The 55,580-nt window shown below is 71.5% G+C and carries 55 protein-coding genes and 1 tRNA gene (2 of these 56 cut by a window edge); 13 read left to right on the forward strand and 43 right to left on the reverse strand.

Annotation, left to right across the window (positions count from 1 at the left end; translation table 11 throughout):
• Together GB932_RS09565 and GB932_RS09570 are read left to right on the forward strand one after the other, a co-directional pair.
• Positions 1–1,165, forward strand: the 3' portion of a protein-coding gene (locus tag GB932_RS09565) for a glycoside hydrolase family 32 protein (protein ID WP_156760465.1). It extends 833 nt beyond the left edge of the window; 1,165 of the gene's 1,998 nt are visible here — the last part of the coding sequence; the start codon falls outside the window, past its left edge; the stop codon is at positions 1,163–1,165.
• Positions 1,162–2,076, forward strand: coding sequence for a carbohydrate kinase family protein (locus GB932_RS09570; RefSeq protein ID WP_156760466.1), 915 nt, complete (start codon positions 1,162–1,164; stop codon positions 2,074–2,076). The genes GB932_RS09565 and GB932_RS09570 overlap by 4 nt, the downstream gene beginning before the upstream one ends.
• An 88-nt stretch (positions 2,077–2,164) precedes the next feature.
• On the opposite strand, the gene GB932_RS09575 is transcribed toward GB932_RS09570, so the two are convergent.
• Entirely contained in the window at positions 2,165–4,315 is a 2,151-nt protein-coding gene (locus tag GB932_RS09575) for a DEAD/DEAH box helicase (protein ID WP_156760467.1), read from the reverse strand.
• A gap of 193 nt (positions 4,316–4,508) precedes the next feature.
• On the opposite strand from GB932_RS09575, the gene deoC reads away from it, so the two are divergent.
• Entirely contained in the window at positions 4,509–5,228 is a 720-nt protein-coding gene (deoC, locus tag GB932_RS09580; protein WP_156760468.1) for a deoxyribose-phosphate aldolase, read from the forward strand.
• A 10-nt stretch (positions 5,229–5,238) separates the two neighbouring features.
• Here deoC and GB932_RS09585 read toward each other — a convergent pair whose 3' ends face one another.
• The 5 genes from GB932_RS09585 to GB932_RS09605 form a co-directional block, all read right to left on the reverse strand.
• A complete protein-coding gene (locus tag GB932_RS09585) occupies positions 5,239–6,213 on the reverse strand; it encodes a bifunctional riboflavin kinase/FAD synthetase (protein WP_156760469.1) in 975 nt (324 codons plus the stop codon).
• Positions 6,210–6,638: a hypothetical protein gene (locus tag GB932_RS09590; RefSeq protein WP_156760470.1), complete on the reverse strand. Its 429-nt coding sequence runs from the start codon at positions 6,636–6,638 to the stop codon at positions 6,210–6,212. Before GB932_RS09590 ends, GB932_RS09585 begins: the two co-directional genes overlap by 4 nt.
• A gap of 41 nt (positions 6,639–6,679) precedes the next feature.
• Positions 6,680–7,051, reverse strand: a complete 372-nt coding sequence (locus tag GB932_RS09595; RefSeq protein WP_156760471.1) for a hypothetical protein — start codon at positions 7,049–7,051, stop codon at positions 6,680–6,682.
• Positions 7,048–7,947 carry a tRNA pseudouridine(55) synthase TruB gene (gene truB / locus GB932_RS09600; RefSeq protein WP_156760472.1) on the reverse strand — a complete coding sequence of 300 codons (900 nt, stop codon included), beginning with the start codon at positions 7,945–7,947 and terminating at the stop codon, positions 7,048–7,050. The genes GB932_RS09595 and truB overlap by 4 nt, the downstream gene beginning before the upstream one ends.
• Before the next feature lie 70 nt (positions 7,948–8,017).
• A complete protein-coding gene (locus GB932_RS09605) occupies positions 8,018–8,683 on the reverse strand; it encodes a hypothetical protein (protein ID WP_156760473.1) in 666 nt (221 codons plus the stop codon).
• A gap of 134 nt (positions 8,684–8,817) precedes the next feature.
• On the opposite strand from GB932_RS09605, the gene GB932_RS09610 reads away from it, so the two are divergent.
• Positions 8,818–9,690 (forward strand): iron-sulfur binding domain-containing protein, encoded by an 873-nt coding sequence (locus tag GB932_RS09610; protein ID WP_156760474.1) that lies wholly within the window; start codon positions 8,818–8,820, stop codon positions 9,688–9,690.
• 4 nt (positions 9,691–9,694) lie between these two features.
• Here GB932_RS09610 and rbfA read toward each other — a convergent pair whose 3' ends face one another.
• The 6 genes from rbfA to GB932_RS09640 form a co-directional block, all read right to left on the reverse strand.
• Positions 9,695–10,129, reverse strand: coding sequence for a 30S ribosome-binding factor RbfA (gene rbfA, locus GB932_RS09615; protein ID WP_156760475.1), 435 nt, complete (start codon positions 10,127–10,129; stop codon positions 9,695–9,697).
• A gap of 80 nt (positions 10,130–10,209) precedes the next feature.
• Positions 10,210–13,056 (reverse strand): translation initiation factor IF-2, encoded by a 2,847-nt coding sequence (infB, locus tag GB932_RS09620; protein WP_156760476.1) that lies wholly within the window; start codon positions 13,054–13,056, stop codon positions 10,210–10,212.
• 59 nt (positions 13,057–13,115) lie between these two features.
• The gene (locus GB932_RS09625) at positions 13,116–13,388 is read right to left on the reverse strand and encodes a YlxR family protein (protein ID WP_156760477.1); all 273 of its coding nucleotides are present in this window, start codon (positions 13,386–13,388) and stop codon (positions 13,116–13,118) included.
• Between the two features lie 40 nt (positions 13,389–13,428).
• Positions 13,429–14,418: a transcription termination factor NusA gene (gene nusA / locus GB932_RS09630; protein ID WP_156760478.1), complete on the reverse strand. Its 990-nt coding sequence runs from the start codon at positions 14,416–14,418 to the stop codon at positions 13,429–13,431.
• A 148-nt stretch (positions 14,419–14,566) separates the two neighbouring features.
• Positions 14,567–17,143: an ExeM/NucH family extracellular endonuclease gene (locus GB932_RS09635; protein ID WP_156760479.1), complete on the reverse strand. Its 2,577-nt coding sequence runs from the start codon at positions 17,141–17,143 to the stop codon at positions 14,567–14,569.
• Between the two features lie 164 nt (positions 17,144–17,307).
• The gene (locus tag GB932_RS09640) at positions 17,308–19,074 is read right to left on the reverse strand and encodes a proline--tRNA ligase (RefSeq protein WP_156760480.1); all 1,767 of its coding nucleotides are present in this window, start codon (positions 19,072–19,074) and stop codon (positions 17,308–17,310) included.
• 66 nt (positions 19,075–19,140) lie between these two features.
• On the opposite strand from GB932_RS09640, the gene GB932_RS09645 reads away from it, so the two are divergent.
• Positions 19,141–20,040 carry an LLM class flavin-dependent oxidoreductase gene (locus tag GB932_RS09645; RefSeq protein ID WP_156760481.1) on the forward strand — a complete coding sequence of 300 codons (900 nt, stop codon included), beginning with the start codon at positions 19,141–19,143 and terminating at the stop codon, positions 20,038–20,040.
• A 94-nt stretch (positions 20,041–20,134) separates the two neighbouring features.
• Here GB932_RS09645 and GB932_RS09650 read toward each other — a convergent pair whose 3' ends face one another.
• A complete protein-coding gene (locus GB932_RS09650) occupies positions 20,135–20,356 on the reverse strand; it encodes an SCO4848 family membrane protein (protein ID WP_156760482.1) in 222 nt (73 codons plus the stop codon).
• A 69-nt stretch (positions 20,357–20,425) separates the two neighbouring features.
• Between GB932_RS09650 and GB932_RS09655 the strand changes: the two genes are divergently transcribed.
• Both GB932_RS09655 and GB932_RS09660 read left to right on the forward strand, forming a co-directional pair.
• Positions 20,426–20,785 (forward strand): ArsR/SmtB family transcription factor, encoded by a 360-nt coding sequence (locus GB932_RS09655; RefSeq protein WP_156760483.1) that lies wholly within the window; start codon positions 20,426–20,428, stop codon positions 20,783–20,785.
• On the forward strand, positions 20,778–21,788 hold the full coding sequence (locus GB932_RS09660; protein WP_156760484.1) for a cation diffusion facilitator family transporter: 1,011 nt from the start codon (positions 20,778–20,780) through the stop codon (positions 21,786–21,788). The genes GB932_RS09655 and GB932_RS09660 overlap by 8 nt, the downstream gene beginning before the upstream one ends.
• A gap of 11 nt (positions 21,789–21,799) precedes the next feature.
• Here the strand turns inward: GB932_RS09660 and tmk are convergent, their stop codons facing one another.
• The 7 genes from tmk to GB932_RS09695 all read right to left on the reverse strand — a co-directional run bounded on the left by tmk (position 21,800) and on the right by GB932_RS09695 (position 28,182).
• Positions 21,800–22,420, reverse strand: a complete 621-nt coding sequence (gene tmk, locus GB932_RS09665; protein ID WP_156760485.1) for a dTMP kinase — start codon at positions 22,418–22,420, stop codon at positions 21,800–21,802.
• A complete protein-coding gene (topA, locus tag GB932_RS09670; protein WP_156760486.1) occupies positions 22,420–25,257 on the reverse strand; it encodes a type I DNA topoisomerase in 2,838 nt (945 codons plus the stop codon). The genes tmk and topA overlap by 1 nt, the downstream gene beginning before the upstream one ends.
• 82 nt (positions 25,258–25,339) lie before the next feature.
• Positions 25,340–25,693 (reverse strand): Rv3654c family TadE-like protein, encoded by a 354-nt coding sequence (locus GB932_RS09675; RefSeq protein WP_156760487.1) that lies wholly within the window; start codon positions 25,691–25,693, stop codon positions 25,340–25,342.
• The gene (locus GB932_RS09680; RefSeq protein WP_156760488.1) at positions 25,694–26,041 is read right to left on the reverse strand and encodes a TadE family type IV pilus minor pilin; all 348 of its coding nucleotides are present in this window, start codon (positions 26,039–26,041) and stop codon (positions 25,694–25,696) included. It lies immediately after the preceding gene.
• Positions 26,038–26,214, reverse strand: a complete 177-nt coding sequence (locus GB932_RS09685; protein WP_231916106.1) for a DUF4244 domain-containing protein — start codon at positions 26,212–26,214, stop codon at positions 26,038–26,040. The genes GB932_RS09680 and GB932_RS09685 overlap by 4 nt, the downstream gene beginning before the upstream one ends.
• A 31-nt stretch (positions 26,215–26,245) precedes the next feature.
• Positions 26,246–27,166 (reverse strand): type II secretion system F family protein, encoded by a 921-nt coding sequence (locus GB932_RS09690; protein WP_156760490.1) that lies wholly within the window; start codon positions 27,164–27,166, stop codon positions 26,246–26,248.
• Positions 27,157–28,182, reverse strand: a complete 1,026-nt coding sequence (locus GB932_RS09695) for a TadA family conjugal transfer-associated ATPase (protein ID WP_156760491.1) — start codon at positions 28,180–28,182, stop codon at positions 27,157–27,159. Before GB932_RS09695 ends, GB932_RS09690 begins: the two co-directional genes overlap by 10 nt.
• A gap of 210 nt (positions 28,183–28,392) precedes the next feature.
• Here GB932_RS09695 and acs point away from each other — a divergent pair, with 210 nt between their 5' ends.
• A complete protein-coding gene (acs, locus tag GB932_RS09700) occupies positions 28,393–30,360 on the forward strand; it encodes an acetate--CoA ligase (RefSeq protein ID WP_156760492.1) in 1,968 nt (655 codons plus the stop codon).
• 77 nt (positions 30,361–30,437) lie between these two features.
• Here acs and GB932_RS09705 read toward each other — a convergent pair whose 3' ends face one another.
• Together GB932_RS09705 and sp36 are read right to left on the reverse strand one after the other, a co-directional pair.
• Positions 30,438–30,896 carry a RidA family protein gene (locus tag GB932_RS09705; RefSeq protein ID WP_156760493.1) on the reverse strand — a complete coding sequence of 153 codons (459 nt, stop codon included), beginning with the start codon at positions 30,894–30,896 and terminating at the stop codon, positions 30,438–30,440.
• Entirely contained in the window at positions 30,893–31,111 is a 219-nt protein-coding gene (gene sp36 / locus GB932_RS09710; protein WP_156760494.1) for a Sp36 family protein, read from the reverse strand. The genes GB932_RS09705 and sp36 overlap by 4 nt, the downstream gene beginning before the upstream one ends.
• A gap of 110 nt (positions 31,112–31,221) precedes the next feature.
• On the opposite strand from sp36, the gene GB932_RS09715 reads away from it, so the two are divergent.
• Positions 31,222–33,990 carry a transglycosylase domain-containing protein gene (locus GB932_RS09715; RefSeq protein ID WP_156760495.1) on the forward strand — a complete coding sequence of 923 codons (2,769 nt, stop codon included), beginning with the start codon at positions 31,222–31,224 and terminating at the stop codon, positions 33,988–33,990.
• Positions 33,990–34,904: a metallophosphoesterase gene (locus GB932_RS09720; protein ID WP_156760496.1), complete on the forward strand. Its 915-nt coding sequence runs from the start codon at positions 33,990–33,992 to the stop codon at positions 34,902–34,904. The genes GB932_RS09715 and GB932_RS09720 overlap by 1 nt, the downstream gene beginning before the upstream one ends.
• A gap of 3 nt (positions 34,905–34,907) precedes the next feature.
• Here GB932_RS09720 and GB932_RS09725 read toward each other — a convergent pair whose 3' ends face one another.
• The gene (locus GB932_RS09725; protein ID WP_197517415.1) at positions 34,908–35,600 is read right to left on the reverse strand and encodes a GTP pyrophosphokinase; all 693 of its coding nucleotides are present in this window, start codon (positions 35,598–35,600) and stop codon (positions 34,908–34,910) included.
• Here GB932_RS09725 and GB932_RS09730 point away from each other — a divergent pair.
• The gene (locus tag GB932_RS09730; protein WP_156760498.1) at positions 35,599–36,288 is read left to right on the forward strand and encodes a hypothetical protein; all 690 of its coding nucleotides are present in this window, start codon (positions 35,599–35,601) and stop codon (positions 36,286–36,288) included. The two genes, GB932_RS09725 and GB932_RS09730, sit on opposite strands and share 2 nt — an antisense overlap.
• A gap of 233 nt (positions 36,289–36,521) precedes the next feature.
• On the opposite strand, the gene GB932_RS09735 is transcribed toward GB932_RS09730, so the two are convergent.
• The 16 genes from GB932_RS09735 to GB932_RS09810 form a co-directional block, all read right to left on the reverse strand.
• Positions 36,522–37,307 (reverse strand): prepilin peptidase, encoded by a 786-nt coding sequence (locus GB932_RS09735; RefSeq protein WP_156760499.1) that lies wholly within the window; start codon positions 37,305–37,307, stop codon positions 36,522–36,524.
• Positions 37,304–37,822 carry a hypothetical protein gene (locus GB932_RS09740; protein ID WP_156760500.1) on the reverse strand — a complete coding sequence of 173 codons (519 nt, stop codon included), beginning with the start codon at positions 37,820–37,822 and terminating at the stop codon, positions 37,304–37,306. The genes GB932_RS09735 and GB932_RS09740 overlap by 4 nt, the downstream gene beginning before the upstream one ends.
• Positions 37,815–38,438, reverse strand: a complete 624-nt coding sequence (locus GB932_RS09745) for a hypothetical protein (protein WP_156760501.1) — start codon at positions 38,436–38,438, stop codon at positions 37,815–37,817. Before GB932_RS09745 ends, GB932_RS09740 begins: the two co-directional genes overlap by 8 nt.
• Positions 38,435–39,148, reverse strand: coding sequence for a hypothetical protein (locus GB932_RS09750; RefSeq protein ID WP_156760502.1), 714 nt, complete (start codon positions 39,146–39,148; stop codon positions 38,435–38,437). Before GB932_RS09750 ends, GB932_RS09745 begins: the two co-directional genes overlap by 4 nt.
• A complete protein-coding gene (pilM, locus tag GB932_RS09755; RefSeq protein WP_156760503.1) occupies positions 39,135–40,157 on the reverse strand; it encodes a type IV pilus assembly protein PilM in 1,023 nt (340 codons plus the stop codon). Before pilM ends, GB932_RS09750 begins: the two co-directional genes overlap by 14 nt.
• Positions 40,154–42,781 (reverse strand): hypothetical protein, encoded by a 2,628-nt coding sequence (locus GB932_RS09760; protein WP_156760504.1) that lies wholly within the window; start codon positions 42,779–42,781, stop codon positions 40,154–40,156. The genes pilM and GB932_RS09760 overlap by 4 nt, the downstream gene beginning before the upstream one ends.
• Positions 42,778–43,407 (reverse strand): PulJ/GspJ family protein, encoded by a 630-nt coding sequence (locus GB932_RS09765; protein WP_231916107.1) that lies wholly within the window; start codon positions 43,405–43,407, stop codon positions 42,778–42,780. Before GB932_RS09765 ends, GB932_RS09760 begins: the two co-directional genes overlap by 4 nt.
• Positions 43,383–43,784 carry a type IV pilus modification PilV family protein gene (locus tag GB932_RS09770; protein ID WP_156760506.1) on the reverse strand — a complete coding sequence of 134 codons (402 nt, stop codon included), beginning with the start codon at positions 43,782–43,784 and terminating at the stop codon, positions 43,383–43,385. Before GB932_RS09770 ends, GB932_RS09765 begins: the two co-directional genes overlap by 25 nt.
• 66 nt (positions 43,785–43,850) lie before the next feature.
• Positions 43,851–44,279 carry a type IV pilin protein gene (locus GB932_RS09775; protein ID WP_156760507.1) on the reverse strand — a complete coding sequence of 143 codons (429 nt, stop codon included), beginning with the start codon at positions 44,277–44,279 and terminating at the stop codon, positions 43,851–43,853.
• A gap of 92 nt (positions 44,280–44,371) precedes the next feature.
• Positions 44,372–45,604 (reverse strand): hypothetical protein, encoded by a 1,233-nt coding sequence (locus tag GB932_RS09780; protein ID WP_156760508.1) that lies wholly within the window; start codon positions 45,602–45,604, stop codon positions 44,372–44,374.
• 9 nt (positions 45,605–45,613) lie between these two features.
• Positions 45,614–46,837 carry a type II secretion system F family protein gene (locus GB932_RS09785; protein ID WP_156760509.1) on the reverse strand — a complete coding sequence of 408 codons (1,224 nt, stop codon included), beginning with the start codon at positions 46,835–46,837 and terminating at the stop codon, positions 45,614–45,616.
• Positions 46,834–48,030 (reverse strand): type IV pilus twitching motility protein PilT, encoded by a 1,197-nt coding sequence (locus GB932_RS09790; protein ID WP_156760510.1) that lies wholly within the window; start codon positions 48,028–48,030, stop codon positions 46,834–46,836. The genes GB932_RS09785 and GB932_RS09790 overlap by 4 nt, the downstream gene beginning before the upstream one ends.
• A gap of 101 nt (positions 48,031–48,131) precedes the next feature.
• Entirely contained in the window at positions 48,132–49,802 is a 1,671-nt protein-coding gene (locus tag GB932_RS09795) for a GspE/PulE family protein (RefSeq protein WP_156760511.1), read from the reverse strand.
• A 66-nt stretch (positions 49,803–49,868) separates the two neighbouring features.
• Positions 49,869–49,945, reverse strand: a tRNA-Pro gene (locus tag GB932_RS09800).
• 144 nt (positions 49,946–50,089) lie between these two features.
• Positions 50,090–51,322 carry an alpha-hydroxy acid oxidase gene (locus GB932_RS09805; RefSeq protein WP_156760512.1) on the reverse strand — a complete coding sequence of 411 codons (1,233 nt, stop codon included), beginning with the start codon at positions 51,320–51,322 and terminating at the stop codon, positions 50,090–50,092.
• Positions 51,323–51,345: 23 nt separating this feature from the next.
• A complete protein-coding gene (locus GB932_RS09810) occupies positions 51,346–52,041 on the reverse strand; it encodes a FadR/GntR family transcriptional regulator (RefSeq protein WP_156760513.1) in 696 nt (231 codons plus the stop codon).
• A gap of 159 nt (positions 52,042–52,200) precedes the next feature.
• On the opposite strand from GB932_RS09810, the gene GB932_RS09815 reads away from it, so the two are divergent.
• Entirely contained in the window at positions 52,201–52,590 is a 390-nt protein-coding gene (locus tag GB932_RS09815) for a VOC family protein (RefSeq protein ID WP_156760514.1), read from the forward strand.
• 107 nt (positions 52,591–52,697) lie between these two features.
• Here GB932_RS09815 and GB932_RS09820 read toward each other — a convergent pair whose 3' ends face one another.
• Positions 52,698–53,387 carry a hypothetical protein gene (locus tag GB932_RS09820; protein WP_156760515.1) on the reverse strand — a complete coding sequence of 230 codons (690 nt, stop codon included), beginning with the start codon at positions 53,385–53,387 and terminating at the stop codon, positions 52,698–52,700.
• Positions 53,384–53,533, reverse strand: coding sequence for a ribbon-helix-helix protein, CopG family (locus GB932_RS09825; RefSeq protein ID WP_156760516.1), 150 nt, complete (start codon positions 53,531–53,533; stop codon positions 53,384–53,386). The genes GB932_RS09820 and GB932_RS09825 overlap by 4 nt, the downstream gene beginning before the upstream one ends.
• Before the next feature lie 267 nt (positions 53,534–53,800).
• Between GB932_RS09825 and GB932_RS09830 the strand changes: the two genes are divergently transcribed.
• Positions 53,801–54,226, forward strand: coding sequence for a hypothetical protein (locus GB932_RS09830; RefSeq protein ID WP_156760517.1), 426 nt, complete (start codon positions 53,801–53,803; stop codon positions 54,224–54,226).
• Positions 54,227–54,230: 4 nt separating this feature from the next.
• On the opposite strand, the gene GB932_RS09835 is transcribed toward GB932_RS09830, so the two are convergent.
• Both GB932_RS09835 and GB932_RS09840 read right to left on the reverse strand, forming a co-directional pair.
• Positions 54,231–55,103 (reverse strand): EamA family transporter, encoded by an 873-nt coding sequence (locus GB932_RS09835; protein WP_231916108.1) that lies wholly within the window; start codon positions 55,101–55,103, stop codon positions 54,231–54,233.
• On the reverse strand, positions 55,100–55,580 hold the 3' portion of the coding sequence (locus tag GB932_RS09840) for a helix-turn-helix domain-containing protein (protein WP_156760518.1). The gene runs 92 nt beyond the window's last position; 481 of the gene's 573 nt are visible here — the last part of the coding sequence; the start codon falls outside the window, past its right edge; its stop codon occupies positions 55,100–55,102. The genes GB932_RS09835 and GB932_RS09840 overlap by 4 nt, the downstream gene beginning before the upstream one ends.

The raw sequence follows: 55,580 nt of genomic DNA on the forward strand, positions 1-55,580 counted from the left end.
GTTCCACTTCGACGACGCCGATCCCCGGTGGCTCGACGACGGATACGACTGGTACGGCGCCGTGACCTGGCCGGATGCCGAAGCTCCCCTCGACCGGCGCCTCGCCGTCGGCTGGATGAACAGCTGGGCCTACCCGCACGACACCGTCACGTGGCCCGCCGACGGCTTCAACGGAACCGACTCGATCACCCGCGAACTCCGACTCGTCGGCGACGGCGACGGTCACCGGCTCCTCTCCCGACCGGCTGCCGCTCTGGACGACCACGCGGCGCGCACGGTCGCCCTCGGCGACGTGGCGGTCGACGGCCACGAGGTGCTCGACTACCGCGGTGCCGCTTACCGGGTCGAGACGACTGTGGCGTGGGAGACCGCCGAGAACATCGGGCTCCAGGTCCGCCGCTCCGATGACGGCGCCCGGCACGCGGACGTCGGCGCGACGCGCGAGTACACGTACGTCAATCGCGGCGCCACGGGGCACCCCGGCGGGGACGAGACGCTCGAGAGCCGGGCGCCGTACGCACCGGGAGACGAGGTGCGCCTCACGGTGCTCGTCGATCGCACATCGGTCGAGCTGTTCGTCGACGACGGCAGCCGGGTGCACTCGAACCAGGTGTTCGCGCCGCCGGAGGACCTCGGCCTCGCCCTGTACACGGTCGGCGGGGGCGCTGTCTTCCGCGACGTCGTCGTGACCGAATTCGCGCCCATCGCGCTGCGCCCGGCTCGGGTGCTGAACGACTTCGAGTCCGCCGACTGGGGCGATGGATGGACGGCGACGGGTTCCTTCGCGGACGCCGGCACGACGGTTTCGGATCTCTCCGGTCAGGTCGGCGACCGCGTCGCCGACACCTTCGCCGGCGGCGGCGACTCCGCGACGGGATCGATCACCTCGCCCGCGTTCACGATCGACCGAACCCGGATCCGCTTCCTCCTCGCAGGCGGCGAGAATCCCCTCGGACAGGAGCCGGCGACGTCGGTGCAGCTTCTGATCGACGGGGAGCCCGTGCGCACGGCGACGGGACGGGACGATCCCGTGCTGCGTGCGGTTGAATGGGATGTCAGCGAGTTTGCGGGCCGCAGCGCGCAGATCCAGATCCTCGACGACGCCACCGGCGACTGGGGCCACCTCATCGTCGACCACATCGTGCACATGGACGGAGCAGCATGACGGACGCCCACTCCCCCGGATCCTCCCCACCCCGCTCCCTCGTCATCGGCGAGGCGCTCATCGACGAGGTGCGCGGCGCCGACGGGAGCACCGCCCGCACACCGGGCGGCAGCCCGTTCAACGTCGCGATCGGCCTCGCGCGGCTCGGCGTGCGCGCCGGCCTGCTCGCCCACATCGGCGATGACGACGACGGGCGGATCCTCGCCGCGCGCCTCGCGGACGACGGCGTCGACGACGTCGGCGAGGCGCACGGCGCGTCGTCCGTCGCGGCCGCGACGCTCGCGGCCGACGGATCCGCGTCGTACGACTTCCGGATCAGCTGGGAGCCGCGCCCGCTGCCCGCGATATGGGAGACGCCGTGGACGCACGTCCACATCGGATCCTTCACGGCGTTCTTCGACGAGACGCGCGCGCTGCTGGAGCGCGCGCTCGCGGGCTCCACGGATCCGCTCGTGACGTTCGACCCGAACATCCGCGCCGACCTCATCGGCGACCGCGAGGCCGCCGTCCGTCGCGTGCACGAGCTCGCCTCCTCGGCGCACGTCGTGAAGCTGAGCGACGAGGACGCCGAGTGGATCTTCCCGGGCCTCCCCCTCGACGACGTCGCGAACCGCCTCCTGGGCGACGGGCCGGCGCTCGTCGCGATCACACGCGGCGGCGACGGATCCCTGCTCGCGACCGCGCGCGAGCGCGTGAGTCTCCAGGCGCCGCGGGTCTCCGTCGTCGATACGATCGGCGCGGGCGACTCCTACATGGCGGCGCTCTCCGCGCACGTCATCGCGCGCGGCGGATCCCTGGCTGACTACGACCGCGACGGCCTCGCCGCGGCGGGCGACGCGGCCCAGCGCGCCGCCGCGATCACGGTCACGCGCCGCGGCGCGAACCCGCCCACGAGCGCCGAGCTGGGTTGAGCGCACCCCTGCCCCGTTGATATGACGCGCGCCGACCCGGCCTGACGAGCGGAGCGGGCACTCCCCGAGAACGGGGCGCCTGCGAGGCTCAGCCTCCGAGCGCGTCGCGCAGGAGCGACTTGAGCGCCCCGAGCTGCACCGACTCGATCTCCTCGTCAGTCGTCTGATCGCCGTCGAGGGCGCGCGCGGCGAGCCCCTCCTTGCGGTCGATGAGGTCGGCGATCCGCTGATCGATCGTCTGCGCCGCGATGATGCGCCACGCCGTGACCGGCTCGTCCTGGCCGATGCGGTGCACACGGTCGATCGCCTGCGTCTGCTCCGCCGCCGTCCAGCTCAGCTCGGCCAGCACGACGTTCGACGCCTCCTGGAGGTTGACGCCGACGCCGGCCGCCGTCAGAGAGCAGACCGCGATGCCGACGTGCGGGTCCTCGTTGAACGCGTCGATCGCCTTCTGGCGCGCCGCCGCGCTCTGCTCGCCGCGGATCGACACGGCCGTGATGCCGGCCTCGCGGAACTGCCGCTCGGCCTGATCCATCACGTCGATGTGCTTCGCGAAGAACACGACCTTGCCGACTGACCGCTGCAGCTGGGCCGCGTAGTCCGCCGCCAGCTGCGCCTTGCCCTGACCGATGCGGCGCACCATCGAGAACACGTTGTCGCCCTCGGCGCCCACCGCGCGGGACTCCTCGAGCTCGCCCGATGCGACGAGGTGCACGATGTCCTCGTCGATCTCGTGCGCCCCGAGGCCGCGGTCGCCGCGCGCCTCGATGATGCGGCGATACCGCGTGACGAGGCGCTTCGCGAGCTCGCGCTCAGCCTGCGCGATGGAACGGCCGAACTCGTCGTCGAGCTGCACGGGCATGTCGGCGATGAGCTTGTCGGGAAGGTCGCGCGCGACGTCCTTCTTCCGGCGGCGCACGATGCCCATGTCGATGACCGACTGTCGCGCTGCCGGATAGAACGCCTTGTCGGCGGGCGTGTAGCCCGTGGCGTCGAGGCGCTCCATGAGCTCCGGGCCCGGCTTCGTGCCGTCGGCCCAGCCGAGGAAGCGCCAGATCGCATCGAAGTCCTCGACATCGTTGATGAGCGGCGTTCCCGTGAGGGCGAGGAGCAGCGGGTCCCCGTTCGGCGTCGTCTCGCGCACGCGCTGGGCGAGGGCGAGCACGTTCTGCGAGCGCTGCGACGAGAGGTTCTTGATGAAGTGCGCCTCGTCGACAACCATGCCGCGCAGGCCGACCTCGGCGAGCCAGCCCAGGTGGCGATCGAGGATCTCGTAGTTCACGATGAACACATCGGCGAACGCGTCGACGTCCTTGCCGTCGCCCATGATGACGCTCGCGCGGCGCTGCGGCGTCCAGCGCTCGACCTCGCGCGCCCAGTTCATCTTGACGACGTTCGGCACGACCACGAGCAGCGGATACGCGTCGGCGACGGAGGCCGCGAGGACCGACTGCGCGGTCTTTCCGAGGCCCGGTTCGTCGGCGAGGAGGAAGCGGCGGTGCCCGTCGCGGACCGCCTCGATGAAGCGCGACTGGTGTCGCATGATCTCGAGACCGCGCGGCGACAGCCGGTCGAACTCGGGCACCTCGGGCAGCGGCATCGTGGCGGCTCCCCCGCCGGCGCCCTGCGCGAACGCCTTGTACAGCGGCCCCATGAGCTCCCAGCTGTCGAGCCGGCGGCGCGGGTGGGCCACGGGGACGCAGCGCGTCGGGTCGGGTGCGAGGAACGGGTTCGACTCGATGCGTGCGTCGACCTGCGGGGGCCGCACGGCGCGCTCGGCCGCGACGGCCGGAACGATCGGCTCGGCGACAGCGGGCTTCGCGTCGTCGATGACGAGCTCCTCGGGCGCGAGCTCGACGCCGGCGTCGAGCAGCCAGTCGCGCCGCATGCGCCGCGCGACGGGGCTCGTCGCCTGGTCGACCTCGAGCAGCTGGATGAGCGACGTGTCGCGGGCCGCGGTCTTCGCGAGGATCGTCGCGACGCCGTCGAGGCGCTTGAGCAGCTCCGCCCGCGGCGTCGCGCCGAGGGCCTCGTCGGCCTTCACCCTGGCGCGCTCCTCGCGCACCAGGAACGCGATCACCTGGAACTTGATGCGATTGGTCGGCCCGAGCTTGTTCTTCTGGGCCTTCGCCTCGACCTCGCGCACCTTGCGCGCGAGGATCGGGATGATGGGCGCCTCGTCGTCGCGACGTGCGGACGAGGACTTCTTGCGCTGCCGCGCGGGTGCCGTAGTCGGCATGCTCCTCCTGAGCCTTCATCGCCGTGGGCCTGTTCAGCCGACGGGCCGTGAGGTCTTTCGTCGCGGATCGCGGCGCCGAACCGGGTGGGGTCGACGCGGCCGGAGAGCCCGACCACAATGCTCCGCGGGTGACGGAGGCCAGTCTACGCCATTCCCGCGGGATCTCCACGATTGCGGCGGGTAGCCTGGCCGCATGGCAATCGAGCTCACAGAGAAGCACGTCGCGCAGGCGATCGACCACGCGATCCTCAAACCGAACCTCATCCGCGCGGACGTCGACCGCGAGCTCGACATCGCAGCGGAATGGGGCGTCTTCAGCGTCTGCGTGCGGCCGTCGGACGTCGCCTACGCCGTCGCGCGTCTCGACGGCACCGGCGTCGCGGTCGGCACCGTGATCGGCTTCCCGCACGGCACGACATCGACCGCCGCGAAGGTCGCCGAGCTCCGCCAGGCGAAGGCCGACGGCGCGAGCGAGTTCGACATGGTGATCCACATCGGCGGCCTGCTCAGCGGAGAGGACGAGCGCGTCGTCGACGACATCCGCGCGGTCGTCGACGCGGCGGAGGGATCCGTGTCGAAGGTGATCCTCGAGACGAGCTTCCTGGACGACGAGCAGATCGCCCGCGGCTCGCGCCTGACGGAGCAGGGCGGCGCGACGTTCGTCAAGACCTCGACGGGCTTCGCCGGCGGCGGCGCTACCGTGGAGCACGTCTCGCTCATGCGTGCGACGGTGTCGGACGCGGTGCAGGTGAAGGCGTCGGGCGGCGTGCGCGGCCTCGATTCGGCCGCGGCCATGCTCGCGGCCGGGGCGACGCGCCTCGGCACGAGCGCGAGCGCGACGATCCTCGGCGAGCTGCGCGCACGGATCGCGGGCGGCGAGGCGACGACCGCCGAGGACGCCTCCAGCTACTGACGCGGTCGCGTCACCGGCTGAGCAGGATGCGCGCGGATTCCACGTCCGCGCGCATCTGCGCGATGAGCGGATCGAGGCCGTCGAAGGCGACCATGCCGCGGATCCGGTGCGCGAACTCGACGTCGACCGTGCGGTCGTACAGGTCGAGGTCGTCGCGATCCAGCACGTGCGCCTCGACGACCCGGTTCTCGACGTCGTCGAACGTCGGATTCGTGCCGACGGAGATCGCCGCGGGGTACCGCGCCCCCATGCCGAGCTCGCCCTCGGGGCGCCGCACGACGACCCAGCCTGCGTAGACGCCGTCCGCCGGGACGAATCCCGTGAGATCGGGGGCGAGGTTCGCGGTCGGGAACCCGAGCTCGCGCCCCCGGCGCAGCCCGCGCACCACGGCGCCCCGGACGGCGTGCGTGCGCCCGAGGAGCTTCGCCGCCCGCTCGACGTCGCCGGACGCGAGGAGCTCGCGGATCCAGGTCGATGACACCCGCCGCCCCTCGTCGCCCCCGATGGCGCCGCTCGCGATGTCGTCGATCACGTCGACCGCGAATCCGTGCTCGGCGCCCATCCGCAGCAGGAGTTCGACGTCGCCCGCTCCGCCGTGCCCGAACCGGAAGTCCCTCCCGACGAGCAGGTGCGTCGCGCGCAGCGCGCGGACGAGGTACCTCGTCACGAACTCCTCCGCCGGAACCGCTGCGAGTTCGGCGTCGAAGCGCAGCACGAGAGCCGCGTCGAGTCCCGTCGCGGCCAGCAGGTCGATCTTCTGCTCGACGCCGACGAGCGACTCCGGGCAGTGCTCCGGGGCGATCGTGGCGAGCGGGTTGCGGTCGAACGTCACGGCGACGGTCTTCGCATCGAACGAGGCGGCATCGACGAGGAGCTTGTCGATGATCGCCCTGTGCCCGGCGTGGACCCCGTCGAACTTGCCGATCGCGACGACCGTGCGCCCGAGGTCGGCGGGGATCTCCGACGCATCGCGCATCACGATCATGCGGCGGCCTCCGCACGACCAGGTCGGCGCGATGCGAGATACCAGAGCCCGATGAAGGGCAGCGCGAGCGGCACCCAGACGTATCCCTGCCCGTAGAGCGACCACACAGTCGCGTCGGCGTGGAACACGTCGGGGACCACCCAGCTGAGGGTGCCGATCACGAGCACGCCGACGAGCTCGAACAGCACGGCGACCCAGGCGACGCGATACCAGGCGGCGCCCTTCGACAGCAGCAGCGCGACCGTCGCGAGGATGTACACGACGGCGGCCGCGGCGCTCAGCAGGTACGGTACCGGTGCCTGGTCGAACCGCCCCGCGATCTGGACGAACGAGCGGCCCGTCGCGGCGAGGGCCATGACGGCGTACACGAACGTGAGCACCGTTCCGATGCCGGTGATGCGGCGGGATGTGCGGGTGGGAGACATAGCGGATCCAGCTTAGTGATCCGCGCCTGACACTCGGCCGTTCACGCCGCCGACGGAAGCGTCCAGATCACGTGCATGCGGTAGACCATGACGGCGACCGCGAGGGCGAGCACCCCCATGACGACGACGCTCCACCGGCCACGGTCCACGAATGCCCAGACGATGCCGCCGATCGGGAGGATCGCGGCCGACACGAGGTAGGTCCAGAACTCGAGGAGATCCCCCGTCGGGGCGTTCCCCACGAACGGCGCGACGATCGCGACGACGATCTGCGCGACGAGCAGCAGCTGGACGAGGGCGAGGGCGCCGACCGAGACATCGCCGGGGCGGCGTCCGGCGAGGCCGAGCACGACGCAGAGCACACCGGCGAGAGCCGCGACCGCGACCTGCGCGATCGTGAACCAGAGGATCATCGCGCCGGCCCGTCCTGCGGCTCGGGCATGTTCATGACGCTCTTCATCGCGGATCCGCGGCGCTCGACGACGCCGATGAGCACGCCGCCAGGATCGATCGCCGCGCGCAGGCCGTCAAACGGCTCCGGCGCCTCGACGCGCTTGCCGTGGCGCAGATCACGCGCGCTGTCCGCGGACACGTCGAGCCCGCCGAGCACACGCCGCGCGGCGTCGGCGGGGCTCACGAGGGCCGCGCCTTCGAGGTCGTCGGCCCCCGGGGCGCCCTCGACGTCGAACGACCCGATCCGCGTGCGGCGGAGCATCGTCAGATGCCCGCCCACCCCGAGGGCAGCGCCGAGGTCGCGCGCGAGGGCTCGGATGTACGTGCCCGAGGAGCAGTCGACCTCGACGTCGAGATCGATGACGCCGGCGCTGCGGCGCACTGCGGAGATCTCGAAGCGCGAGATGGTGACATCGCGCGCCTTCAGCTCGACCTCCTCCCCCGCGCGGACCCGGTCGTACGCCCGCCTGCCGTCGACCTTGATCGCCGAGACGGAGCTCGGCACCTGCGAGATCTCGCCTGTGAGGGCGGCGATGCCGTCGCGGATCCCCTCGTCCGTGACGCCCGCGATGGCGTCCGCCGAGGCCGTTCTGTCGATGTCGCCGTCCGCGTCGTCGGTCGTGGTCGTCTGGCCCAGCCGGATCGTGGCCAGATAGGTCTTGTCGAGCCCGACGATGAAGGTGAGCAGCCGCGTCGCTGCCTCGACGCCGACGATCAGCAGCCCCGTCGCCATCGGGTCGAGTGTGCCGGCATGCCCGACCTTCCGGGTGCCGCGCGCGCGTCGCGCACGGGCGACGACATCGTGAGACGTGATTCCCGAGGGTTTGTCGACGAGCAGGATCCCGGATTCGGCCATGCGCTCCAGCCTATTCCGGGTCGATGCCCGCATCCTCCGAGCCCGCCCTCAGGCCCACCCGCGCGGGCGATCAGGCGCAGGGCTCGTAGGCGGGTTCCTCGCCCGAGATGACCGAGACGGACACGGCGCCGTCGTAGCCGTCGAGGTAGGTGAAGACGAGCGCGCCCGCCCCGTCGTCGTCGGCGATCGTGACGAAGGTGCGGTCTGCGATCGCGGAGCTCGACTCGTCGGCGGAGTCGTACGTGCCGAGCACCTGCGACTTCGTCGATCCGAGGCCGAGGTCCTCCTCCGTGCGGGGGCCGACGCCCATCGTGTCGCCATTCCAGCCGACGCTGATCTCCACGACGTCGTCGGAGTCGTCGCGGTCCTTGATGATCATGATGTCGTACGCGTTGTCATCGGCGTATCCGTACGCCACGCCGTCGCAGTCGAGCGGCCCGATGCCCGACGCGCGGATCTCCTTGAGCGCGTCGTCATAGTCGGCCGCGACCTCGACCGGGCCGATGCCGTGCTCCGTGACGACCCACGAGTCGGGATCCGCCGGGTCGTTCGTCGGCGCCGCCTCCGGCGTGGGGGTCGGCGTCGGGAGCGCCGACGTGCCGAGCGACGTCGATGCCTCGGGCGAAGGCGCCTCGGGGACGGTCGGGACCTCGGTCGAGCAGGCCGCGAACGCGCCCGCACCCAGGATCAGCGCCGCGGCGGCGGCGCTGGCACGGCGCGCGCGGGGGTGCGTCATGGTGTCTCCGGGGGATCGTCGAACGTACTGTGTGCGGCTCCTGCGAGACTACGCGGCGAATGACACAGGACGGTCACGAAACCGGGAGGGAATGCAACCGTTCGATCACGATCGCCTCGACATACACTGATCGGATGCCCTCCCCTCGCCTCGCCGGCGCGCTCGCACCCTGGTATCGGCACGCGGCTCGCGACCTGCCCTGGCGTCGCCCCGGGTTCGGCGCCTGGGGCACGCTCGTGAGCGAGTTCATGCTGCAGCAGACCCCCGTGAGCCGCGTGATCCCGCGCCTCGAGGCCTGGCTCGAGCGGTGGCCGACGCCGGCCGATCTCGCGGCCGCCGCGCCGGCGGATGCCGTCACGCAGTGGGCGAACCTCGGCTATCCGCGCCGTGCCCTCTGGCTGCACCGCGCGGCCGTCGAGATCCGCGACCGGCACGCGGGAGTCGTCCCCCGAGACGTCGACGCCCTGCTCGCTCTCACCGGGATCGGCGACTACACGGCCCGCGCCGTCGCCGTCTTCGCGTACGGCGATCGCCACCCCGTCGTCGACACGAACACGCGGCGCGTGCTCGCGCGAGCGATCGACGGCTCGGCCCACCCGGGCGCGGCACACCGCCGCGACCTCGAGAAGATGGCGGCGCTGCTGCCCGAGTCGGCCGGCGAGGCGGCGATCGTGAACGCCGCAGCCATGGAGCTCGGCCAGACCATCTGCACGGCCCGCGCGCCGCGGTGCGGCGAATGCCCTGTGCGCGCCGAGTGCGCATGGGTGGCGGCCGGATCCCCCGCTACGCCGGACACGCGCCGGAAGCAGGCGCGCTACGAGGGCAGCGACCGGCAGGCCCGCGGCATCGTCCTCGGCGCGCTGCGCGCCGCGGATCCCGAGCCGCTGCCAGCGGCGGCCCTGCTGATCGACTGGCCCGATCGCGCCCAGCGCGACCGGGCGATCGCGTCGCTCTTCGACGACGGTCTCATCGCGTCGGACGGCGAGCTCGTGTCGCTGCCGCGCTGACGCCTCAGGCCTCGTCGTCCTCGTCGGGGTGCTTGTACGGGTCCTCGTCGCCCGCGTACTGCGCGGTCGCCGCGAGGCCGTGCACCTGCTCATCGCGCTCGCGCGCCTGGCGCAGCAGGTCGGACAGGTGCGACGCCTCCTCCGGGAGCGCGTCGGCGATGAACTCGAGCGTCGGGGTGAGGCGCGTGTTCAGATGCCGACCGACCTCGCTGCGCAGCAGGCCTGTCGCCGACCGCAGCGCGGCGGCCGTGCCCTCGCGCTCCTCGTCTGTCCCGTAGACCGTGTAGAAGACGCTGGCGTTCTGCAGATCGCCCGTGACGCGCACATCGGTGATCGTCACGAAGCCGAGGCGCGGGTCGCGCAGCCCCTTCTGCAGGCGCTCCGACAGGATCACGCGAATGCGGTCGGCGACGCGCGCCTGCCGTTCGAAACCGGACATGATGTTCCTTTCTCCAGACGATCCTGCCGGGTGACCCGCGAAAGGGCCACCCGGCAGGATCGATCAGTGCGAGCTCCGCGTCAGTCGCGCGGCTTCTCGACCATCTCGGTCGTCTCGATCTCGTCGCCGATCTGGATGTCGTTGAACTTCCCGAGGCCGATACCGGCCTCGAAGTCGGTCTTGACCTCGGTCACGTCGTCCTTGAAACGACGCAGCGACTCGATGGCCAGGCCATCGGCGAGCACGACGCCGTCGCGGATGACGCGCGCCTTGGCGTTGCGCGTGATCGTGCCGCTGCGGACGATGACACCCGCGATGTTGCCGAACTTCGACGAGCGGAAGACCTCGCGGATCTCGGCGACACCCGACTGCACCTCCTCGAACTCGGGCTTGAGCATGCCCTTGAGCGAGGCCTCGACATCGTCGATCGCGTTGTAGATGACGTTGTAGAAGCGGGTGTCGACGCCCTCGCGCTGAGCGGCCTCGCGCGCCTTGGTGTCAGGACGCACATTGAAGCCGAGCACGATCGCGTTGTCGATCGTGGCGAGGTTGATGTCGCTCTCCGTGATCGCGCCGACACCGCGGTGGATGATCCGCAGCTGCACGCTGTCGTCGACCTCGATCTTGAGCAGCGCCTCCTCGAGCGCCTCGACGGCACCCGAGACGTCGCCCTTGATGATGAGGTTGAGCGACTCGACCTTGCCCTCTTCGAGCGCCTTCGTGAAGTCCTCGAGCGACATGCGCTTGCGCGCCTTCGCCAGGGCGGCGTTGCGCTCGACCGCCTCGCGCTTCTCGGCGATCTGACGAGCGGTGCGGTCGTCCTCGGGGACGAGGAACAGGTCGCCCGCGCGCGGGACCGAGTTGAGGCCCTGCACCTGGACGGGACGCGACGGAGCCGCCTCCTGCACCCGGTCGCCGTGCTCGTCGATCATGGCGCGCACGCGGCCGAAGGCCGTGCCCGCGACGATCGGATCGCCGACCCGCAGCGTTCCGCCCTGCACGAGGACGGTCGCGACGGAACCGCGGCCCTTGTCGAGCTTCGCCTCGATCGCGATGCCGCGCGCCTCCTTGTGGGGGTTCGCGCGGAGGTCGAGGCCCGCGTCGGCCGTGAGGAGGACCGCGTCCAGGAGGTCCTGGATGCCGTCGCCCTTGATCGCCGACACGTCGACGAACATCACGTCGCCGCCGAACTCCTCGGCGACGAGGCCGTACTCGGTGAGCTGCGAACGCACCTTGGCCGGGTTGGCGTCGGGCTTGTCCACCTTGTTGACCGCGACCACGACCGGAACGTCTGCCGCCTGGGCGTGGTTCAGCGCCTCGACCGTCTGCGGCATGATGCCGTCGTCGGCCGCGACGACGAGGATCGCGATGTCCGTGACATCGGCACCGCGGGCTCGCATGGCTGTGAAGGCCTCGTGACCCGGGGTGTCGATGAACGTGATCGCGCGGTCGTGGCCGTCGTGCTCGGTCCAGATCTGGTAGGCGCCGATGTGCTGCGTGATGCCGCCGGCCTCGCCCTCGATCACCGTCGTGTTCCGGATCGCGTCGAGCAGCCTGGTCTTACCGTGGTCGACGTGACCCATCACGGTCACCACGGGAGGACGGATCTCGAGGTTCTCGTCGTCCTCTTCGAGCTCTTCCTGCTCGAGGTTGAGGCCGAAGCTCTCCAGGAGCTCCTTGTCCTCGTCCTCGGGCGAGACGACCTCGACCTTGTAGCCGATCTCGGCGCCCAGCACCTCGAACGTGGACTCGTCGAGCGACTCGGTCGCCGTCGCCATCTCACCGAGGTGGAACAGGACCGTGACGAGGTTGCCGGGGGGAACCGGCACACCGTGCATCTGCTCGATCTTCTCAGCGAAGTCGGCGATCGACGCGCCGCGGCGCATGCGGATGACCGTGTTGCCGTCGCCGCGGGGAACCTTGACGCCGCCGACGACGGGAGCCTGCCGCATCTCGAATTCCTGGCGCTTCGCCCGACGCGACTTGCGCTGACGCGACTTGCCGCCGCCCTTGCCGAAGGCGCCGGCCGTGCCGCCGCGACGGCCACCCGGGCCGGGACGACCCGCGAAGCCGCCACCGGGGCGGAAGCCGCCGGCACCCGCACCGCCGCCTGCGCCGGGACCGCCGCCGCCGGGACGCTGCTGGAACGGCGCGCCGCCGCCCGGACGACCGCCACCGCCACCAGGACGACCACGACCGCCGCCGCCCGGACGACCGCCGGGCTTCGGGGCGCCGGGACGCGGTGCCTGCGGCTTCGGGGGCCGCGGGATGTTGCCGGGGCTGGGACGCTGCCCCATGCCCTGCGCGGACGAGTACGGGTTGTTGCCGGGACGGGGGCCGTCCGGACGCTTGCCCATGCCCTGCGACGAGCTGAAGGGGTTGTTGCCGGGGCGAGCCTGGCCGGGCTTGGGGGCGCCCGGTGCGGCGCTCCCGCCGGGCTTCGGCGCGCCGGAGGCCGCACCGGGCTTCGGAGCACCCGAGGCTGCGCCACCGGGCCTCGGAGCACCCGGAGCGGGCGCCTCGGACGTGCGCGCGGGCGCCGGCGCGGCCGCGCCGGGCGACGGAGCCGAGCTGCCCGGTGAAGGAGCCGCGCTGCCGGGCGAAGGAGCCGACGACGGCTTCTTCGCGGGCTCGGGCTTCTTCTGGGCGGGCTTCGGCCCGGGCGTGGGGGCGCCTGGCTTCGCGCCGGACGGGGCACGGCCGGCGCCCGGCTTCGGGGCGCCGCCCTTCGCCGCGGGCTTCGCGGCGTCGGCGGGCTTCGCGGAGCCATCGGCCTCGAACGCAGCGCGCAGCTTGCGCGCGACGGGCGGCTCGACGGTCGACGAGGGGCTCTTGACGAACTCGCCGAGCTCCTTCAGCTTCGCGAGCGCCGTCTTGCTGTCGACGCCGAGCTCGGCCGCGATCTCATGTACGCGTGGTTTTGCCACAATTCTCCTGTCTGGGCGAGGCTGCCCAGACAGGGCAGACCTCTAAAGGCGGACGGGTCTCATTTCGAGCCGTTCACTTGATTTCCATAGCTGTTCAGCCGTTCCTCGAGTGTCTGCGTGTCAAGTGGCCCCGACACGCGGAGTGCTCGTACGAATGCGCGCCTCTGGAGGGCCAGTTCGACGCACGTACGATCCGGGTGCACCCACGCGCCCCTCCCCGGCATCGAACCGGGCTCGTCGATGATGAGCCGGGAATCGGTGGCGATCACCCGCAGAAGAGCGGATCGGGAGGCACGAGCGCGGCATCCGACGCACGTTCGTACGGGTTCCATCCTACACGCCTCGTATCGCACGGCCGCCCTGGGCGCGGCGTCAGTCCTCGTCGAGGATGCTGTCGGGCTGGATATCGATCTTCGCGCCCGTGAGCTTCGCGGCGAGTCGGGCGTTCTGGCCCTCCTTGCCGATCGCGAGCGAGAGCTGGTAGTCGGGAACGAGCGCGCGCACGGCCTTCGTCTTCTCGTCGAGGACGAACGCCGAAGACACCTTGGCAGGGCTGAGCGCGTGGGCGACGAACGAGGCGAGATCGGGGTCGTAGTCGACGATGTCGATCTTCTCGCCGCCCAGCTCGTCCTGCACGGCGCGGACGCGCCGGCCGAGTTCGCCGATGCATGAGCCCTTGGCGTTGATCGACGCGTCGCGTGCTACGACGGCCATCTTCGTGCGGTGGCCCGCCTCGCGGGCGAGCGAGGTGATCTCGACGAGACCCGAGGCGATCTCGGGCACCTCGAGCGCGAACAGCTTTCGCACGAGCCCGGGGTGCGTGCGCGAGACGGTGATCGACGGGCCCTTCGGGCCGCGCGAGACGCTCGTGACGAACACACGAAGGCGGGTGCCGTGCGGGTACTCCTCGCCGGGGACCTGCTCCTCGGGCGGGAGGATCGCCTCGACCGTGCCGAGGTCGATGTGGATCATGCGGGGGTTGGGGCCCTGCTGCACGACCCCGGCGACGATGTCACCCTCCTTGCCACGGAACTCACCCAGCACGGCGTCGTCGGCGATGTCACGGAGCCGCTGGCTGATGACCTGCTTCGCGGCGTAGGCGGCGATGCGCCCGAAGTCCTCGGGGTTCTGCTCCTCCTCGCCGACGACCGCTCCGTCTTCGTCGGTGACGGGGGTCAGCACGGCGACGTGGCCGGTCTTGCGGTCGAGCTCGGCACGCGCGCCGTCGGGCACCTCGCCGCTCTGCGTCACATGCTTCGCGAAGGCGGTGAGCACGGCCTGTTCGATGATCGCGGCGAGCTCATCGAACGGAATCTCCTTCTCACGCTCGATCGAACGCAACAGAGCAAGATCGATCTCCACAGCAGCCTCCCTATTCAGCTCTCCCACGCGGCCGTCTCTCGCACCGGTGGCGTCTCGACGATACCGGATCCGTCCCGCGGCTGAGCTGTGCGAACACGCCGAGGGCCCGACCCCTGGTGGGGAGTCGGGCCCTCGGCGGGATGTGCGATCAGAGTCGGTCGACGTTCAGGCCCCATCCCTTGCCCACGCCGTTCCCGTTGCCGAGGCCCTTGCCCTTGCCCCGCCCCTTGCCGGGGTGCTCGGGAGCCTCCGCGGAGGCCACCTCGATGCCGACGACGATCGGGTTGTGGTCGCTCGCGCGGAAGACGGTTTCGTCGTAGAGCAGCGTCGCGTTGTAGTTGTACCGGCTGTACTCGTAGCCGACCTGCTCCTGCGCGTTGATCTGCCAGACGTCGACGCCTGTCACGGCCTCGAGCGCGGCGCCGTTGGCGAAGACGTGGTCGAGCGAACCCGACATGCCGTCGTAGACGTAGGTCGCCTCGCCGCCGTTGAGGGCGTAGTTGAGGTTGGTGTAGCCCGCGCCCTCGATCGTGCGCGCCGGGTCCTCCGCCGCGTACGCGTTGAAGTCGCCCGTGAGGAAGACCCCGTCGATGCCCGTGGCCTCGCGCACGTCGTCCGCGAAGGCGACGAGCGAGGACGCCTGCGCGATGCGGTCGGGGTTGGCCTTGCCCTGGCCCGTGCCGTCGTCGACGCCGGAGCCCTTCGACTTGAGGTGGTTCGACGCCACCAGGAACGCGTCGTCATCGCTCGCGCCTCGGGCCTTGAAGCCCTGGAACAGCGGCTCGCGCGCGTTGACGAACGCCGGGTCGCCCGTGAGGATGTGCGAGTCTCCGACGAGCTCGACGTCAGCCGTGCGGAAGATGAACGCGTTGCGGATCACGTCTTCCTCGGCCGGCACCTCGTCGGGGCTCGCGGCGTAGCCCCACACGCCGTCGCCGTCGCGCTCGTTCAGCGCGGCGACGAGCGTCGCGACCGCGGCGTCGCGGTCCTTCCCGAAGGCGGCGGAGTTCTCGATCTCCTGGAGCGAGACGATCGAGGCGCCCATCGTGCTGATCGCGTTCACGATCTTCGCCTCCTGCCGCGCGAAGCTCTCGTCGGTCGCGGCGCCGCGCGGGCCGTTCGGCTCGCAGCGGTTCGACCCGATCGGCGTGCCCTCCCGGTCGTCGTACGTCGTGCACGTGCCGAGCCCCGACTCCACGAAGTCGGCCGCGGTCGTCGGGAAGTAGTTCAGGACGTTGAAGTTCGCGATCGAGATGTCCCCGCCGACGTCCTGAGGCTCGGCATTCGCCGCGCGCTCGTCGCCGAACGTGACGACCTCGGATCCGTCGCCCACGATGGGCGTCGTGGGCTGCAGTCGCCATCCGCCGTAGCGGTAGTCGAGGACGACGGGCTGGACGAACTCGACCTCGGCGCCGACGCGCACGGGCGAGTCGAGGGTGAGGTACGAGAGCGGCTCGTCCGTACGGCTGCTGAAGTTGGTGCTGCGCGCGTCGTCGAGCGTGATCGACCGCGCGGCGTTCTCGGCGAGCGCCGCGTCGATCGCCTCGGCGTCGTGCGGGTCGATGTCGGCCGTCGGCTGTCGCAGCGGCTCGTCCCCGTGCGCGAGCAGGAAGCTCCCGTAGAAGTTCGCGTCGTAGTTGTCGCTCACCGTGAAGGGCGCGTCGAGCTGGACGAGCTCGCTCTCGTGCGCTTCCCTGCCCTCGTCCGTCGCGATCTGCTCCCAGTCGGTGAGCGGTTCGATCGCCCCGAGATCGCCCTCGAGCACCTCGATGTCGTCGACCGTGATCTCGGTGAGCCCGTCGTATTCGCTGACCTCGCCCGTCACCCGCACGCTCTCGCCGATCTCGGCGCGCGCGTTCTCGCCCCAGACGAAGATCGCGTCGGAGGCGCCGTCGGACGGGTCGCCCGCGGGATCCTGCAGCGTGAAGCCGTTGAAGCCGCCCTCGCGCCAGTCGGCCGTGACGACGCCCTCGACGATGACGGTCGCGCCCTGGTGCTCGCTCGCATCGCCCGTGCCCTGCACCTCGGCGATCGACAGGGCGATCGGATCGGTCGGCGTGGGGTCGGGATCCTCGGATCCGCCATCGCCGCCCGCGCTCGCCGGCGTCGGCGCGCCGACCGTGAAGTCGGCGGAGTTGTCGTCGCTGTCGGCGCCGTCGGCGCCGCGCGACGCGCTCGTCGAGTTGCTGAGGCCGCCGGCCGCATCCTGCTCGTAGGAGGCAGCGGATCCGTAGCCGACCATGTCGACGAGGCCCTCCGCGCCCGCGAGGTCGCCCTCGGTCGCGGGGAAGGCGCCGTCGCCCTCGTAGAGGTAGACACGCCCGCTCGAGGCGGACATGTTCATGGAGCCCGTCTGGTCGGCCGCCGGGAGGGCCTCGCCCGCCCCGCTGCCCGCCGCGAGCTGCACGAGGAAGTGCGTGCCCGGCTCGACTGTGCCCTCGAGGGCGAGCGTGCCGCCCGACCCGCCCGCAGCCGACTTGTACTCGAGCCGCAGGCCCGCGAGGTCGATCTCGGCGTCCGTCGGGTTGAAGAGCTCGACGAAGTCGTGCGTCAGGGGCGCGCCGCTGTTGCCGCCGCCTCCGTACACCTCGCTGATGACGAGGCCGGATCCGTCAGGTGCGGCGACGGCCGCCGCCGGGACGGCGACGAGGCCGCCGAGCGCCAGCCCGGCGCTCGCGAGCGCGGCCGCACCGCGGCGCGCGTGGGGTCGTGTCTGCTGTGACATGCGTGAGGGTCTCCCAGTAGAGCTGATCGGATTCGGCCGACGAACGTCGGCAACCTCCGAATGGTGCCACCGACGTGTTTCCCGAACCTATCCACCAGGTGGCCAGGAGGGAAACTGCCCCTGATCCTGCCGGAGACCCCCGACATTCCTCCCGCGCCGCGCCCCTACGCCGTGAGACGGGCGACGGCATCCGCGAGCGGGATCGTCTCGCGCTCCCCCGTGCGGCGGTCCCAGAGCTCGACCTCGCCGTCCTTCGCGCCGCGTCCGACCACGACGAGCTGCGGCACCCCGATCAGCTCGGCGTCGCCGAACTTCACGCCGGGAGACGCCTTCGGGCGGTCGTCGAAGAGCACGTCCCTGCCCGCGACCTCGAGGGCGGCGATCAGCTCGTCGGCGAGGTCATAGGCCTCCTGGCCCTTGCCCGTCGCGACGACGTGCACGTCGAACGGCGCGATCTGCGCGGGCCAGATGAGGCCTCGCTCGTCGCTCAGGAGCTCGGCGATGATCGCGAGCACGCGCGTGACGCCGATGCCGTACGAGCCCATCGTCACGGTGACCTGCTTGCCGTTCTCGTCGAGGACCTTGAGCCCGAGCGCCTCGGCGTACTTGCGGCCGAGCTGGAAGACGTGCCCGATCTCCATGCCGCGCTCGAGGCGCACGGGGCCGGATCCGTCCGGCGCCGGATCTCCTGCGCGCACGTTCGCGACCTCGACGAAGCCGTCGGCCGTGAAGTCACGGCCGGCGACGAGCCCCGACACGTGGCGATCGACCGCGTTCGCACCCGTGATCCAGCGCGTTCCGTCCACGATGCGCGGGTCGAGGAGGTAGCGGATCCCCGTCGCCGACTCCTCCCCGAGGAACGTCCCATCGGCGGTCCACGGCCCGATGAAGCCGCGCACGAGAAGCGGGTGCTTCGCGATGTCCTCCGCCGTCGCCGGCTCGACCTCGGCCGGGGCGAAGGCGACCTCGACCCGCTTGTCGTCGACGCCGCGGTCGCCGGGGATGCCGACGACGATGATCTCGCGCTCGCCGCCCGGATGCGTCAGGGCCAGCACGACGTTCTTCAGCGTGTGCGCGGCCGTCCAGCCGCCCTCGGGCGCGCCGGGAACGGCCTCGTTGGCGTGGGCGACGAGCGTGTCGATCGTCGTCGTGCCCGGCGAGTCGTAGACGGCGGGGGCGGGGGCGTCGTCGAAGCCGATCGCGTCGGGCACCAGGGTTGTGAACGCCTCGACGTTGGCGGCGTACCCGCCGTCGCTGCGGACGAAGGTGTCCTCACCGACGGGAGTCGGGTGCAGGAACTCCTCGCTGCGCGATCCGCCCATGGCGCCCGCATCGGCCTGCACGATCTCGTACTCGACGCCGAGGCGCTGGAAGATGCGCTCGTACGCGTCGCGCTGCGCTTCGTAGCTCGCGTCGAGGCCCGCGTCCGTGTGATCGAACGAGTACGCGTCCTTCATCGTGAACTCGCGGCCGCGCAGCAGGCCCGCGCGCGGCCTGGCCTCGTCGCGGTACTTGTCCTGGATCTGATAGATCGTCAGCGGCAGGTCCTTGTACGAGGTGTAGAGGTCCTTCACGAGCAGCGTGAACGCCTCCTCGTGAGTGGGGGCGAGGAGGTAGTCGCCCTGCTTGCGGTCCTGCAGCCGGAACAGGCCGTCGCCGTACTCCGTCCAGCGGCCCGTCTGCTCGTACGGCTCGCGGGGCATCAGCGCGGGAAAGTGCACCTCCTGCGCGCCGGCCGCCTCCATCTCCTCGCGCACGATCTTCTCGATGCGCGTCTTCACGCGCAGGCCGAGCGGCAGCCAGGCGAAGATGCCGGGGGCCTGGCGCCGGATGTATCCCGCGCGCACCAGCAGACGGTGACTGCGCACCTCCGCATCGGCGGGATCTTCACGGAGCGTGCGAACGAAGAGCTTAGACAGACGGGTGACCACAGACGAAGTCTACGGCCGCTGCCGCTGTGCGCCGTCACGCCGCAGGCGCGCGGGTAGCGTGACGGCATGAGGTTCTCACTCTGGCTCCCGGCCCACCTCCCCTGGCGGGAGCTGCGCGCCGCCGCACAGCACGTCGAATCCGCCGCCGGCACCACCACGTGGCGCGGGCTCTGGATCGAAGACCACTTCATGGACAACACCGCCGAGCCGAACGACGGGGCGCGCGGAGAATGCCTCACGCAGCTCACGGCGCTCGCGAGCTCGACCGCGCGCCTGCGCGTCGGATCCATGGTGCTCGGCAACACCTACCGTCATCCGGCCCTGGTCGCGAAACAGGCCGCCTCCCTCAGCGACATCGCGGACGGCCGCTTCGTCCTGGGCATCGGCGCCGGATGGCAGGAGAACGAGCATCGCGCGTTCGGCCTCCCGTTCGGCGACGTACCGAGTCGGATCCGCTGGTTGCGCGAGTCGCTCGACGTCATCACGCGGCTGCGCGACGAGGACTTCGTCGACCACGCCGGTGAGCGGTACACGCTCGAACGAGCATCGCTGAATCCGCGCCCCCACGCCGATCTGCCGATCCTCGTGGGCGGCAAGGGCGAGAAGGTCATGCCGAAGATCGTCGCCCGCTACGCCGATGAGTGGAACTTCTGGTCGCGCCCGGACGAGTACGCCCGAAAGAACCGGATCTTCACCTCTGCGCTCGAGAGCGCGGGGCGCGATCCGCGTTCTCTGTGGCGGACGACGCAGGCGTTCGTGCTCCATGGCCAGGAGGGCGCGAAGCGGGCCGCGCAGATGACGCGCCCCGCGATCGGCGGATCCACGGCGGAGATCGTCGACCAGCTGGGCTCATACGCCGCCGCGGGCGTCGACGAGTTCATCCTCCCCGTCGTGAACCTGCGCTCGGCGTCGGAGATCGCCGACGCGTCCGATCGCTTCCTCGCAGAGGTCGCGTCGCGCCTCTGACGGCGAGGATCTCCCGAGTGCCGTTCCGTCGCCGACCGCGCACGAAAGGGCGCGTCGGCACTCGCGAACGCGCTCCTGCTCGCGCGCGGGCGCCTCAGCGCCAGCCGATGAGGACGGCGCCGCCGGCGAGCGCCGAGCCGAGCGCGAGCAGCAGGGCGATGCCGATGAGGATCGCGTGCACCGTGAGGAAGCGCGTCGGGCGCCCGTCCTCGTCGCGGGCGCGGGGATCCGCCGCGACGCGCGAGTAGAAGCGCGGCCAGACGACGACGTTGAAGGCGGCGTTGACGAGGAGCAGCAGGGCGAGGAAGGTCAGCACGCCCCCATTGTCGCCCCGCGTCCTGCGAGGCGGGTCGACAACGGCAGCCTCATATGCCATTATCTGCGTATGAACGCAAATAAGAAGACATGCGGATTGGATCCGGACAGCTCCTTCGTCGAGCTCGCCGTCGAGGTGTTCCAGATGCTCGCCGATCCGACGCGCGTGCGCATCGTCCTCGCCCTGCGCCAGAACGAGGAGCTCTCGGTCGGGCGCCTCGCCGACATCGTCGACAAGTCACCCGCCGCGGTCTCTCAGCACCTCGCGAAGCTGCGGATGGCACGCATCGTCCAGGCGCGGCAGGACGCGCAGCGGGTGTTCTACCGGCTCGAGAACGAGCACGCCTCGCAGCTCGTCACCGACGCCATCCAGCAGGCCGAGCACACGATCGGCACTCCGCGCCACCACCACGAGGCCCGCGATGACTGACCACGCACACGCGCACCCCCACACCGCGGCGCAGGAACACGACCATCCGCGCGGCCTCCGCGGCTTCCTGCACGAGATCTTCGTCCCTCACACGCACGACGTCGCCGATTCGATCGACGACGCCGCCCGCGCGAACAGGGCCGGGATCCGCGCCGTCAAGGTGAGCCTCGTGCTCATGCTCGCCACGACGCTGGCGCAGGCCGCGATCGTGGTGGTGAGCGGATCCATCGCGCTCCTCGCCGACACCGTGCACAACCTCTCCGATGCCCTCACCGCCGTGCCGCTGTGGATCGCGTTCGTGCTCACGCGCCGCCGCCCGACGCGGACCTATCCCAACGGCCTCGGGCGCGCCGAGGACCTCGCCGGGCTCGCGATCGTCGCGACGATCGCGCTGTCGGCCGTCGTCGCGGCATGGCAGGCGATCGATCGCCTCATCGATCCCCAGCCGATCTCGCACCTCGGCTGGGTGATGGCGGCGGGCATCGTCGGCTTCGCCGGCAACGAGGCCGTCGCGATCTACCGCATCCGCGTCGGCCGTCGCATCGGCTCGGCCGCGCTCGTCGCCGACGGCGTGCACGCCCGCACGGACGGCTTCACGTCTCTCGCGGTCGTGCTCGGCGGGCTCGGGGTCATGCTCGGCTTCCCGCTCGCGGATCCGATCGTCGGCCTGCTCATCGCCGCGCTCATCGTCGCACTGCTCGTCGGCACCCTGCGCTCGGTGGGGCGCCGCCTGCTCGACGGCGTGGATCCGCAGCTCACGCTGCGCGCCGAGGAGGCGCTCTCGCACGTGCCCGAGATCGAGAGGGTCGACCGGCTGCGGCTGCGCTGGAGCGGCCACCGCCTCCAGGGCGACGCGGTCGTCGCCTGCGCGGGACGTACGGCCGCCGACGTCGACCGCGTGCGCACCGCGGTGCAGCGCGAGGCGCGCGAGCACCTCCCCCACCTCGACACGTTCATCGTCGAGGTCGCCCCGTCGGCGTCTCCTCGCGACCCGACCGCCTGACGGGGCGCGCGTCAGATGAGCGGCGAGACGCGCTCGCGGATCCGCGCGGCGAGCTCGCCGACGGGGAGGGTCGCGTCGAGCACGAGGAAACGCTCCGGCTCCGTCTCCGCGAGCCGGAGGTAGGCGTCGCGCACGCGGCCGTGGAACTCCGCCTTCTCGGCCTCGAGTCGGTCGAAGGGCTTGTCTGCGGCGTCGAGCCGGGCGCGCGCCGCCGCGGGATCGAGGTCGAGCAGCACCGTCACGTCCGGCAGAGCCCCCTCGGTCGCCCACAGCGACAGCTCGCGCACCTCGTCGGCGCCGAGGGCGCGAGCCGCACCCTGGTATGCGACCGATGAGTCGAGGTACCGGTCCTGGATGACGACCTCGCCCCGCTCACGCGCGGGGTTCACGAGGGTGGCCACATGGTGCGACCGGTCGGCGGCGAACAGGAGAGCCTCGGCGCGCGCACCGATGTCGCCGCGGTGGTGCAGCACGAGCTCGCGGATCGTGCGGCCCACCTCGGTGCCGCCGGGTTCGCGTGTGCGGACGACGGCCCGCCCCTGCTCCTCGCACCACTCGCGGAGCAGCTCGGCCTGGGTGGTCTTGCCCGAGCCGTCACCGCCCTCGAACGTGATCCAGAGTCCGGCGCTCATCACTCGCCGGCGGCGGCCTGCGCCTCCCTGGCCGCCTTGTTCGCGGCGCGCGTCGCGGCCGCCTTCTTGGCCGCCTCGGAGCGCGACGCCGACACCGTCTTCTTCGCGGCCGTCGTCTTCTTGGCGGTGGTCTTCTTAGCCGGAGCCTTCTTCGCTGGCGCCTTCCGGGCGCCGCCCTTCTTCGCCGGCCCCTTCGCACGCTTGTCCGCCAGCAGCTGCACGGCGCGCTCGAAGTCGACGTCCTCCACGTTCTCGCCGCGCGGGATCGTCGCGTTCGTCTCGCCGTCGGTGACGTACGCGCCGAAGCGGCCGTCGCGGATCCGCACGGCCTTGCCGCTCGCGGGATCCTCCTTCTCGAACTCCTTGAGGGCGGAGGCCGCGCGGCGCGCGCCGTACTTCGGCTTCTTGTAGACCTCGAGCGCCTCCTCGAGCGTGATGTCGAAGATCTGCTGCTCGTTCTCGAGCGACCGCGAATCGGTGCCCTTCTTGAGGTACGGGCCGTAGCGGCCGTTCTGCGCCGTGATCTCGTCGCCGCTCTCGGGATCAGCCCCGACGGTGCGCGGCAGGCTCAGCAGCTGCAGGGCCACGTCGAGCTCGATCGTCTCGGGAGACATGCTCTTGAACAGGGAGGCTCGGCGCGGCTTCGGCGCGGCCTTCTTCTTCGCGGGCTTCTTCTTCGCCGTCTCGTCTGAGACCTCGCCTGTCGCGGTGTCGACCTCGTCGGGGTCTGCGGGCTCCGTCTCCTCGAGGTACGGGCCGAACCGGCCGTCCTTCACGACGACGATCTTGCCGTTGTCGGGGTTCTCGCCGAGCACGCGGTTGCCGCCGACGGGCGCGTCGATGAGCTCCTGCACCTTCTCGGCCGTGAGCTCGTCGGGCGCGAGGTCCTCGGGCACGTTGATGCGCCGCGGTTCCGCGTCGGGCTTCTCGGGGTCGATCACGTCGAGATACGGGCCGTAGCGACCGAAGCGCAGCGTGGCGGTGTCGGTGATGCGGGTCGCGTTGAGCTCGCGGGCGTCGATCTCGCCGAGGTTGTCGACGATGGTGCGGAGCCCGGGGTGCTCATCGCCGCCGTAGTAGAACGACTTCAGCCACTCGGCACGGTCGGCCTCGCCGCGCGCGATGCGGTCGAGGTCCTCCTCGAGCTCGGCGGTGAAGTCGTAGTCGACGAGGTCGCCGAAGTGCTGTTCGAGCAGTCGGATCACGCTGAACGCGAGCCAGGTCGGCACGAGCGCCTGCCCGCGCTTGACGACGTAGCCGCGGTCGAGGATCACGCCGATGATGCTCGCGAACGTCGAGGGACGGCCGATGCCCTTCTCCTCGAGCGCCTTGACGAGCGTCGCCTCCGTGTAGCGCGGCTTGGGCGAGGTCGCGTGGCCCTTCGCCTCGGCGTCCCGGACGTCGAGCACATCGCCCTCGGCGACCTTCGGCAGGCGCTGATTCGAATCCTCGTCGCCCGAGAAGCGCTTCTCGTCGGCTCCCTCCTCGTACGCCTCGACGAAGCCCTTGAAGGTGTAGACCGTGCCGGACGCCGTGAGCTCGAGGGCCTTGCCATCGGCCTGAGCCGAGAGGGTGACGGTCGTCGTCTCGAGCTTCGCGTCGCTCATCTGGCTGGCGATCGTGCGCTTCCAGATGAGGTCGTACATGCGCTGCTCGTCGCGGCCGAGCTGGCCCGCGACGTCCTTGGGTGTGCGGAAGGTCTCGCCCGAGGGGCGGATCGCCTCGTGCGCCTCCTGCGCGTTCTTCGACTTCGACGCGTACATGCGCGGCTTCGCGGGCACCGCCGCGTCGCCGTACAGCGCGACGGCCTGCGAGCGCGCGGCCTGCACGGCCTGCGAACTGAGGTTCGTCGAGTCGGTGCGCATATAGGTGATGTATCCGCGCTCGTAGAGGCTCTGCGCGACCGACATCGCGACCTTCGCGGTCATGCCGAGCTTGCGGCCCGCCTCCTGCTGCAGCGTCGACGTCGTGAACGGCGCGTAGGGGCGCCGCGTGCCGGGCTTCGATTCGACCTTCGCGACCTTCGCGGATCCGGTCTCGTCGATCGCGGCGGCGAGCCGGGTCGCGCCCTGCTCGTCGAGCACGACGACGGCGCGCGTCAGCTGGCCCTTGTCGTCGAAGTCGCGGCCCGAGGCGAGCGGGGCGCCGTCGACGCGCGCGAGGCGGATCGCGAAGTCGGATCCGCCGCGGTCGGCCTGTGCGGCGATCGACCAGTAGTCGGCCGAGACGAAGGCCATGCGCTCGCGCTCACGGTCGACGACCATGCGGGTCGCGGCCGACTGCACGCGGCCGGCGCTGAGCGCCTGGCCCGCCGTGCCCGAGCCGACCTTGCGCCACAGCACCGGCGAGACGTCCCACCCGTAGAGGCGGTCGAGCACGCGGCGCGTCTCCTGCGCGTCGACGAGCGACGTGTCGAGCTCGCGCGTCGACTCGACGGCCTTCCGGATCGCGTCCTTGGTGATCTCGTGGAACACCATGCGCTTGACGGGCACCTTGGGCTTGAGCGTCTCGAGCAGGTGCCACGCGATGGCCTCGCCCTCGCGGTCGCCATCGGTCGCGAGCACGAGCTCGCTCGCTCCCTTCAGCGCGCGACGCAGCTCGCTGACGGTCTTCGTCTTGCGATCGCTCACGACGTAGTACGGGGTGAACCCGTGCTCGACGTCGATCGAGTACTTCCCGAACGCCGCGCGATCCTTCTCGGGGATGTCGCGCTTTCCCGCGAGGTCGCGGATGTGACCCACCGAGCTGAGGACCTCGTAGTCGTCTCCGAGATAGCCCTGGATGGAGCGCATCTTCGTGGGCGACTCGACGATGACGAGTTTCTTGCCGTCTGCCAAAGGGGGCGTCCTTTCTTCGATGCACACCATACACACCGCCGACTGTGCGGCGACGTGCGGCGGCGGCACCCGTGGGTTCGAGTCAGGGGTCTGCCTGCGCGTCGAACAGAGACGCGCCGCCGGGAGGGGGCCCGGCGCGGGCGATCGCGATGACGGGAAGGCCCGCGAACCCGGTCGAGATCTCGATCGTGGCCTCTCGGCCCACCACTTCGCAACTCCGCACGCCCGCGCCCTGCGCGTCGGCGACGGCGGCGGCCCGCGCGCACGGCTCCCCCGCCGCGAATCCGCTCAGCGCATCGGCCGCGGCGAGCGCCGCCGCGTCGGCGATCCCGGCGGCCCGCTGCGACTCGGTCGCGGCCGCCCCGACGACGGCGCAGCCGACCGCGAGGCTCGCGGCCACGCCGATCGCGGCGGCCGTCACGACGGAGGCGCCCATCTACAGGCCGCCCTCGAGCGCGCAGCTCGTCGCCGCCAGCGGGATCGCGAGCGTCGCCAGGCGCACCTCAGCGCTCGCCGTCACACAGACGAGATCGCCCTGCCCGCCGATCGAGGAGGCCGCGCCGGGGACGGCGGATCCGACGACGGATCCGGCGCGGTCGGGCTCGCCGCGGGCGACGAGGCGCGCCGCGTCGGCGGCCGCGTCCTGCAGGCGCACCTGCGCCGACGCGGCGGCGAGCGCCCCGATGCCGAGCGCGATGGCGACGATGAGCGCCGGGAGGGCGACCGCGAACTCCGCCGAAGCGGAGCCGCGGTCGTCCCGCCCGGGGCGGGAGGCGGGGATCATGGCGCCTGCAGCGCCTTCTCGACGATGCCCTGCAGCAGCGACTGCACGCTGCCCGAACGCATCACGGCGACGAGGACGCCGGCGATCGCGACGGCCGCCATCGTCACGATCGCGTACTCCGCCGTCGATGCTCCTTCTTCGTCGCTCCACAGCTCCTTCATGGGATTCCTCACTTTCTTCATCGTGTTTCTCGTGCCCGCCGGCTCATCCGGCGAACGTGGGGATCGGCGTCGCGGTGAGCACGCTGAGGAGCATGGGCGCGACGCCGAGCAGCAGGAAGGCCGGGAGCGTGCACACGCCCATCGGCAGGAGGAGGCGCGTGCCGAGCCGCGACCCGCGCAGCCGCCCGTCGATGCGGGCGCGGTGGCGGGCGTGCGCGGCCGATGCGCGCAGCAGCTCGATGGCCGGCACCCCCGCCGCACGCGACAGCGCGAGCACCCGGTCCGCCTCCTCGCCGGAGCGGGTCGCCGCGCCCGACCACTCATCGCATCCCGCGAGCACGTCGCGCGCCCTGGCGACCGACACCCCTCCCGACAGGGCGACGGCGAGCAGCTCCTCGTGCATCCCCGGCGTGCCGGGCGCGGGCTGCGCGGCGCGCACGAGCCGGCGGGTCCACCAGCGCGCGAGCACGATGAGCGCGAGGCCCGCCGTCAGGCACACGAGCCCGAGCGTCGTGCCGAACAGCACGCCGAGCGGATCGAGGCCGAGGCCCACCCCGACGACCACGCCGAGCAGCGGGAGCCACATCATGAGGCGCGCCGACGCCATCGGCTCGGCGAGCGCGACGCGCACATCGTCGCGCAGCTCGGACGCGTCGCGCAGCGAGGAGGCGACGGCGCGCAGCGTCTCCGCGAGGGGTGCGCCGACCGTCTCGGCCGCCTCCCATGCCGCCGCGACGTCGCCCCACGAGGCGTCGCCGCCCGCGCCCTCGGCGGCGATCGCCGCGACGAGGGCGGATCCGTCGTCGAAGCGCTGGACGATCCGCTGCGCCACGGGGTCGCCGTTCTCGGCGAGGTGGCGCCACGACGCCGCGGGGCTCGCGCCGGCATGCAGGAGCACCGCCAGCGACAGCAATGTCGCCGAGGGCTCGGGTCTCGCATCGGCCCGCCGCGCGATCATCCCCATGGCCGCACCTCCTCGATCTCGAGCCGGCCGCCGCGCTGACGGAACTCGCCCACGGCGACGAGACGGCGCTCTCCGTCCGTTCCGCGGGCGAGGTGCAGCACGACGTCGAACGCGCTGGACGCCTGCCGCGCCACGGCATGGTCGTCCCACCCGGCGAGGGCGCCGAGCGCCTCGAGCCGCGCCGGGACGTCGGCGAGGCCGTTCGCGTGCAGCGTTCCGGCGCCGCCGTCGTGCCCCGTGTTGAGGGCCGTGAGGAGGTCGCGGATCTCCTCGCCGCGGCACTCGCCCACGACGATCCGGTCCGGCCGCATGCGCAGGCTCTCGCGGACGAGCCGCGCGAGCCCGATCGCGCCGGCGCCCTCCCGGTTGGCCTGGCGCGCCTCGAGAGCGACGTGGTGGGGGTGGTCCAGCCGCAGCTCGGCGACGTCCTCGATCGTGACGATGCGCTCGTGGCGCGGCGCCGCGCCGAGCAGGGCCGAGAGCAGGGTCGTCTTCCCGCATCCGGCCCCTCCCGTGACGAGGATGTTGGCCCGCTCCGTGACGAGCCTGCCGAGCCAGGCGCGCGCGGCCGGTGGGAACGCGCCTCCCGCGCCGAGCCCGTCGAGGTCGACGTCCGCGAGGCGGGGCACGCGGATCGAGATCGTCGTCCCTCCCGTCGCGATCGGCGCGAGCGCGACATGCACCCTGGCGCCGCCGGGCATCCGCACGTCGACGAGCGGCGCGGAGTCGTCGACGTGCCGCCCGCCGCAGCTGACGAGATCCGTCGCGAGGTCGCGCACCTCCCGCTCGGAGGCCCGCCACTCGGGAACCCGCTCCGCCCCGGATCCGCGATCGACGAAGAGGCCGGCCGGGCCGTTGACGAACACATCGGTCACGCGCTCGTCGGACACGTACGGCGCGAGCGGGCCGAAGGCGTCGGCGTCGCGCCCGCGCGCCGTCTGATCGGCGCCGGGCGCCGCGTCGGGTGCGGGCTCCTGTCGCGGCGTGCGCGGCTGGACGATGAACGGCTCGGGCATGCAGGCGACGCTAGGAGGGCCGCGCCCGCGCCGCTCGCCCGGATCCGCGGATCCTCAGATAACTCCGCGGATCCATCCCCTGTGGACACGCTGACCCGGGCCACGACACGCCCACCTCACTTTCGGAGGTAGTCCGGGGCGCGCCGTCGTCGTAGCGTCGGAGCAGGCCCGATCGCCGCCACCATCACCTCGTCGCAAAGGAGCGCACACATGTCCCAGCAGATCGATCACCTCCTCACCGAGGATCGCCGCTTCGCGCCGCCCGCCGATTTCGTGCAGAACGCGGTGGCGAAGCCCGGCATCTACGACGAGGCCGCGGACGACCGGCTGAGCTTCTGGGCTGCGCGGTCGCGCGAGCTGCTGCACTGGCACACGCCGTTCACGAACGTGCTCGACTGGTCGAACCCGCCCTTCGCGAAGTGGTTCGACGACGGGAAGCTGAACGTCGCCTACAACTGCCTCGACCGTCATGTGGAGGCGGGGAACGGCGACCGCGTCGCGATCCACTTCGAGGGCGAGCCGGGCGACTCCCGGTCTGTGACGTACGCCGAGCTGACGGCGGAGGTCAAGCGGGTCGCGAATGTGCTCGCGGGCCTCGGCGTCGGCCAGGGCGACCGCGTCGCCATCTACCTGCCGATGATCCCCGAGGCCATCGCGTCGCTCCTCGCCGTCGCGCGCCTCGGCGCCGTGCACTCGGTCGTCTTCGGCGGCTTCAGCGCCGACAGCCTGCGCGCCCGCATCGACGACGCCGGCGCGAAGGTCGTCATCACGGCCGACGGCGGCTACCGCAAGGGCAAGGCGTCCGCGCTCAAGCCCGCCGTCGACCAGGCGCTGTCCGACCGCGGCGACGGCGAGCAGGCGACGGTCGAGAAGGTGCTCGTCGTGCGCCGCACCGAGCAGGAGGTCGAGTGGACCGACGGCCGCGACGTCTGGTGGCACGACGTCGTCCCGGCGGCATCCGCCGAGCACGAGGCCGAGGCCTTCGACGCCGAGAACCCCCTCTTCATCCTCTACACCTCGGGCACGACGGGGAAGCCGAAGGGGATCCTGCACACCTCAGGCGGCTACCTCACGCAGGCGGCCTTCACGCATCGCAACGTGTTCGACCTGCACCCCGAGACCGATGTCTACTGGTGCACGGCCGACATCGGCTGGATCACGGGCCACAGCTATGTCACCTACGGCCCCCTCGCGAACGGCGCGACGCAGGTGCTGTACGAGGGCACTCCCGAGTTCCCCGAGCCGGGGCGCTGGTGGGACATCATCGAGAAGTACGGCGTCTCGATCTTCTACACGGCCCCGACGGCCGTGCGCAGCTTCATGAAGCAGGGCCGCGAGATCCCGCAGAAGCGCGACCTGTCGAGCCTGCGCCTGCTCGGATCCGTCGGCGAGCCGATCAACCCCGAGGCGTGGATGTGGTTCCGCGAGGTCATCGGATCCGGCCTGACGCCGATCGTCGACACCTGGTGGCAGACCGAGACGGGCGCGATCATGATCTCGGCGCTGCCGGGGGTGACCGAGACGAAGCCGGGATCCGCGCAGGTGGCGCTGCCGGGCGTCGAGATCGATGTCGTCGATGAGAAGGGCGAGGCGGTCGGCAACGACGCGGGCGGCCTGCTCGTCGTCACGGATCCCTGGCCGAGCATGCTGCGCGGGATCTGGGGCGACCCGGATCGCTTCGTCGAGACGTACTGGAAGATGTTCGCCGACAAGGGCTTCTACTTCGCGGGCGACGGCGCCCGCCTCGACGAGGACGGCGACATCTGGCTGCTGGGCCGCGTCGACGACGTCATGAACGTCTCGGGTCACCGCCTGTCGACGGCCGAGATCGAGTCGGCGCTCGTGGCCCACGACGCGACGGCCGAGGCGGCGGTTGTGGGGGCGAGCGATGAGACGACCGGTCAGGCGGTGGTTGCCTTCGTGATCCTCAAGGAGAGCTTCCTCAAGGACAATTCGGCGGAGGGGCTCGCTAACACGCTGCGGCAGTGGGTCGGCGAGCAGATCGGGCCGATCGCCCGCCCGCGCGACGTGTACATCGTCGGCGAGCTGCCGAAGACCCGCTCGGGCAAGATCATGCGCCGCCTGCTGCGTGACGTGGCCGAGGGCCGTGAGGTCGGCGACACGCAGACCCTCGCCGACACGGCGGTCATGAGCGTCATCGCCCGCCAGGTGAAGTAGCCCCCATATCAACAAGTCTCCGCCGAGTCCGCTGCAAACAGCTGCGGACTCGGCGGAGACTTGTTGACTCGTGCGCGCTATGCGAAGGTGAACGCGACCTCGACCTCGACGGGGGCGTCGAGCGGCAGGGCCGCGACGCCGACCGCGGCGCGGCTGTGCGCGCCCGCCTCGCCGAAGACCTCGCCGAGGATCTCGCTCGCGCCGTTGATGACGCCGGGCTGCCCCGTGAACGTCGGATCCGAGGCGACGAAGCCCGTCACCTTGAACACGCCCGTGAGGCGGTCGACGCCGCCGACGGCCGAAGCCGCGGCCGCGATCGCGTTGAGCGCGCACGTGCGGGCGAGGGCCTGCGCGTCGTCGGCAGACACGGATCCGCCGACCTTTCCGGTCTGCGGCAGCTCGCCGCCGACGAACGGCAGCTGGCCGGACGTCCAGGCGAGGTCGCCATGGGTCTTCGCCGGGATGTAGCTGGCGACGGGCGCGGCGACGGCGGGCAGCTCGATGCCGAGCTCGGCGAGACGCTGCGAGACGCTCACTGCTGGCCCTCGAACTGCTTCGCGGCCTCGGCCGCGGCGCCGAGGCCGGCGTTCTGCTCGCCGGCGCCCGAGGGGCGCTTCATGTAGGCCACGAGACCGCCGTCGGCGTTCTGCACGACCTGCACGAGCTCCCAGCCCTGCTTCCCCCAGTTGTTGAGGATGGCGGCCGTGTTGTGGATCATCAGCGGAGTGGTCAGGTACTCCCAGGTGGTCACGGAATCTCCCGTCGTAGGGCGGCGCGGTGTGCGCTGGAACGCTGTGGATCGGGTCGAAGATCGATATGCGAGCGCGACGCGTCTCAGGCTTCTCCCCTACCATCAAGCCTATGCCTCATGCGAAAAGGACGGCCAGCGGCGTGCTCGGCGGGCTTCTCGGCCTCGTCGGTCTCAGCGCGATCGCCGGCATTCTCGTGACCGCGACCGTGACCCCGGCGATCGCCGTCTCCGGCTATGCGGCGTCGAGCGCGATCTCGCTCTTCGACAGCCTGCCCGGCGCGCTGCAGGTCGACCGGCCCATGGAGCCGACGACGATCCACGCGTACACGGGCAACGGCGACGAGACCTACGAACTCGCGTCGTTCTACGACCAGAACCGCGAGCCCGTCGAATACGACGAGGTCTCGCAGACGCTCTACGACGCGATCCTCTCGAGCGAGGACCCGCGCTACTACGAGCACGGCGGCGTCGATCTCATCGGCACGACCCGCGCCGTCCTCAGCAACGCCGTCAACGACAACACGCAGGGCGGATCGTCGATCAGCCAACAGTACGTCAAGAATGTGCAGGTCGAGGCGTGCGAGCGCACGGCCGAGAACGACGAAGAGAGCGTCGGCTGCTACGAGGACGCGGTCGTCTCCGATGGCACCGAGGGCTATAAGCGCAAGCTGCAGGAGATGCGGTACGCGATCACGATCGAGCAGGAGTACTCGAAGGAGGACATCCTGCTCGGCTACCTGAACCTCGCGAACTTCGGAGGCACCACCTACGGCATCGAGGCCGCCGCCCAGCGCTACTTCTCGACGACGGCGAAGGACCTGAGCCTCGTGCAGGCAGCGACCCTCGCGGGCATCGTGCAGAACCCGAACGCCTACCGGATCGACATTCCGGGGGGCTCGTGGACGGACGACGACGGCAACCCCGTCAACAGCGCCGACGACGGCTACGCCCTCACCTTGGACCGTCGCAACTACGTGCTGACGCGCATGCTCCGAGAAGGCGTCATCACCCAGGAGGAGTACGACGAGGCGTACGAGCAGCCGATCGAGCCGAATCTCACGGACCGCCAGAAGGGCTGCGCGGCGGCGCAGGGAACGGCGTACTTCTGCCAGTACGTGAAGAACACGATCCTCAACGACGACCGCTACGACGACGCGTTCGGCGAGACCCCCGAGGAGCGCAGCGATCTGCTCACCCGCGGCGGCCTCGAGATCTACACGACGCTCGACAATCAGCTGCAGGCCTCGGCCCAGCAGACGATGGCGAACAACGTACCGCACGACGTCGAGGGCATGCGTCTCGGGAGCACGACGGTGCAGCTCGACGTCCACACAGGCAACATCCTGTCGATGGCGCAGAACACCACGTTCAGCGAGACAGGCGATGCCGTGACGGACGAGACGTCGATCGTCTTCGCCGGCGACGAGGACCACGGCGCCGCGACCGGCTTCTCGGCGGGATCGACGTACAAGATGTTCACGATCATCGATTGGCTGAAGAACGGCCGCAGCGCCAACGAGATCCTCGACGGTCGCGCGGGCCAGACGCTGCCGTTCACCTGCAACGGCGCGCCGGTCGGCACCGAGACATTCGTCCCGGGTGACAACTTCAACTCGGTCGGCGGCAAGGTCGGCACCGTTCGCGAGTTCACGGGTCTGTCACTCAACACGGGGTTCTACGCGATGGCATCGCAGCTCGACGTATGCGAGATCCACCAGGTCGCCACCGATATGGGGGTCAAGCTGGGCGACGGGACTCCGCTAACCGAGTTCCGCGGACACGAGAACGCGTTCAGCGTCATCGGCTCGGCGAACATCGCCCCGGTCGACATCGCCTCCGCGTACGCGACCGTCGCCAACGGCGGTGTCCGCTGCGAGCCGACGTCCATCCTGCGGGTCGTCGGCGCGGGTGGCGACGAGCTCGATCTGCCCGAGACCGAATGCAATCGTGTGCTCGAGGAGAACGTCGCGAACACGACGGCCTATACGATGAAGGCCGTCATGGAGGGCAGCGGATCGGGTGTCAACGCGCGTGTACCGGACGGGATCGAGACGTTCGGCAAGACCGGTACGCACGAAGACATGCAGAGCTGGATGGTGCAGACCTCGACGAACGTCACGACCGCGGCGTGGGTCGGGAACTGGACCAACGTCTATCCCGACGAGGAAGATTTCAATCCGAACACGGCTCTCTGGTACGCAAACAAGGTCGACAGGCCGACCGGCGCCGAGACGCCTCACATGGACAACCTGTTCTGGCGCGGCTATCAGAACCTCCGGTACACGATCTCCCGGGAGAACCAGGCCGCCGCGAACGCGAAGTACGGCGGGGACGCGTTCCCCGAGCCGGACTCGAACCTGACCCAGGTCGTCGAGAAGGACGTGCCGAACGTCGCGGGGATGTCCGTGGGCGAGGCGACGAGCGTGCTCGAAGGCGAGGGCTTCCGCGTCGCGGTCGGCGACACCGTCCCGGGCGACCAGGACGAGGGGCTCGTCGAGGGCACGGATCCGTCGGGCCAGGCCCCGGCGGGCAGCCTCGTCCGACTCCAGATCTCGGACGGCAAGGGCGCGATCGAGGTGCCCGATGTCACGGGAATGAGCCCCGCGCAGGCGAACCGAGAGCTCTTCAACGAGGGCCTCAACCCGAGCTTCGGCACATGCACGGAGAACGAAGGTGTCAACGGTCGGCGGGTGACCGGAACCGATCCGAGCGCCGGCACGCAGGTATCCGACGGCGCGAGTGTCCAGATCAACTGGGAGGCCGCGGACTGCGATGGCGGCGGCGTCTTCGGGAACGGCAACGACGGAGACGGCGGTGGCAACGGCAACAACGGCAACGGCAATAACGGGAACGGCCGCGGGAACGGGAACGACGACTGATGCCGCCTCGCGTGCTCCCGACCGCGCTCGCGACGGTCGGGGCGCTCGGCGCCGCGAGCGCGGCGTGGGGCATCGGCGTCGAGCGGTTCCTGTTCACGGTGCGCCACCACACGGTGCGCCTCCTGGAACCGGGCACGGCCCCGATCCGCGTGCTGCACCTCAGCGACATGCACCTCGCGCCGTGGCAGCGCCGCCGGCGCGAGTGGGTCGCGAAGCTCGCGTCGCTGCGCCCGGATCTCGTCATCGACACGGGTGACAACTTCGGGCACCCGGCGGCGCTGCCCGCGATCCGCGCCGCGCTCGGCCCGTTCGCCGGCACGCCGGGTGTGCACGTGCACGGTTCGAACGACATCTGGGCGCCGTCGCCGCGCAACCCGTTCCGCTACTTCCTCGGCCCGTCCGAGAAGGCGCATGACGAGGCGCTCCTCGACACCGCCGGGCTCGATGCCTTCCTCGGCGGCGATCTCGGCTGGTCGGCGCTGAACAACGACTCCGCCGCGATAGAGGTGCGGGGGCATCGGCTGCGTTTCATCGGCACGGACGACCCGCACCACGACCTCGACGACTGGGATGCGCTCGACGAGACACGCGCCGCGCTCCCCGATGGCGAGCTCACGATCGGCGTCACACACGCTCCGTACCGACGCGTGCTCGACGCCTTCATGGATCGCGGTGCCGACATGATCTTCGCGGGCCACACCCATGGCGGCCAGGTGCGCGTGCCGGGCTTCGGCGCGCTCGTCGCGAACTGCGACATCCCACTGAAGCAATCGCGAGGGCTGTCCACCTGGTCACACGGCGGCCGCGACATCCCGCTCAACGTGAGCGCCGGCCTCGGTCACTCGATCTACGCGCCGATCCGCTTCGCCTGCGCCCCCGAGGTCTCGCTCATCACGCTCGCACCGCGCCGCTGAGCCCTACTGGTCCTCGAGCTCGCGGCGGATGTCGTCGAGGTTCCGGTCGGCCTGCTCAAGCAGCGCGGCCGTGAGGGCGAAGCGGCGGTTGATGTCCGGCGAGGGCGGCTCGCTCTGCGGCTTGTAACGGAAATCGTGCTCGACCTCGGCCCACACGTGCTCGAGCATCGTGCGGATCTGCACCTCGACCGGGATCCCCGCGGGGAAGTCCGCGAACACGCCCTGCCCGCGCGTGCGGCCGACGAACTGCACGCTGCGGTAGCCGAAGCTCTCGTCGCCGAGCAGGTCGCCCTTGTCGATGTACGACTCCTCAACGACCTCGAACAGCCGGCGCGTCATCTTCTCGACCTGCGCGAGATCCGTGCGGAAGAAGGCCATGACGCGCACGCCGACCATGTCGAGGACCGGCTTGGAGGGATCCCTGCGCACCTTGTCCTCGAAGGATCCGCGCTTCTTCACGCGCGCCTCGACGCGGAAGTAGGGCACGCCCCACTGCCGCAGGTGCAGGGGGATCTCCGTCTCGAGCGCATCGCGCAGGCCGCGGTACTCGACGAGGGAGCGGTCGTAGACCCGCAGCGCGTCCTTGACCTCGGCCTCGATGTCCATGCCACCAGCGTAGGCGGTGATGAGATCGAGACCTGTGCACGGGCGCCGCGGTCCGTTCACGATCTCGCCGATCGATAGCGTGGATCGCATGAGCGACCGCCTTCGATTCGTCCTCCCCGCCGCCGCCATCGCCGTCCTCGCCCTCGCGGGGTGCTCGGGCGAGGATCCCGATCCGACGCCGACGTTCACGAGCGGTCCGCAGCCCGTCGCGACGCCGACGCCCGACGCCGAGGACGGCGCGACAGCGGATCCGAGCGCCGCGGAACCCGCCGAGTGGATCATCTCCCCCGACGGCATCGGACCGATCAGCCTCGGCATGCCGCTCGAGGCGGTGGCCGAGACGTTCGGCGGCGAGGTCGTCGACCACTTTCCCGACGGGGAGTCCGAGAACACCTGCCAGTCGGTCGAATCCGACCTCGAGGGCCTCACCGGGGACATCGTCGTGGCCGGTGACGACGGCTCCGCGCAGAGCATCCAGTGGCGCCCGCTGTCCTGGGAGCAGCGGACCGACCCCGAGACGCCCATGCCGCGGACGGAGGACGGCGTCACACTCGGGATGCTCGAGGCGCAGGTCGAGGACATCTGGGGACCCGTCACGCACGAGGAGTGGGGATCCGGCGGCCTCGCCACATGGCTGCTCGACGATGGGAGCCACCACCTCGGCGTGCTCACGAATCGCGCCTCGTACACGCCGGAGGGAGCGTCCAGCTGGGTCGTGAACGTCCTCGTCTTCGCGGACGACGGATCCGAGTACGTCTTCCCCTCCTGCTTCGACTGAGCCAGCCGCGGGGCGGCACCGCGCCGCGACAGAGATGAGATCGAGACCTGGTCACGGACGCGCCACGATCTCGTCGCATCCGGGGGCCGAGCGCTCGCGTCGACCTCACGAACGACCGCCGCCGCCATCGCCGTCCTCGGGCTCGCGAGCCGCACGGGCGAGGATCCCGATCCGACGCTGACGTTCACTTGCGGCCGCCTGCTGCCGGCTCTGACGCACGCCCCGGCGGGCGATCACGCGATGCCCATCGCCGCCAGGTAGGCGGCGACGAGCGCGGGACCGGCGACCAGGCCCACGGCGGCGCCGACGAGCATCCACGGACCGAACGGAATCACCGTGCGCCGCCCGGTCCCGCGCACGAGGGCGATGACGGTCCCCGCCGCCGCGCCGAGCACGAACGCCGCGAACGCGCCGACGATCAGGGCGTCCCAGCCGATCCACCCGAGCGCGATGCCGAGGAGGCCCGCGAGCTTCACATCGCCCATCCCCATCCCTCGCGGCGAGACGAGGGCGATCGCACCGTAGAAGGCACCGAGCGCCGCCCCGCCCGCCAGAGCCCGGAGGAGGTCGCCCGCCTCGCCGACCCCCGTCGCGAGCGCCGGCACCAGGAGCGCGACGAGGGCGGGGATCGCCGGCAGCACGATCGCGTTCGGCAGGCGGTGGTGCGCGGCGTCGATCGCGGCGAGGACGACGGCGACGAACCCGAGCAGCAGGTACGCCGCCAGATCCGGGCTCGGCCCGCGCCACAGCGCCGTCGCCGCGAACAGCGCAGCGGTCGCGAGCTCCACCGCGGGGTACCGCCATGGGATCCGCTCGCGGCACCGCGCGCACCGTCCGCGCAGGATCGCGAACGACACGACCGGGATGTTCTCCCACCAGCGCAGGCGGTGGCCGCAGCGCGGGCACGCGCTCGCCGGCGACACGATCGACTCTCCCCTCGGCACGCGCCAGATCACGACGTTCGCGAAGGATCCGAGGATCAGGCCCGCCACGGCGCAGGCGGCCACCAGGGCGGTCATCGCATCGTCAGGCCGCACGCGGATGCCGCGTGCTCCTCGATCGCCTCGACCGACCGCTCGACGTCGGCGGGCTCGGCGCCGCTCGGCAGGGCCACGCTGCCCGTCTCGTCGCCGGCGTCCATGAGCACCTCGACGATCGTCTGCACGTCGCCCCACGCGTCGCCGACCTCCGCGGGGGCGAGGGCGCGGGTCTCCGCCAGGAACGTCCGCAGCACGAGGATGTAATCCTCGTCGTGGGGATCGACGTCGACGGGAAGGAGCGGCTCGCCCGCGTCCACCGTGTCGCCCAGCATGGCGCAGTACCGGTCCTCGTCTGGCGCGAGCCGGTCGTCCGCGTCGGCGGCGTCCTCCTCGCCGATCGCCGATCCGATCTCGTCGCTCCCGTTCGTCCACCATCGCTCCGCGACGACGCCGCCCGCGTCATCCCCGGTGTCGGGGGCCTCGCTGCCCGGCGCGCAGCCGGCGAGGAGGAGGACGGACGCGGCCGCGGCGATCGTGCGTCTCGGCTCACCCATCCGCTGGATCCTCACCGCCGTCGTCTCCAGGTAGTGCGTCGGGGATCGTCCAGATCGTGCCGCTCACGCTCGCGACGACCTCGCCCGCGAGATCGCCGTCCTGCTGGCCGTCGAGCGGCAGCACGTCGACGCCCGTGGCGAGGAAGGCGCGGGCGTCGTTCCGCTGGAGCTCGTCGAGAAGCGCCTCCACGCGGTCGACGCCGCCCCGCACCGTGAACGACACGGGGATCGCGAACGTCACCCGCGCGCCGTCCGGATCCTCGACCGGCGACGGATCACCCGTCGAGAGTCGCGTCAGCTCGACGCCGGATCCGTCGGCCACCTGCTCGAGGGCGTCGCCGAAATCGGCGGTCCCCGGCGCCGACGGGATGCGGACGAGCGCCGCGTCGCGGTTCGATTCGTGGCGTTCGATCTCGTCCTCGGCCGCCGCGAGATCGGCGTTGCGCGACGCGATGGCGCCGTTCTGCGCGTCGACGGCCGCGATCTCGCCCGTGGCGTCTCCGATCGCCGCCCACGCCGGCGACAGCACGGCGAACCACCCGATCACGAGCACCCCGATGGCGGCGGCGACGCCCCCGACGAGCCACAGACGGGCCTGGTCGCGTTCGATGCTCATCGCACGTCCTCCTGGAATCGCTCGGTGCGCGCCGCTTCCGTCAGCGTCGCGCGCATCGTGAACGCGTTTCCGCGCGCGTCGTCGAGGGCGCGCGCGGAGACGAGGTACGGAACCCGCAGGCCAGTCACCTCGCCGAGCGCCTCGGAGAACGCGCGGATCTCGGTCTGCGTCCGCCCGGTGCCGCTGATCTCGACGATGCCGATCGCGGTCTCGCCCGACGCGTCGAGCTCGGCGCTCGCGCCGCCCGGCGCGCTCGTCCCGGCGCCGTCGGCGCCGGGGACGGACAGCGAGATGCCCGTCAGCGTCGACCCGTCCGGAAGCGCGTCGCGCACGGCGGCGACGAGGTCCGCGGCCGCGACGTCGTCGACGAGGAGCTCGCCGAGGCGCGCGTCGACGAGGCGGGCATCGTCGAGGATCCCCGCGACGTCCGCGTGGGCGCGCTGCTCGACGAGCAGCGCGTCGCGGGTGTCGAGGCGCTCGCGCAGCTCCGCGTCCGCCGTCTGCTGCGCGGCGACGAGCACCGCGTATCCGGCGCCCACCAGGACCACGGCGAGCAGCACGAGCAGGAGGGCTCCGCGCCGGCGTCCGCGGACGGCCCGCACATCGCGCACCCGCCCCGGGAGGAGGTTGACGCGCGGCTGTCGCACCAGCGGTGAGCCGACCGAGGGAGCGACCGGCAGAAGGTCCGTGGTGTCGTCAGAGGTCGACATTCTCGACTCCTCTCGTGAGGCCGACGGCGACGGCCGCGTGCGGGGCGAATATCGCCCGCGCCGGATCCGGCCTGCGGCGCGCGCCGGCGAATGCGAGCGGATCCACCACATCGACGACGATGCGGAACGACCGTTCGAACAGCTCGCGCACACCCGAGAGCAGGCTTCCCCCGCCGACCAGGCGCATCCGAGTGATGCCGATGCCCGCATGAGCGGAGCGGAAGTAGTCGAGCGAGCTGCGCACCTCGCTCATGAGCGGGCGCATCGCGTCGCGGCAGACCTCCGCGAGGTCGGACGCATCGTCCGGATCGATGTCGGCGCGCCGCTTGCGCTCCTCGGCCTCGGCGTGGGAGATGCCGAGCCTTTCGGAGAGAGCCGCCGTGATCTCGTCGCCGCCGCGGGAGAGCACGCGGACGAGAACCGGCATCCCGTCGGCCTCGACCGTGAGCGTCGTCGTCGAGGCGCCGAGGTCGAGGGTCACGCTCGCGTGCGCGTCGTTCGGGGTGCGGGGAAGCGCCCGGAGCGCCGCGAAGGCGCCGAAGTCCACCGATCCGACCGAGGCGCCCGCGCGCTCGACGGCCGCCACGAGCCCCGCGACGTCGTCGGCCGGCATCCCGACGAGCAGCCCGTCGACGTGCCCGTCGACGGGCGCCGAGGTCGGCGCGAAGTCGAGCACCGCGCGCTCGACCGGGATCGGGAGGATGTCGCGCGCGATGTGCGGCAGGGCGCCCTGGCGCTCGCGCGCTGTCAGAACCGGGATCCGCGTCGCGCGCACGACGGCCTGGCTGCTCGTCGCCGCGAGCGCCACGCGGCGCGAGCGCACGCGCGCCGTCCGCAGCGCGCGCCGCACCGCGTGCGCGACCGCGTCCGCGTCGTGCACGACACCCGCCCGGACGGCGCCGTGCGGGAGCGCCTCCTGTCCGTGGCGCCGCAGCACCTCACCGCCCGCGCGGCGCGTCACGACCTCCGCGACGCGCACACCGGACGCTCCGACATCGATTCCGATCATTCGCTCTCCTCCGTGAGGATCTCGGACGTGCCCGTCACCGTCCAGGATCCGACGCGCACGGCGTCGCTCCCGGGGAGGAACGGGAAGCTCTTCTGCGACAGCCCGCCGTCGTAGTGGTAGTCGAGCGCGTAGCCCGATCGCTGGCGCCCGTCGGATGCCGTCGTCGTCTCCCACTCGACGCCCGTCGCGCCGCGATGCTCCTGATACACGGCGCCGCCGAGTTCGAGAGTGCCCAGTTCGGGGCCCTTGTCGTGGTTGGCGAGCACGAAGGATCCGCCCAGCGCGTACACGACGGCGTCGATGCGGCGCACGGGCGTCTCGGCCTGCTCGACGTACTGGCGCGACGGGTGGAGGGCGTCGAACTGCGCCGGGTCGATTCCGCCGACGTACAGTCCCGTGATGTCGTCGGGGCAGAACCCCGGGGTCGTCGCGGCGATCGCGTCGACGGATCCGCTGCGGCACGCCACGGGGTGATGGATGACGGCGTCGCGACCCGCGACGAGTGCGAGGGCGTCGCCGGACGAGAACTCGGGGATCTCGGTCGGCGGGACGTCGGGGATCCCGCCGCTGGCGTGCACGACGTCGCCCGTGACGACGATGTCGTTCTCGGCGACGAGGCTCAGCCGCCCGTCGAGCTCGCCCTCGACGTAGATGTCGCCGGACGCCCGCGCGTACGCGCCGCGGTCGGCAGGCAGCGGGAAGGCCGTCACGGGGGTGCTCCGCGCGCCGAGCTCCTCGAGCGTGCGCGTCGCGTCGAGGTCGAACTGCGCGCCGGTCTCCGTGTCCTCGGGGAGCTCGCAGCCCCCGTCGTCGTCGCATTCCAGGCGCGTCGCGGTCGCCGTCACCGTCTCGACCCGATCGAGGATCGTCACCTCGCGCGTCGCCGAGACCGTGTCGGTGGAGCGCTCATCGTCAGGCAGGATCACGGGGCCGCCCGGCGCGGCGACGGCGTCCGCCTCGACGCCGGAGACCGACAGCGCATATGCGAGGGTCTCGCCATCGGCCTCGGTGCGGAAGACCGCCGGATCATCGTCGAGGTCCTCCGCATCGGACTCAGCGAATGCGTCCGCGAGCGCGCCCGCCAGCAGATCGTCGAGCGCCGCACCCGCGTCGTCCGCGGGGTCCTCCCCCAGCTCGGCCGCGACGTGCTCGCGCACCGCGTCGAGAGTGAGGCCCGTGGCGTCCTCGAAGTCGGAGCGATCGTCGTCGCCCCACCGTTCGGTGCTCTCCACGTCGAGTCCGACGTCCGACGGGGCATCGCCCCACGTGTCGGCGCCGGCGACGCCGCGGGTCCAGAACAGGGAGTCGTCGGGCGTGCGGCGGGCATCGTCCGCCTGGGGCGCGAGCACGTCCGCCGCCGCGGCGTCCGCATCGCGCACGAGGATCGCGGCGCCGGATCCGAGCGGCACGCGCGCCTCGAGGACGCTCTCGCCGCCGCCGGCCTCGGGGCCGAGCGCATCGGGATCCGCGGGCCGCGACTCGTAGCACGGGCCCTCCCCGCTCGGCGTGAGGGGGCTCGTGATGACGAGCACGTCTCCGTCGATGTCGATCCGCGTCGCGCCCGAGTAGACGCATGTCGGGGCGACCGGCTCCGTCCACGCCGGCAGGTTCACGCTCGTGCGCGCGGTCTCCGGAAGGCGGGATCCGACGGCCGGTTCGCTCTCGGGCAGCGGCGCGAAGGCGCGGTAGGTGCGCGCGGGATCCGCGGCGGGAGAATCGGTCGGCGACCAGCCCGTCTCGACGGCGTCGCGGAACATCGGGCCGGCACCGTCGTCGGTGCTGCTCGAGATCAGCAGCGCGTCCTTCGAGTGCACGGCGCCGTTCATCTCGCTCGACGACGAGAACATCACCTCGCAGGATCCGCCGCGACGGACGGGCGCGCCCGCGACCTCGCCCGTCTCGCCCCAGTCGACGATCGCGCCCTGGAACGACGACGCCGCGTCGCGCGACGACCGTCCCTCGCCCGCGTCGTCCGTGTCGTACCAGAGCAGGTCGCACACCGTCGCATCGGGGAACTCGCTGCCGGCGTACGCGGCGGCGCCCTCCCACGCGATCGTGCCGACGGCGCGGGTGCCCTCGTACGACCAGCCGGCCGCCCGGTCGACCGCGATCGCGCGCGGCGGGTTCTGCGCGGAGATCAGCCGGCTCGACTGCGTCTCGTAGGTGGAGTAGTAGAGGAGGTCGGTGAGGTCGACGCCGGCCGACACATCGGCGACGAGGGTGCGCTCCTGCGCGCGCGGCGACCCGCTCGGCGCGACGCCCGTGCTCTCGACGCGGACGAAGCCGTCGCTCGCGGCGGTCTCGCCGTTGAGCACCCGCCACGTGAACGCGGCACGCCCGTCGCCGAGCGGAACCGGGTCCGCGGTGGCGGCGCCCGCCGCCCAGTCGCAGTCGTCGCCGTCGCCGCATTCCCGCGAGATCGCCGCGAGGAAGTCCTGGATGCCGCCCTGCGCGGCGGCGAGGGCCGCCGCGGAGTCGACCGACCGGCGCGCGGGCACCGCCTGTGCGGCGGTGATGGTCGTCGCCGCGACGACGAGCCCGAGGATGATCATCGCCGTGAAGAGCACCGTGATGAGGCCCTGCCCGGCGTCGTCGCCGAGTCGCGCGGCGATCCGGCGGATCACGGAGCGCCCCCGAAGCGATGCGTCTCGCCGGCATCGTCGACGATCGTGAGGCGGATCTCGATCCGCGTGATGCGCGCGCGGGAGGTCCCCTCGAGGTTCTCGTCGCTCAGCGGGATCGCGCGCCCGTCCGCCGCGTACGCGCGGAACTCGACCGTCGCGTCGTCGCCCAGGTGGCGGCGCGTCGTCGGCTCCGCCGGATAGCTCGGCGACGCGTCCTCCGGCACCGTCGCCGCGGTCCGCTCCTCGACGAGGCGCCCGCCGTCGCTCGTGACCCGCACGCGCGTCGGCGCGAGGAACTCCCCCGCGGCCGTGCGGTTGTCGATCGAGGCATAGAACACGATCGTGTCGGTCGTGATGCTCTCGATCGCCGGGCGCTCGGATTCGTCGCGCACGGGCGACTCGCGCACCGCGAGCAGCGCCTTCCACGAGTCGAGCGCCGCGCGGGCCGTGCTCGCGGTCTCCGAGCGCTCGATCGACGCGGCAGACGACCGCTGGATCCCGAGGACGCAGAACAGCGTGATGATGCCGAGGATCGCGCTGACGCCCAGCGCGACGACGACCTCCGTCGTCGTGAAGCCGCCGTCCCCGCGCACCCGCGCGCTCACGGCGCCGGCTCCGGCTCGCACGCGAGCCGGGTGTCGAGCCGCGCCGACACCCCGGCGGCGTCGTGCGCCGCGACCGTCACCTCGAGGGCGACATCGCGGTGCCCGCCCGCGCAGTCCTCGCCGTATGCGGGATCGGCCGACACGGTCACGGAGAACTCGCGCCCGCCGTCGCTCACGACGGCGTCGCCCGGCGGCTCGGCCGGCTCGGCGCCGAGCGAGACGACCCGCGCGAGCTCCTCTTCGGCGATGTGGCCCGCGGCGACGCGCAGCTCCGTCGCCGAGGCCGCACGCACGGCGCTCACGATCGCGAAGGTCGCGGCCGTGGCGACGATCGCGAAGATCGCGATGGACACGACCGCCTCCACGAGGGTGAAACCATCGTCATCGCGTGCGCGCATGCGAGTCTCCTGGGCGGGGTGGGGCGGGCGCCGTCGAGCCGACGGCCGCTCGCGGGGACCGGCGGGTCAGTCCTCGGGGGAGCCCTCCACGATCTTGCCGTCCTCGCTGTCGTACGTGAAGGCCTCGCCCTCGAGGGCAGTGTGCTGGCCCATGACCGTGTACGACTCGCCGTTCACGTCGATGTCCAGGGTCACGCTGTCAGAGACCGAGATCCGGAGGTCGTCGCCGAGGTCGATCGCCTCGCCGGCGCCCGTCTGCTCGACGTTCTCCGGGTAGCTCCCGTTCTCGGCGTAATACGTCTCCATCACGGGGATCGCGTTGCGCACATCCGACTCGACGGCGCTGCGCTGCGCGGCGGCGCGCTGATTGAGGAAGATCGGCACCGCGATCGCGACGAGGATCCCGATGATGACGATGACGACGAGCAGCTCGACGAGGGTGAAGCCCTGGTCACCGCGCAGACGCTTCGCGGCCGGGGAGTTGTTCAGCAGCATGTGGATCGAGTCTCTTTCTGATGTGGGGGACGACGTGTGGTGCGGAATGAGCGGGGCCGGGGCGGCCCCGCACGCGGTGGGGATCGCGGGGCTCACGTGAGGCCGGGCGAGATCCACCGGTCGGCGTCGCCGGGCGTCGCGGTCGACGCGCAGCTCGCCCGGGCGAGGTCGAGGGAGAGGAGATTGCCGGCGCTGCCCGCTGCGGTGTCCGCGGTCGCGATCCGCGCGCCGACCAGGCTGAGCAGCTCGAGCTCGATGTCGACGTGAAGCCCGAGCGCCACACGCAGCCCGTGCGCCGACGCCGAGGTGTCGTCGCTCGCGGCCCCGCTCGCGACCTCGACGACGAGCGACGCGGAGGTCGAGTCGAGCAGAAGCGCGTCGAGCGCGTCCCACAGCGTTCCGGCTCCGAGCGCCTCCAGCAGCTGCCGCAGATCGACCCCGACGCCGAGTCGCAGGAGGTGCTCGTCGAGCGTGAGGCTCACGAGAGATCCGACCACGCCCTGTGGCAGGGCGTCGACGTCGAGCTCGCCGAGCCCGATCTCCTGGCCTCCGACGGTGACGTCGAGCGCGCCGGATGGCCCCGCGACGCCGACCTGGACGACTCCGTCGAGCAGCGACAGCCCGGCCGTGGAGACCTCCGCCTCCGGCGCCGACGAGCCCACGGCCGTGCACGTGGTCCGCGACTGCACGGCGTCGAGGCGCAGCAGATCGATCCCGAGCGCACCGAGCCCCACGCCCGCGACCTGCGACTGCGAGACGATGTCCCAGCCCTCCGCGGTGCCGACGGGCTCCGTGAGCCCGTGGACCGCGCCGAGGTCGAGTGAGACGAGGCCGGCGACGTCGACCACGCTCCCCGACGCGGGCAGATCGGCGCGAAAGCACGTGCCGCTGTCGTCCGTGCAGCTCTCCGGGGATCCCGGCTGCGGGGACGCGCCCGCGGAGAGCGCAAACGGCGCAGACGACAGGGGCGCGCCCGGCGGCGGCGTGCCGGCCTCGAGATCGTCACCCACGGCGACCGAGAACAGCGGGTCGACGAGGAGCGAAGGGACCTCGCCGATCGCGGAGACGACGGGGTCGAGGACGCTCTCGATCACGCGATTCAGCCGCAGCGCGCCGAGGAGGCTCCCGACGAGCGAGTCGTCGGACACCTCGACGGAGAGGCCGAAGTCGCCGCCTTCCGTCTCCCACCCGGAGGAGCTCGCGAGGGCGTCCGACTCGCCTGTCACGTCGGCGCGTGCGGGAGCGGCGAAGCCGATCAGGACGAGGACCACCGCCAGGGCGGCGAGCAGGCCCGTCCGGCGGGCCCGGAAGCGTGTCGATGTCATCGCCGGCGCCTACGCGATCTGGTCGTAGATCGAGAACATGGGCAGGTAGAGCGCGACGACCATCGCCCCGATCGCGACGCCGAGCACCACGATGAGCAGCGGCTCGAGAAGCGAGGTCAGCGCGTCGGTCGTCGCCTCGACGTCGTCGTCGTAGAACGCGGCGACCTTCTCGAGCATCGACTCGACCTCGCCGCTGTCCTCCCCCACGCGCAACATGTGCGCGACGAGCGGCGGGAAGATCTTCGGATTCCGCGCGAGCGGATCCGACAGCGACCGGCCGTCGCGCACCGCGTCGCGGGCGAGACCGACGACGTCGGCGACGCGCCGATTGCCGACGGTCGCCTCCACGACCTCGAGCGCCTCGAGCACGGGGACGCCCGCGCCGAGCAGCATGCCCAGGTTGCGGGCGAAGCGGCTCATGGCGACCTTCTGGTTGAGCGGGCCGAACACCGGCAGCCGCAGCGCGATGCCGTCCAGGACACGGCGCTGATCGGGGATCCGGCGCGCACGTCGGAACAGGATCGCGACGGCGATCCCCATGACGACCGTCGCGGGCAGGATCCACCACAGGTTCGAGCTCAGGACGACGAGGATCCGCGTCGGAACGGGCAGCTCGCCGCCGAGGTCGTCGAACATGCTCTCGAAGATCGGCACGACGAACATCAGCATGGCCGTGACGATGACGACCATGATCCCGAGCACGACAGCCGGGTACACCATGGCGCTGCGCACCTTCGTGCGCAGGCGCTGATCCGCCTCGAGCACCGTCGCCGCACGCGCGAGCGCCTCGTCGAGGAACCCCGCGGTCTCGCCGGCGCGGACCATGTGCCGCACGATCGGCGGGAAGATCCGCGGCTGCGCTCCGATCGCCTGGGACAGCGCGCTTCCCGCGACGACGTCCTGACGCAGGGCGCGGATCGCCGTCGCCATCGACGGGCGCTCGGTCTGGTCCGCGAGCGCGTCGAGGCTGCGCACGAGCGGCACGCCGGCGCCGACGAGCGTCGCGAACTGCCGGATGAAGATGACGAGGTCGCGCCTCGTCGGCCGCGCGCCGCCGGGGCGCAGGTGGATCTCGCGGGAGAGGCCGCGCCCGGTCTCGGTCACGGACGTCGCGATCGCGCCATCCGCGGCGAGGTGCTCGGCGACGGCCTCCGGCGAGGGCGCCTGCATCTGCCCGGTGATGCGCGCGCCCGTCGTGTCGCGCGCCTCGAAGCGATAGCCGCGCGCGCTCATGGCGCCGTCCTGCCGGTGAGCCGTGCGAGCTCGGCGCCGTCGTGCGCGGCCTCGTGCGCCATCCGATACGAGACCGTCCCGCGCGTGACCTGCTCGGCGAGCCCCTGGTCGAACGTCGTCATCCCCTGGTCGCGCCCCGCGAGCATCGTCGCCGGCAGCTGGTGGACCTTCGACTCGCGGATCTGGCTGCGCACGGCGGGCGTCGCGACGAGCACCTCGGCGACGAGCTGCCGCCCGTGCCCTGTCGCGCGCGGAAGCAGCGTCTGGGAGACGACGACCTGCAGCGTCGACGCGAGCTGGGTCCGCGCCTGATCCTGCTGCGCCGCGGGGAAGACATCGATCAGCCGGTTGATCGACTCGGGCGCCCCGCTCGTGTGGAGCGTGGCGAGCACGAGGTGTCCCGTCTCGGCCGCGGTCATCGCGGCGCGGATCGTGTCGAGGTCGCGGAGCTCGCCGACGAGGATCACGTCGGGATCCTGGCGGAGCGCGTGTCGGAGCGCGCTGGCGAAGCTGGCCGTATCGGCGCCGACCTCGCGCTGGCTGATCACCGAGCGATCGTGCGCGTGGACGAACTCGATGGGATCCTCGATCGTCACGATGCGCACCGCGCGCGTGCGGTTGATCTCGCCGAGGACGGCGGCGAGCGTCGTGGACTTGCCCGACCCGGTCGGCCCCGTCACGAGGACGAGGCCGCGCGGGAGGCGCGTGACGTTCGCGAGCGCGGCGGGAGCGCCGAGGTCGTCGAGGGCGGGGACCTCGTGCGGGATCGCCCGAAGCACGGCACCGAACCGGCCGCGCTCGACGTGGAGGTTGACGCGGAACCGCGCGAGATCCGGCACATCGAAGGCGAAGTCGCGTTCGCGGTCGATCTCGAACTCCGCCCACTCCGCGTCCGACAGGCACGGCCCGACGAGGGATCGGATGTCGCCCGATGTCAGGGCGACCCGCTCACCGGATCCGATGTCGGGGAGATCGAGGACGACGAGGGAGCCGTCGACGCGCGCCGTCGGCGGCTGGTCCGCGGCGAGGTGCACGTCGGACGCGCCCTGCGAGACGGCCGCGCGGAGGAGCTCGATGAGGACGTCCGGGCCGCGCGAGGACCGACGCGGCGACACGTGCGTGCGGAGCGTGGGGGCGGCTGCGGTCACGGGCTCGGGTTCCTCGGTCGGTCCATGCCGTATGTCGTCCGTCATGACGCGACATCCAGGCGATTCCCACCAAGTGTACGGGGAGGCGTCGATTCTGGAATACCGAACGACGACGCCGTTCGCGAATCGTGATCAGGGCCGCCGCCTCACCTCGCGACGCGCAGAACCTCCACCGCCGCGGTGATGCCGTCGCGCGCCTTCGCGAACCCGTCCTCGCGGAGCGTGCGCATCCCGCCCGCGCGGGCCGCCTCACGCAGCTCGGGCGTCGCGGCACCCTGGACGACGAGCCCCTCCACGCGATCCGTCGACTCCATCATCTCGTGCAGGGCGACGCGCCCCCGGTAGCCGGTCCCGGCGCACATGCGGCATCCCGTGGGCCGCCACAGGCGCTCCGGCGTCCCGAGGCTCTCGACGGGCCACCCGAGGCGCTCGAGCTCCTCGGCGCCGGGGCTGTGCTCCGCGCGGCACCACGTGCACAGGCGCCGCGCCAGGCGCTGCGCCACGACGAGGTCGAGGGACGCCCCGAGGAGGAACGGCTCGATGCCCATCTCCCGCAGGCGGCTCGCCGCGCTCGGGGCGTCGTTCGTGTGCAGCGTCGTCAGCACGAGGTGCCCCGTGAGGGCCGCCTCGATGGCGAGCTGCGCCGTCGTCCGGTCGCGGATCTCGCCGACGAGCAGCACGTCGGGATCCGTGCGGAGGATCGCGGGCAGCGCCGCCGCGAAGGTGATGCCCGCCTTCGGGTTGATCTGCATCTGGTTGACGCCGTCGAGGCGGTACTCGACCGGATCCTCGATCGTGATGATGTTGATGTCGGGCCGGCTGATCTCCTGGAGCGCCGCGTAGAGCGTCGTCGACTTGCCCGACCCCGTCGGCCCCGTGACGAGCACGAGGCCGTGCGGGCGCGCCAGCGCGGCGCGGAGGATCCCGCCGTGACGATCGGTGAGATCGAGCGAGTCGAGGCGCCTGCCGCTCTGCTCGCTGTCGAGCACGCGGAGGACCGCCTTCTCGCCGCGGACGGTCGGCATCGTCGCGAGCCGGATGTCGACGGGCCGGCCCTCGTGCGAGAACGAGATCCGCCCGTTCTGGGGAAGTCGGCGCTCCGCGATGTCGAGCGAGGCCATCACCTTGAGCCGGGTGATCAGCGACCGGACGGCCCCGGAGGGCATGGTCTCGACAGCGTGCAGGACGCCGTCGATGCGGAACCGCACCCGGATCTCGCCGTCGAGGGGCTCGATGTGCACATCGCTCGCGCGGCTGTCGATCGCCCGCCGTATCAGCTCGGAGACATACCGGATGACGGGCTCGTCGGCATCGGCTCGGGAGACGTCCTCGCCGACCTGCTCGTCATCATCCGGGATACCGAGCGCGTGCTGCTCCCGGCTGTACCGATCGAGCAGCCGCCTCATGTCGTCGGCGGCGGCGACGATCGGGCGGGGCTCGAGGCCTGTCGCGGCGCGCACATCGTCGATCGCGATGACGTCGCCGGGGTCCGCCATCGCGACGGTCACGGAGCTCGCGTCCATGCCGACCGTGACGACGCCGTGCCGTCGCGCGAGCGGCAGCGGAAGCGCCCGGATCGCGGAGGGGTCGACATCGGCCGGGTCGAGGACGTCGAGGCCCCACTGGCGCGCGACGGCCTCGGCCGCTTCGAATGCCGTGACGAAACCGCCTGCCACCAGCCGCTCGGTCGCGCCGTGGGCGGATCCCTCGTCGATCGCGCGCACCGCGCCGTCGACGCGTTCGGGCGCCCGCGTGCGCAGCAGCTCGAGCAGATCGCGCGTCGCGGGATCGTACGTCGTGGGTGCCGCCTCGCTCATCGCCGCCTCGCTGTCCCCGATGATGCGAGGAGGGTTCCCGCCCCTCGGCGGAAACCCTCCTCATGCTGGTCGGGGTGACAGGATTTGAACCTGCGACCTCGTCGTCCCGAACGACGCGCGCTACCAAGCTGCGCCACACCCCGTGGCAACCAGACAAGTCTATCGGATCCGCCGGTCACCGTCGAACCGAGCCCACCCCCGCGCGCGTCGCGCCCCCCACCCCTTCATTTCTGGCACATCTCCGCGGCGAAATCAGAGTAGAGATGTGCCAGAAATGAAGACTTGCGCTAATTCCCGACCGGCACCAGGCGGGTGAGCTGCGTGACGTGGCGCGGCTCGAGCTCATCGATCGACGAGACCCCGAGCAGCGCCATCGTGCGGCGGATCTCGCTCGATAGGATCTGGATCATCCGGTCGACGCCCTCGCGCCCTCCCGCCATGAGCCCGTAGAGGTAGGCACGGCCGACGAGCGTGAACTTCGCGCCGAGCGCCATCGACGCCACGATGTCCTGGCCGTTCATGATGCCCGTGTCGACCATGACGGTGGCGTCCTGACCGACCTCCTTCACGACCTCCGGCAGCAGGCGGAACGGGATCGGCGCGCGGTCGAGCTGGCGGCCGCCGTGGTTCGACAGGATGATCCCGTCGACGCCCAGGTCGATCAGCTTCACGGCGTCCGGCACATTCTGCACGCCCTTGACGACGATGTTGCCGGGCCACAGCTCGCGGATCGTGGCGAGGTCGTCATATCCGATCGTCGGGTCCATCGCCGAGTTGAGCAGGTCGCCGACCGTGCCGCCCGTCGACGACAGCGACGCGAACTCGAGCTTCGGCGTCGTGAGGAAGTCGATCCACCACCACGGCCGCGGGATGGCGTTCGCGATCGTGCCGAGCGACAGCTGCGGCGGGATCGAGAAGCCGTTGCGGGCGTCGCGCATGCGGTTTCCGGCGATGGGGGTGTCGACCGTGAACTGCAGCGTGTCGAAGCCGGCCTTCGCGGCCCGCTCCACCAGGCCGTACGAGATGTCGCGGTCGCGCATGACGTACAGCTGGAACCAGTTGCGTCCGTCGGGGTTCGCCTTCTTGACGTCCTCGATCGACGTCGTGCCGAGCGTCGAGAGCGTGAAGGGGATCCCCGCGGCCCCGGCCGCACCGGCGCCCGCCGTCTCGCCCTCCGTCTGCATGAGTCGGGTGAAGCCCGTCGGGGCGATGCCGAACGGCAGCGCCGAGGGGCCGCCGAGGATCTCGGTCGACGTGTCGACGTGCTCTGCCGGCGTGAGGATGTCGGGGTGGAACTCGATGTCCTCGAAGGCCTGGCGCGCGCGCTGGATCGACAGCTCGTCGTCGGCCGCGCCGTCGGTGTAGTCGAACGCCGCGGCGGGCGTGCGGCGCTTGGCGATGCGGCGCAGATCGTAGATCGAGAACGCCTTCTTCAGGCGCGCCTCCTTGCCGAACTCGGGCATCTTGATCTTGAGGAACTCCAGCACATCGGCCGGGTTCGGGATCTGTCGCTGAACCATTGGGGTCCTCTCCTATGGGTCTGTCAGTCGTGAGCGCGCGTGAGCGCGTAGTAGCCGCTGATATGCGCATGGATCCGCGCGCGCGCGTCGTCCGCGTCGCCCGCGGAGATCGCCGCGAGCACTCCCCTGTGCTCGGCCTGCAGCCGCGCGCGGGCCGCCTCCCAGTCGTCGATCGCGTGCGCCCCGTGCTGGACGTATGCCTCGATCGCGGCTCGCAGGCCGGTCATGATCGTGCCGAAGACCGCGTTGCCCGTCGCCTCGGCGAGCAGGCCGTGGAAGCGCGCGTCGAGCGCGAGGAAGTCGTCGCGGGTGATGTCCGGATCGTCCATGACGTCGAGCAGCGCGGATCCACCCTCGACGTCCATGGAGACCGTCGCAAGCGAGGTGACGACCGCGTTCTCGAGCACAAGCCGGGTCTCGACGATGTCGTCGAAGTCGAACGCCTGAGCCGCGGCCTGCAGTCCCAGGACCTGGGCGACACCGGATCCGGCCGCGGTCGTGATGACGGCGCCCGCGCGGGGTCCGGAGCCCGTCGCCGTGTGCAGCACCCCCATGACCTCGAGCACGCGCAGCGCCTCGCGCACGCTCGAGCGCCCGACGCCGAGCTGCGTGGCGAGATCGCGCTCGCCGGGCAGACGGTCGCCGGGGCCGAGGGATCCATCGCGCAGGCGACGCTCGACGTGCTCGAGCACGATGCGCCACGCCTTCGTCTCGGCCATCCCGGTCCTCTCGCCTATGTGGTCTGACCACATTAGCGCGGGCGCCATGGATCCTCAAACGGCGCTGCGGGGTCGGAGAAATCCCTCCGATCGGAGGATCCGGGCGCATTCGTCCGATCGAAGGGATCTCCCCGACGAAAGGTCTGCTTCACTGGGTGCATGCCGGGCTTCCATCACGTCGAGCTGTGGGTCGACGACATCTCCGCCGCGCGGGACTCCTGGGGTTGGCTGCTCGAGCGGCTCGGATTCCCGCTCGAGCAGGAGTGGCCCGCGGGATCCTCGTGGCAGGCGGGCGGCGCGTATCTCACCATGACGGAGTCGCCGAGCCTCGCCGATCCCGTGCACGATCGGCGCCGGGCCGGGCTCAATCACCTCGCGTTCCGGGGCGGCACGCGAACGGAGGTCGATGCACTCGTCGCCGACGCCGCAGCACACGGATGGACGCACCTCTACGCCGACCGCTACCCGCACGCCGGCGGCCCCGACCACTACGCGGGCTGGCTCGAGAACGCAGAGGGCTTCAAGGTCGAGATCGTCGCCGCGGCGTGACGGCCTGAGATGCACAACGACGCCAATTCTGTGCCGCGCCGGGCAGGATCCCCGGAATTCCGCGGCCCGCCCGAGCACCCACCCCAGAATTGGCGTCGCCCGGCAGTTCACCCCTCGCGGTGGTAGCCGTACAGGTCGTCCTGGGGGCCGTTGATCCGCACCTCGTCGCCGCCGTCGGGGTTCGGGAAGCGCACGGAGCGACCGAATGCCTCGTCGACGACCGCCGCGTCGTATCCGGCGTCACGCAGGTGCTCGACGAGGCCGTCGAGGTCTGCGGCGAGGAACGACAGCCCGATGCGCGGCTCGTCGCCGTGGTGCAGCCCGACGAGGCCGCCGCCGTCTGCCTCGAGCTCGATCCAGCCGCCCCGGTCCGACGCGATCGTCGGACGCAGCCCCAGCGCCTCGAGGATCCGGCGCGGTGCCTCGACATCGGGCGCGAACCAGATCGGCTGCACGGCGAGCGCGCCGTCGCGGTTCGCCGCGGATCCGGCGCTCACCGTGATCTCGACTCCGTGCGAGACCGTGAGCATCTCGCCGACACCCGCCATCGTGCTGCGCGAGGCCCCGAACGGCGCAAGCACCCGCTCCGCTGCGTCGAGGTCATCGACGAGCAGGTGCAGGTCGACGGATCCGGCGAGGTGCCCCGGCGTCTCGGAATGGATCGCGAGCGATCCGCGCCCGTGGAACTCACCCCACTCGGGCGCCGGCGGATATGGCGCCTCGAGCCCCAGCGCGCCCGCGGCGGCGTGCCACGCGGAGGTGTCGCGGGCGTACAGGATCTGCTGGATCGCGGTCACGAGCCGCTCCCTTCGATCTCGGCGCGCAGCACACGCTCGACGAGGGCCGACAGGCTCGCGCCCTCGTCGATCGCCCGATGCTTGACCTCGCGCACGAGGTCGCGCGGCAGATACACGTTGAACTGCACCTTATCGCTTGCTGCCATGCTAGCAATCTAATAGTCGACAATCGAAGTGTCAACGTCGTGGATCTCGGACGATCGCCGACTTCACGGATCCGAGATGCCGGTGAGTTCCGTGACGTGGGTGAACGCCCGAGAGGTGGGCCCCCGCACTCCCCGTACACAACGACGCCAATTCTTCGGCCGACACAGCGCGCACCCGCGAGATCACATGGGTCCCGCGGAGTGGGGGTGAAGAATTGGCGTCGTCATGCACCAGCAGCCGCGTCGACGCCTGCCAGGATCGACCATATGCAGTCTTCTCTCACCCGTGTCGCCCCGGTCGTCGCGATCGCCGCCTGCGCGCTGCTCGCGCTGTCCGCCTGCTCCGGACAGCCGGACCCCGCGGGATCGACCGAACCCGGCCTACCCGCGGGCTACACTCCGACCGATGACGTGACCGAATCCACGCTCGTGGCGCTCGACGGCGGTGACGGCGACCTGCGCATCGTCACCTGGGGCAGCTCCTCGTGCGTCCCCATCCTCACCGAGCCGACTGTGATCGACGAGATCCCGACGTTGACGCTCAACGCACCCGACGCCGAGGCGTGCACCGACGACATCGCCCCGACGACGCACACGATCGAGGGCATGCTGAAGGGAATCGACCCCGAGAATGTGGACATCATCGACGAGTCGAGCGGAGGGATCACCACCGTCCTGCTCGCGACCTACTGAGCGCTCACCCCGCCCGCGCGGACGCCCCCTCGGGCTCGGCGTCGAACGGCTCACGTCCGCCACCGCGCTGGGCCATCGCGCCGGCGACGATCACGAGGACGATGCCGACGACCTGCAGTGCGTTCGGCACCTGCTGCAGCACGACGAAGCCGAGCAGCAGCCCGAAGGCGGGCTCGATCGACATGAGGGTGCCGAAGGCGGTCGCGTTCATGCGCCGCAGCGCGAGCATCTCGAACGCCCACGGGATCACCGGCAGCAGCACGGCGAGGCCGGCCGCGACGAGCAGGTGGATCGGCTCGAAGGATCCGATCGCCTGCGGCACGCCGACGACGGCGACGAGGATCGCGGCGATCGGCACCGTGAGCGACAGCGCGCCGACGCCTTCGAACCGATCGCCGACCTTCTGCATGAGCACGACGTAGGCGCCCCAGCCGATCGCAGCGACGAACGCGAGCCCGACGCCGACGAGGTCGACGGATCCGCCCCACGGCTCGTTCATGACGACGACCCCGACGAGCGCGACGGCGGGCCAGACGGCCTTCCGCAGGCTGCGGCTCGCGAGGGCGGCCACCGTGAGCGGACCGAGGAACTCGATCGCGACCGCCGTGCCGAGCGGGATCCGTTCGATCGCGGCGAGGAACGTCACGGTCTGCAGCCCCTGCGTGAAGCCGAGGCCGACGATGATCGGGACGTCGCGGCGCCGCACCTTCCGCAGCGGCGGGCGGGCGATGAGAAGGAAGATTACGGCCCCGAACGCCAGTCGCAGCCACGCGGTGCCACCAGGGTCGATCGCGGCGATGAGGCCAATCGACAGCGATGCCCCGAGCTGCACCGAGAGCATCGCGCCGACGGCGAGCGACCAGGCAGGCGGCCTCATGCGCCGACCCCCGGCTCGAACACCGTGAGGATGAAGCGGGCGCCCGCGTCGCTGGCATACGCATGCGGGGCGTCGCCGTCGAAGGCGAGCGCATCGCCTGCGGCGAGCGCGTGGCCCTCCCCCGCGACCTCGACGCGCATCGAGCCCGACTGCACCTGCAGCAGCTCCTTGGTGCCGGCGGCGTGCGGTTCGCTGTCGTGACGTTCGCCGGGCGCGAGGGTCCAGTCCCACAGCTCGACGACATCGGGCGGCTGCGTGCCGGCGACGAGGACCCCCTCCCCGCCGTGGTCGCCGCGCCAGAGGACGGCCCCGTCTCCGGATCGCGTGACCTTGGCGAGCGCGGCATGCGGCGGCTCGACGAGCGCCGGGAGGCCGATGCCGAGGGCGTCGCTGAGGCTCAGCAGGATCGCGATCCCCGGGCTCGCCTCGCCCTTCTCGACGTTCACGATCATGCGCCGGCTCACGCCGGAGGCCTCG

The organism is Microbacterium karelineae, from assembly GCF_009745985.1.
Taxonomy (GTDB): domain Bacteria; phylum Actinomycetota; class Actinomycetes; order Actinomycetales; family Microbacteriaceae; genus Microbacterium; species Microbacterium karelineae.

Excerpts from the sequence above, each read along its gene's own strand:
- GB932_RS09570 (WP_156760466.1), top strand. The coding sequence starts at position 1,162 with ATGACGGACGCCCACTCCCCCGGATCCTCCCCACCCCGCTCCCTCGTC.
- GB932_RS09575 (WP_156760467.1), bottom strand. The coding sequence starts at position 4,315 with ATGCCGACTACGGCACCCGCGCGGCAGCGCAAGAAGTCCTCGTCCGCA.
- deoC (WP_156760468.1), top strand. The coding sequence starts at position 4,509 with ATGGCAATCGAGCTCACAGAGAAGCACGTCGCGCAGGCGATCGACCAC.
- GB932_RS09585 (WP_156760469.1), bottom strand. The coding sequence starts at position 6,213 with ATGATCGTGATGCGCGATGCGTCGGAGATCCCCGCCGACCTCGGGCGC.
- GB932_RS09590 (WP_156760470.1), bottom strand. The coding sequence starts at position 6,638 with ATGTCTCCCACCCGCACATCCCGCCGCATCACCGGCATCGGAACGGTG.
- GB932_RS09595 (WP_156760471.1), bottom strand. The coding sequence starts at position 7,051 with ATGATCCTCTGGTTCACGATCGCGCAGGTCGCGGTCGCGGCTCTCGCC.
- truB (WP_156760472.1), bottom strand. The coding sequence starts at position 7,947 with ATGGCCGAATCCGGGATCCTGCTCGTCGACAAACCCTCGGGAATCACG.
- GB932_RS09605 (WP_156760473.1), bottom strand. The coding sequence starts at position 8,683 with ATGACGCACCCCCGCGCGCGCCGTGCCAGCGCCGCCGCCGCGGCGCTG.
- GB932_RS09610 (WP_156760474.1), top strand. The coding sequence starts at position 8,818 with ATGCCCTCCCCTCGCCTCGCCGGCGCGCTCGCACCCTGGTATCGGCAC.
- rbfA (WP_156760475.1), bottom strand. The coding sequence starts at position 10,129 with ATGTCCGGTTTCGAACGGCAGGCGCGCGTCGCCGACCGCATTCGCGTG.
- GB932_RS09625 (WP_156760477.1), bottom strand. The coding sequence starts at position 13,388 with ATGGAACCCGTACGAACGTGCGTCGGATGCCGCGCTCGTGCCTCCCGA.
- GB932_RS09635 (WP_156760479.1), bottom strand. The coding sequence starts at position 17,143 with ATGTCACAGCAGACACGACCCCACGCGCGCCGCGGTGCGGCCGCGCTC.
- GB932_RS09645 (WP_156760481.1), top strand. The coding sequence starts at position 19,141 with ATGAGGTTCTCACTCTGGCTCCCGGCCCACCTCCCCTGGCGGGAGCTG.
- GB932_RS09655 (WP_156760483.1), top strand. The coding sequence starts at position 20,426 with ATGAACGCAAATAAGAAGACATGCGGATTGGATCCGGACAGCTCCTTC.
- GB932_RS09660 (WP_156760484.1), top strand. The coding sequence starts at position 20,778 with ATGACTGACCACGCACACGCGCACCCCCACACCGCGGCGCAGGAACAC.
- tmk (WP_156760485.1), bottom strand. The coding sequence starts at position 22,420 with ATGAGCGCCGGACTCTGGATCACGTTCGAGGGCGGTGACGGCTCGGGC.
- GB932_RS09675 (WP_156760487.1), bottom strand. The coding sequence starts at position 25,693 with ATGGGCGCCTCCGTCGTGACGGCCGCCGCGATCGGCGTGGCCGCGAGC.
- GB932_RS09680 (WP_156760488.1), bottom strand. The coding sequence starts at position 26,041 with ATGATCCCCGCCTCCCGCCCCGGGCGGGACGACCGCGGCTCCGCTTCG.
- GB932_RS09690 (WP_156760490.1), bottom strand. The coding sequence starts at position 27,166 with ATGGGGATGATCGCGCGGCGGGCCGATGCGAGACCCGAGCCCTCGGCG.
- GB932_RS09695 (WP_156760491.1), bottom strand. The coding sequence starts at position 28,182 with ATGCCCGAGCCGTTCATCGTCCAGCCGCGCACGCCGCGACAGGAGCCC.
- acs (WP_156760492.1), top strand. The coding sequence starts at position 28,393 with ATGTCCCAGCAGATCGATCACCTCCTCACCGAGGATCGCCGCTTCGCG.
- GB932_RS09715 (WP_156760495.1), top strand. The coding sequence starts at position 31,222 with ATGCCTCATGCGAAAAGGACGGCCAGCGGCGTGCTCGGCGGGCTTCTC.
- GB932_RS09720 (WP_156760496.1), top strand. The coding sequence starts at position 33,990 with ATGCCGCCTCGCGTGCTCCCGACCGCGCTCGCGACGGTCGGGGCGCTC.
- GB932_RS09730 (WP_156760498.1), top strand. The coding sequence starts at position 35,599 with ATGAGCGACCGCCTTCGATTCGTCCTCCCCGCCGCCGCCATCGCCGTC.
- GB932_RS09725 (WP_197517415.1), bottom strand. The coding sequence starts at position 35,600 with ATGCGATCCACGCTATCGATCGGCGAGATCGTGAACGGACCGCGGCGC.
- GB932_RS09735 (WP_156760499.1), bottom strand. The coding sequence starts at position 37,307 with ATGACCGCCCTGGTGGCCGCCTGCGCCGTGGCGGGCCTGATCCTCGGA.
- GB932_RS09740 (WP_156760500.1), bottom strand. The coding sequence starts at position 37,822 with ATGGGTGAGCCGAGACGCACGATCGCCGCGGCCGCGTCCGTCCTCCTC.
- GB932_RS09745 (WP_156760501.1), bottom strand. The coding sequence starts at position 38,438 with ATGAGCATCGAACGCGACCAGGCCCGTCTGTGGCTCGTCGGGGGCGTC.
- GB932_RS09750 (WP_156760502.1), bottom strand. The coding sequence starts at position 39,148 with ATGTCGACCTCTGACGACACCACGGACCTTCTGCCGGTCGCTCCCTCG.
- pilM (WP_156760503.1), bottom strand. The coding sequence starts at position 40,157 with ATGATCGGAATCGATGTCGGAGCGTCCGGTGTGCGCGTCGCGGAGGTC.
- GB932_RS09770 (WP_156760506.1), bottom strand. The coding sequence starts at position 43,784 with ATGCGCGCACGCGATGACGATGGTTTCACCCTCGTGGAGGCGGTCGTG.
- GB932_RS09775 (WP_156760507.1), bottom strand. The coding sequence starts at position 44,279 with ATGCTGCTGAACAACTCCCCGGCCGCGAAGCGTCTGCGCGGTGACCAG.
- GB932_RS09780 (WP_156760508.1), bottom strand. The coding sequence starts at position 45,604 with ATGACATCGACACGCTTCCGGGCCCGCCGGACGGGCCTGCTCGCCGCC.
- GB932_RS09785 (WP_156760509.1), bottom strand. The coding sequence starts at position 46,837 with ATGAGCGCGCGCGGCTATCGCTTCGAGGCGCGCGACACGACGGGCGCG.
- GB932_RS09790 (WP_156760510.1), bottom strand. The coding sequence starts at position 48,030 with ATGACGGACGACATACGGCATGGACCGACCGAGGAACCCGAGCCCGTG.
- GB932_RS09795 (WP_156760511.1), bottom strand. The coding sequence starts at position 49,802 with ATGAGCGAGGCGGCACCCACGACGTACGATCCCGCGACGCGCGATCTG.
- GB932_RS09805 (WP_156760512.1), bottom strand. The coding sequence starts at position 51,322 with ATGGTTCAGCGACAGATCCCGAACCCGGCCGATGTGCTGGAGTTCCTC.
- GB932_RS09810 (WP_156760513.1), bottom strand. The coding sequence starts at position 52,041 with ATGGCCGAGACGAAGGCGTGGCGCATCGTGCTCGAGCACGTCGAGCGT.
- GB932_RS09815 (WP_156760514.1), top strand. The coding sequence starts at position 52,201 with ATGCCGGGCTTCCATCACGTCGAGCTGTGGGTCGACGACATCTCCGCC.
- GB932_RS09825 (WP_156760516.1), bottom strand. The coding sequence starts at position 53,533 with ATGGCAGCAAGCGATAAGGTGCAGTTCAACGTGTATCTGCCGCGCGAC.
- GB932_RS09830 (WP_156760517.1), top strand. The coding sequence starts at position 53,801 with ATGCAGTCTTCTCTCACCCGTGTCGCCCCGGTCGTCGCGATCGCCGCC.
- GB932_RS09835 (WP_231916108.1), bottom strand. The coding sequence starts at position 55,103 with ATGAGGCCGCCTGCCTGGTCGCTCGCCGTCGGCGCGATGCTCTCGGTG.